Origin of the sequence: Novosphingobium sp. Chol11 (genome assembly GCF_900218065.1) — a bacterium.
In the GTDB taxonomy this organism is placed as follows: domain Bacteria; phylum Pseudomonadota; class Alphaproteobacteria; order Sphingomonadales; family Sphingomonadaceae; genus Sphingobium; species Sphingobium agri.
Map to the genome: position 1 here is coordinate 661386 of NZ_OBMU01000001.1, position 53923 is coordinate 715308.

60 protein-coding genes and 1 tRNA gene (2 of these 61 only partly in view) are annotated in these 53923 nt (G+C 62.6%); 21 read left to right on the forward strand and 40 right to left on the reverse strand.

Features of this window, described 5'->3' with window-relative positions:
* The 6 genes from gcvT to NCHOL11_RS03330 all read left to right on the forward strand — a co-directional run.
* A protein-coding gene (gene gcvT / locus NCHOL11_RS03305; RefSeq protein WP_097091057.1) for a glycine cleavage system aminomethyltransferase GcvT crosses the window boundary here: on the forward strand, positions 1 to 612 show its 3' portion. The gene continues 540 nt to the left of window position 1, outside the view; only the last 612 of its 1152 coding nucleotides appear in the window; the start codon falls outside the window, past its left edge; it ends in the stop codon at positions 610 to 612.
* 46 nt (positions 613 to 658) lie between these two features.
* On the forward strand, positions 659 to 1030 hold the full coding sequence (gcvH, locus tag NCHOL11_RS03310; RefSeq protein WP_097091058.1) for a glycine cleavage system protein GcvH: 372 nt from the start codon (positions 659 to 661) through the stop codon (positions 1028 to 1030).
* 135 nt (positions 1031 to 1165) lie between these two features.
* Positions 1166 to 2524, forward strand: coding sequence for an aminomethyl-transferring glycine dehydrogenase subunit GcvPA (gene gcvPA, locus NCHOL11_RS03315; RefSeq protein ID WP_097091059.1), 1359 nt, complete (start codon positions 1166 to 1168; stop codon positions 2522 to 2524).
* Entirely contained in the window at positions 2521 to 4092 is a 1572-nt protein-coding gene (gcvPB, locus tag NCHOL11_RS03320) for an aminomethyl-transferring glycine dehydrogenase subunit GcvPB (protein ID WP_097091060.1), read from the forward strand. The genes gcvPA and gcvPB overlap by 4 nt, the downstream gene beginning before the upstream one ends.
* Positions 4089 to 4733, forward strand: a complete 645-nt coding sequence (locus tag NCHOL11_RS03325) for a DUF938 domain-containing protein (RefSeq protein ID WP_097091061.1) — start codon at positions 4089 to 4091, stop codon at positions 4731 to 4733. The genes gcvPB and NCHOL11_RS03325 overlap by 4 nt, the downstream gene beginning before the upstream one ends.
* Positions 4734 to 4780: 47 nt before the next feature.
* Positions 4781 to 5656, forward strand: a complete 876-nt coding sequence (locus NCHOL11_RS03330) for a hypothetical protein (protein WP_097092693.1) — start codon at positions 4781 to 4783, stop codon at positions 5654 to 5656.
* On the opposite strand, the gene NCHOL11_RS03335 is transcribed toward NCHOL11_RS03330, so the two are convergent.
* The 7 genes from NCHOL11_RS03335 to NCHOL11_RS03365 form a co-directional block, all read right to left on the reverse strand.
* Entirely contained in the window at positions 5613 to 7586 is a 1974-nt protein-coding gene (locus NCHOL11_RS03335; protein ID WP_441339486.1) for an ATP-binding protein, read from the reverse strand. The two genes, NCHOL11_RS03330 and NCHOL11_RS03335, sit on opposite strands and share 44 nt — an antisense overlap.
* Positions 7587 to 7724: 138 nt before the next feature.
* The gene (spt, locus tag NCHOL11_RS03340) at positions 7725 to 8987 is read right to left on the reverse strand and encodes a serine palmitoyltransferase (protein ID WP_097091063.1); all 1263 of its coding nucleotides are present in this window, start codon (positions 8985 to 8987) and stop codon (positions 7725 to 7727) included.
* A 131-nt stretch (positions 8988 to 9118) separates the two neighbouring features.
* Positions 9119 to 9361, reverse strand: a complete 243-nt coding sequence (locus tag NCHOL11_RS03345; protein WP_097092694.1) for an acyl carrier protein — start codon at positions 9359 to 9361, stop codon at positions 9119 to 9121.
* Positions 9362 to 9481: 120 nt separating this feature from the next.
* On the reverse strand, positions 9482 to 9760 hold the full coding sequence (locus NCHOL11_RS03350; protein ID WP_097091064.1) for an ETC complex I subunit: 279 nt from the start codon (positions 9758 to 9760) through the stop codon (positions 9482 to 9484).
* Positions 9761 to 9819: 59 nt separating this feature from the next.
* Positions 9820 to 12267 (reverse strand): ATP-dependent helicase HrpB, encoded by a 2448-nt coding sequence (hrpB, locus tag NCHOL11_RS03355; RefSeq protein ID WP_097091065.1) that lies wholly within the window; start codon positions 12265 to 12267, stop codon positions 9820 to 9822.
* Positions 12268 to 12324: 57 nt separating this feature from the next.
* Positions 12325 to 13104 (reverse strand): TSUP family transporter, encoded by a 780-nt coding sequence (locus NCHOL11_RS03360; protein ID WP_097092695.1) that lies wholly within the window; start codon positions 13102 to 13104, stop codon positions 12325 to 12327.
* Positions 13105 to 13194: 90 nt separating this feature from the next.
* Positions 13195 to 14235, reverse strand: coding sequence for a polyprenyl synthetase family protein (locus tag NCHOL11_RS03365; RefSeq protein WP_097092696.1), 1041 nt, complete (start codon positions 14233 to 14235; stop codon positions 13195 to 13197).
* A 104-nt stretch (positions 14236 to 14339) separates the two neighbouring features.
* Between NCHOL11_RS03365 and NCHOL11_RS03370 the strand changes: the two genes are divergently transcribed.
* Positions 14340 to 14618, forward strand: a complete 279-nt coding sequence (locus tag NCHOL11_RS03370; RefSeq protein WP_097092697.1) for a chorismate mutase — start codon at positions 14340 to 14342, stop codon at positions 14616 to 14618.
* A gap of 63 nt (positions 14619 to 14681) precedes the next feature.
* Here NCHOL11_RS03370 and NCHOL11_RS03375 read toward each other — a convergent pair whose 3' ends face one another.
* From NCHOL11_RS03375 to NCHOL11_RS03390, 4 genes are read right to left on the reverse strand one after another with little or no spacing between them, the layout of a single operon-like run.
* Positions 14682 to 15572, reverse strand: coding sequence for a DMT family transporter (locus NCHOL11_RS03375; RefSeq protein ID WP_097091066.1), 891 nt, complete (start codon positions 15570 to 15572; stop codon positions 14682 to 14684).
* Positions 15569 to 16207, reverse strand: coding sequence for a heme exporter protein CcmB (locus tag NCHOL11_RS03380; RefSeq protein WP_441339487.1), 639 nt, complete (start codon positions 16205 to 16207; stop codon positions 15569 to 15571). Before NCHOL11_RS03380 ends, NCHOL11_RS03375 begins: the two co-directional genes overlap by 4 nt.
* A 5-nt stretch (positions 16208 to 16212) precedes the next feature.
* Positions 16213 to 16815 (reverse strand): heme ABC exporter ATP-binding protein CcmA, encoded by a 603-nt coding sequence (gene ccmA, locus NCHOL11_RS03385; RefSeq protein ID WP_097091068.1) that lies wholly within the window; start codon positions 16813 to 16815, stop codon positions 16213 to 16215.
* Positions 16812 to 17219 (reverse strand): metallopeptidase family protein, encoded by a 408-nt coding sequence (locus tag NCHOL11_RS03390; RefSeq protein WP_441339466.1) that lies wholly within the window; start codon positions 17217 to 17219, stop codon positions 16812 to 16814. Before NCHOL11_RS03390 ends, ccmA begins: the two co-directional genes overlap by 4 nt.
* Before the next feature lie 40 nt (positions 17220 to 17259).
* Between NCHOL11_RS03390 and NCHOL11_RS03395 the strand changes: the two genes are divergently transcribed.
* Positions 17260 to 17553, forward strand: a complete 294-nt coding sequence (locus tag NCHOL11_RS03395) for a 4a-hydroxytetrahydrobiopterin dehydratase (RefSeq protein ID WP_097091070.1) — start codon at positions 17260 to 17262, stop codon at positions 17551 to 17553.
* A gap of 8 nt (positions 17554 to 17561) precedes the next feature.
* Here the strand turns inward: NCHOL11_RS03395 and NCHOL11_RS03400 are convergent, their stop codons facing one another.
* From NCHOL11_RS03400 to NCHOL11_RS03410, 3 genes are all read right to left on the reverse strand, one after another.
* The gene (locus tag NCHOL11_RS03400; protein ID WP_255254691.1) at positions 17562 to 18017 is read right to left on the reverse strand and encodes a hypothetical protein; all 456 of its coding nucleotides are present in this window, start codon (positions 18015 to 18017) and stop codon (positions 17562 to 17564) included.
* The gene (locus NCHOL11_RS03405) at positions 17989 to 20382 is read right to left on the reverse strand and encodes a patatin-like protein (protein WP_097091071.1); all 2394 of its coding nucleotides are present in this window, start codon (positions 20380 to 20382) and stop codon (positions 17989 to 17991) included. The genes NCHOL11_RS03400 and NCHOL11_RS03405 overlap by 29 nt, the downstream gene beginning before the upstream one ends.
* A 124-nt stretch (positions 20383 to 20506) precedes the next feature.
* A complete protein-coding gene (locus tag NCHOL11_RS03410) occupies positions 20507 to 21202 on the reverse strand; it encodes an endonuclease/exonuclease/phosphatase family protein (RefSeq protein WP_097091072.1) in 696 nt (231 codons plus the stop codon).
* Positions 21203 to 21348: 146 nt separating this feature from the next.
* Between NCHOL11_RS03410 and radA the strand changes: the two genes are divergently transcribed.
* Positions 21349 to 22716, forward strand: coding sequence for a DNA repair protein RadA (radA, locus tag NCHOL11_RS03415; protein WP_097091073.1), 1368 nt, complete (start codon positions 21349 to 21351; stop codon positions 22714 to 22716).
* Between the two features lie 10 nt (positions 22717 to 22726).
* Positions 22727 to 23248 (forward strand): CvpA family protein, encoded by a 522-nt coding sequence (locus NCHOL11_RS03420; RefSeq protein WP_097091074.1) that lies wholly within the window; start codon positions 22727 to 22729, stop codon positions 23246 to 23248.
* Between the two features lie 4 nt (positions 23249 to 23252).
* On the opposite strand, the gene NCHOL11_RS03425 is transcribed toward NCHOL11_RS03420, so the two are convergent.
* From NCHOL11_RS03425 to rplU, 6 genes are all read right to left on the reverse strand, one after another.
* On the reverse strand, positions 23253 to 24167 hold the full coding sequence (locus NCHOL11_RS03425) for an NAD-dependent epimerase/dehydratase family protein (RefSeq protein ID WP_176502170.1): 915 nt from the start codon (positions 24165 to 24167) through the stop codon (positions 23253 to 23255).
* 6 nt (positions 24168 to 24173) lie between these two features.
* The gene (proB, locus tag NCHOL11_RS03430; RefSeq protein ID WP_097091076.1) at positions 24174 to 25304 is read right to left on the reverse strand and encodes a glutamate 5-kinase; all 1131 of its coding nucleotides are present in this window, start codon (positions 25302 to 25304) and stop codon (positions 24174 to 24176) included.
* A gap of 51 nt (positions 25305 to 25355) precedes the next feature.
* Positions 25356 to 26453 carry a GTPase ObgE gene (gene obgE, locus NCHOL11_RS03435; protein ID WP_097092699.1) on the reverse strand — a complete coding sequence of 366 codons (1098 nt, stop codon included), beginning with the start codon at positions 26451 to 26453 and terminating at the stop codon, positions 25356 to 25358.
* A gap of 115 nt (positions 26454 to 26568) precedes the next feature.
* A complete protein-coding gene (locus NCHOL11_RS03440) occupies positions 26569 to 27144 on the reverse strand; it encodes a GNAT family N-acetyltransferase (RefSeq protein ID WP_097091077.1) in 576 nt (191 codons plus the stop codon).
* Positions 27145 to 27417: 273 nt separating this feature from the next.
* Positions 27418 to 27687, reverse strand: coding sequence for a 50S ribosomal protein L27 (gene rpmA, locus NCHOL11_RS03445; RefSeq protein WP_007683600.1), 270 nt, complete (start codon positions 27685 to 27687; stop codon positions 27418 to 27420).
* Between the two features lie 30 nt (positions 27688 to 27717).
* Positions 27718 to 28014 carry a 50S ribosomal protein L21 gene (gene rplU / locus NCHOL11_RS03450; RefSeq protein ID WP_097091078.1) on the reverse strand — a complete coding sequence of 99 codons (297 nt, stop codon included), beginning with the start codon at positions 28012 to 28014 and terminating at the stop codon, positions 27718 to 27720.
* Positions 28015 to 28232: 218 nt separating this feature from the next.
* Between rplU and NCHOL11_RS03455 the strand changes: the two genes are divergently transcribed.
* Both NCHOL11_RS03455 and ybaL read left to right on the forward strand, forming a co-directional pair.
* Positions 28233 to 28604 (forward strand): hypothetical protein, encoded by a 372-nt coding sequence (locus NCHOL11_RS03455; RefSeq protein ID WP_097091079.1) that lies wholly within the window; start codon positions 28233 to 28235, stop codon positions 28602 to 28604.
* Between the two features lie 227 nt (positions 28605 to 28831).
* Positions 28832 to 30472, forward strand: a complete 1641-nt coding sequence (gene ybaL, locus NCHOL11_RS03460) for a YbaL family putative K(+) efflux transporter (RefSeq protein ID WP_097091080.1) — start codon at positions 28832 to 28834, stop codon at positions 30470 to 30472.
* Positions 30473 to 30475: 3 nt separating this feature from the next.
* Here ybaL and NCHOL11_RS03465 read toward each other — a convergent pair whose 3' ends face one another.
* The 10 genes from NCHOL11_RS03465 to NCHOL11_RS03505 form a co-directional block, all read right to left on the reverse strand.
* Positions 30476 to 32011 (reverse strand): cryptochrome/photolyase family protein, encoded by a 1536-nt coding sequence (locus NCHOL11_RS03465; RefSeq protein WP_097091081.1) that lies wholly within the window; start codon positions 32009 to 32011, stop codon positions 30476 to 30478.
* Between the two features lie 42 nt (positions 32012 to 32053).
* Positions 32054 to 33799, reverse strand: a complete 1746-nt coding sequence (locus NCHOL11_RS03470; RefSeq protein WP_097091082.1) for a DEAD/DEAH box helicase — start codon at positions 33797 to 33799, stop codon at positions 32054 to 32056.
* Positions 33789 to 33932 (reverse strand): hypothetical protein, encoded by a 144-nt coding sequence (locus NCHOL11_RS18320; protein ID WP_217991039.1) that lies wholly within the window; start codon positions 33930 to 33932, stop codon positions 33789 to 33791. The genes NCHOL11_RS03470 and NCHOL11_RS18320 overlap by 11 nt, the downstream gene beginning before the upstream one ends.
* A gap of 97 nt (positions 33933 to 34029) precedes the next feature.
* Positions 34030 to 34728 (reverse strand): 50S ribosomal protein L1, encoded by a 699-nt coding sequence (rplA, locus tag NCHOL11_RS03475; RefSeq protein ID WP_097091083.1) that lies wholly within the window; start codon positions 34726 to 34728, stop codon positions 34030 to 34032.
* Between the two features lie 3 nt (positions 34729 to 34731).
* Positions 34732 to 35163, reverse strand: coding sequence for a 50S ribosomal protein L11 (gene rplK, locus NCHOL11_RS03480; protein WP_097091084.1), 432 nt, complete (start codon positions 35161 to 35163; stop codon positions 34732 to 34734).
* A gap of 248 nt (positions 35164 to 35411) precedes the next feature.
* A complete protein-coding gene (nusG, locus tag NCHOL11_RS03485; RefSeq protein ID WP_097091085.1) occupies positions 35412 to 35948 on the reverse strand; it encodes a transcription termination/antitermination protein NusG in 537 nt (178 codons plus the stop codon).
* A gap of 57 nt (positions 35949 to 36005) precedes the next feature.
* Positions 36006 to 36212, reverse strand: coding sequence for a preprotein translocase subunit SecE (gene secE / locus NCHOL11_RS03490; RefSeq protein ID WP_066529257.1), 207 nt, complete (start codon positions 36210 to 36212; stop codon positions 36006 to 36008).
* A 168-nt stretch (positions 36213 to 36380) separates the two neighbouring features.
* Positions 36381 to 36456, reverse strand: a tRNA-Trp gene (locus NCHOL11_RS03495).
* Between the two features lie 57 nt (positions 36457 to 36513).
* Complete coding sequence (locus NCHOL11_RS03500) at positions 36514 to 37737, reverse strand: dihydroorotase (protein ID WP_097091086.1); 1224 nt, start codon at positions 37735 to 37737, stop codon at positions 36514 to 36516.
* Positions 37734 to 38729: an aspartate carbamoyltransferase catalytic subunit gene (locus tag NCHOL11_RS03505; protein WP_097091087.1), complete on the reverse strand. Its 996-nt coding sequence runs from the start codon at positions 38727 to 38729 to the stop codon at positions 37734 to 37736. The genes NCHOL11_RS03500 and NCHOL11_RS03505 overlap by 4 nt, the downstream gene beginning before the upstream one ends.
* A gap of 81 nt (positions 38730 to 38810) precedes the next feature.
* Here NCHOL11_RS03505 and NCHOL11_RS03510 point away from each other — a divergent pair, with 81 nt between their 5' ends.
* Entirely contained in the window at positions 38811 to 39242 is a 432-nt protein-coding gene (locus NCHOL11_RS03510) for a DUF488 domain-containing protein (protein ID WP_097091088.1), read from the forward strand.
* Between the two features lie 3 nt (positions 39243 to 39245).
* Here NCHOL11_RS03510 and NCHOL11_RS03515 read toward each other — a convergent pair whose 3' ends face one another.
* The 4 genes from NCHOL11_RS03515 to NCHOL11_RS03530 are packed head-to-tail and all read right to left on the reverse strand — an operon-like array spanning position 39246 to position 43419.
* Complete coding sequence (locus NCHOL11_RS03515; RefSeq protein ID WP_097091089.1) at positions 39246 to 39968, reverse strand: TIGR02186 family protein; 723 nt, start codon at positions 39966 to 39968, stop codon at positions 39246 to 39248.
* A gap of 38 nt (positions 39969 to 40006) precedes the next feature.
* Complete coding sequence (locus NCHOL11_RS03520) at positions 40007 to 40921, reverse strand: sulfite exporter TauE/SafE family protein (RefSeq protein WP_097091090.1); 915 nt, start codon at positions 40919 to 40921, stop codon at positions 40007 to 40009.
* Between the two features lie 60 nt (positions 40922 to 40981).
* Positions 40982 to 41977, reverse strand: a complete 996-nt coding sequence (locus NCHOL11_RS18140; RefSeq protein WP_247234627.1) for a hypothetical protein — start codon at positions 41975 to 41977, stop codon at positions 40982 to 40984.
* 56 nt (positions 41978 to 42033) lie between these two features.
* The gene (locus NCHOL11_RS03530) at positions 42034 to 43419 is read right to left on the reverse strand and encodes a glycosyl transferase family protein (RefSeq protein WP_097091091.1); all 1386 of its coding nucleotides are present in this window, start codon (positions 43417 to 43419) and stop codon (positions 42034 to 42036) included.
* A gap of 273 nt (positions 43420 to 43692) precedes the next feature.
* Here NCHOL11_RS03530 and NCHOL11_RS03535 point away from each other — a divergent pair, with 273 nt between their 5' ends.
* Positions 43693 to 43872 carry a hypothetical protein gene (locus tag NCHOL11_RS03535; RefSeq protein ID WP_097091092.1) on the forward strand — a complete coding sequence of 60 codons (180 nt, stop codon included), beginning with the start codon at positions 43693 to 43695 and terminating at the stop codon, positions 43870 to 43872.
* Positions 43873 to 43886: 14 nt separating this feature from the next.
* On the opposite strand, the gene NCHOL11_RS03540 is transcribed toward NCHOL11_RS03535, so the two are convergent.
* Positions 43887 to 44285 (reverse strand): low affinity iron permease family protein, encoded by a 399-nt coding sequence (locus tag NCHOL11_RS03540; protein ID WP_097091093.1) that lies wholly within the window; start codon positions 44283 to 44285, stop codon positions 43887 to 43889.
* A gap of 63 nt (positions 44286 to 44348) precedes the next feature.
* Between NCHOL11_RS03540 and NCHOL11_RS03545 the strand changes: the two genes are divergently transcribed.
* The 4 genes from NCHOL11_RS03545 (at position 44349) to NCHOL11_RS03560 (ending at position 47810) form a co-directional block, all read left to right on the forward strand.
* The gene (locus NCHOL11_RS03545) at positions 44349 to 44684 is read left to right on the forward strand and encodes a hypothetical protein (protein ID WP_097091094.1); all 336 of its coding nucleotides are present in this window, start codon (positions 44349 to 44351) and stop codon (positions 44682 to 44684) included.
* Positions 44685 to 44821: 137 nt separating this feature from the next.
* Entirely contained in the window at positions 44822 to 46021 is a 1200-nt protein-coding gene (sucC, locus tag NCHOL11_RS03550) for an ADP-forming succinate--CoA ligase subunit beta (protein WP_097091095.1), read from the forward strand.
* A 113-nt stretch (positions 46022 to 46134) separates the two neighbouring features.
* Entirely contained in the window at positions 46135 to 46884 is a 750-nt protein-coding gene (locus NCHOL11_RS03555; RefSeq protein WP_097092701.1) for an electron transfer flavoprotein subunit beta/FixA family protein, read from the forward strand.
* Positions 46881 to 47810 carry an electron transfer flavoprotein subunit alpha/FixB family protein gene (locus NCHOL11_RS03560; RefSeq protein ID WP_097091096.1) on the forward strand — a complete coding sequence of 310 codons (930 nt, stop codon included), beginning with the start codon at positions 46881 to 46883 and terminating at the stop codon, positions 47808 to 47810. The genes NCHOL11_RS03555 and NCHOL11_RS03560 overlap by 4 nt, the downstream gene beginning before the upstream one ends.
* A gap of 323 nt (positions 47811 to 48133) precedes the next feature.
* On the opposite strand, the gene NCHOL11_RS03565 is transcribed toward NCHOL11_RS03560, so the two are convergent.
* From NCHOL11_RS03565 to NCHOL11_RS03580, 4 genes are all read right to left on the reverse strand, one after another.
* A complete protein-coding gene (locus tag NCHOL11_RS03565) occupies positions 48134 to 48373 on the reverse strand; it encodes a hypothetical protein (protein WP_097091097.1) in 240 nt (79 codons plus the stop codon).
* A gap of 302 nt (positions 48374 to 48675) precedes the next feature.
* The gene (locus NCHOL11_RS03570) at positions 48676 to 48936 is read right to left on the reverse strand and encodes a hypothetical protein (RefSeq protein ID WP_097091098.1); all 261 of its coding nucleotides are present in this window, start codon (positions 48934 to 48936) and stop codon (positions 48676 to 48678) included.
* A 70-nt stretch (positions 48937 to 49006) separates the two neighbouring features.
* The gene (locus tag NCHOL11_RS03575; protein WP_097092702.1) at positions 49007 to 49219 is read right to left on the reverse strand and encodes a cold-shock protein; all 213 of its coding nucleotides are present in this window, start codon (positions 49217 to 49219) and stop codon (positions 49007 to 49009) included.
* Positions 49220 to 49525: 306 nt separating this feature from the next.
* Positions 49526 to 50563, reverse strand: coding sequence for a hypothetical protein (locus NCHOL11_RS03580; RefSeq protein ID WP_097091099.1), 1038 nt, complete (start codon positions 50561 to 50563; stop codon positions 49526 to 49528).
* A 167-nt stretch (positions 50564 to 50730) separates the two neighbouring features.
* Here NCHOL11_RS03580 and NCHOL11_RS03585 point away from each other — a divergent pair, with 167 nt between their 5' ends.
* From NCHOL11_RS03585 to NCHOL11_RS03595, 3 genes are all read left to right on the forward strand, one after another.
* Complete coding sequence (locus NCHOL11_RS03585) at positions 50731 to 51525, forward strand: AAA family ATPase (protein WP_097091100.1); 795 nt, start codon at positions 50731 to 50733, stop codon at positions 51523 to 51525.
* Positions 51526 to 51652: 127 nt separating this feature from the next.
* A complete protein-coding gene (locus tag NCHOL11_RS03590; protein WP_217991040.1) occupies positions 51653 to 52027 on the forward strand; it encodes an AAA family ATPase in 375 nt (124 codons plus the stop codon).
* On the forward strand, positions 52024 to 52887 hold the full coding sequence (locus tag NCHOL11_RS03595; protein ID WP_097091102.1) for a DUF4435 domain-containing protein: 864 nt from the start codon (positions 52024 to 52026) through the stop codon (positions 52885 to 52887). The genes NCHOL11_RS03590 and NCHOL11_RS03595 overlap by 4 nt, the downstream gene beginning before the upstream one ends.
* Before the next feature lie 9 nt (positions 52888 to 52896).
* Here the strand turns inward: NCHOL11_RS03595 and uvrA are convergent, their stop codons facing one another.
* On the reverse strand, positions 52897 to 53923 hold the 3' end of the coding sequence (uvrA, locus tag NCHOL11_RS03600) for an excinuclease ABC subunit UvrA (protein WP_097091103.1). 1922 nt of this gene lie beyond the right edge of the window; the window shows 1027 of its 2949 coding nt (coding positions 1923-2949); its start codon lies beyond the right edge, outside the window; the stop codon is at positions 52897 to 52899.

The following is a 53923-nucleotide window of genomic DNA, read 5'->3' on the forward strand; positions in this document are numbered from 1 at the left end:
GGCGATCTTGTTTTCATGCAGTCGGGTCTTTTCACCTGGCGCGGCGTCCCACTGTGGATCAGCCGGTCGGGCTACACGGGGGAGGACGGCTTTGAGATCAGCGTGCCCGCAGACAGCGCTGCGCTGCTGGCGGACGCTCTGTGCACTTTGCCGCAAGTGAAGCCGATCGGCCTTGGCGCGCGGGATTCCCTGCGGCTTGAGGCCGGGCTTCCGCTCTACGGCCACGACCTGACACCCGCCGTCAGCACGATCGGCGCGGATCTTGGCTTCGCCATCCAGAAGCGCCGCCGCGAGGAGGGCGGGTTCATCGGCCATGCGCGCGTGATGAAGGAACTGGCCGATGGCCCAGGTTCGAAGCGCGTGGGATTGAAGATCGAAGGTCGCCTGCCGGTTCGCGAAGGCGCGCCGATCTTTGCTGACGGGATCAGGGTGGGAGAGGTGACCTCCGGTGGTTTTGCGCCGACCGTTGGCGCTCCCATCGCCATGGGCTGGGTGAGCTTGCCCCACAGCGCGATCGACACCGCATTGGAGATCGAAGTGCGTGGCAAGCGCGTGGCGGCGACCGTAGCGCCCATGCCGTTCGTGCCACACCGCTACCGCCGCAAGGCCTGATTTCCTGATTTTATGGTCAAGCAAGCACTCCGAGGGGAGCAGTAAGATGAGCCGTTACTTCACCGACGAACATGAATGGATCGACGTAGAGGGCGAAATCGCCACGGTCGGCATCACGGACTATGCGCAGGAACAGCTGGGCGACATCGTATTCGTGGAGTTGCCTGCCGAAGGCACGACCTTCGAAAAGGGCGATGATGCGGCCGTCGTGGAATCGGTCAAAGCTGCGTCTGACGTCTATGCGCCGATTTCGGGCGAGGTCGTGGAAACCAACGGCGCGCTGGAAGACGAGCCCGCCCTGGTCAACAGCGATGCGGAAGAAGATGGCTGGTTCTTCAAGCTGCGCGTGACGGATGCGAGCGAGCTCGAAGGCCTGATGAACGAAGCCGCCTACAAGAAGTTCGTGGCTTCCCTTTGAGCAATATTCCCCTCCCGCTTGGGGGAGGGGTTTGGGGGAGGGCGAGTGTTGCCGTCTCCTCAACAAACCGTCCCCCCGGCCCCTCCCGCACGCGGATGGGCAGATCAAAAGGGGGGAGGGCGGAGTTTACGGAATATGCGCTACCTACCCCTTACCGACTCAGACCGGCAGGACATGCTGTCCGTCATCGGCGCGTCTTCGATCGATGACCTGTTCATCGACGTCCCCGCTGAAGCCCGTCTTTCCGGCAAGATCCCCGGCTTGCCGGATCATGCCAGCGAACTGTCCGTCGAACGGCACATGGCGGCGTTGGCCCGGAAGAATTTGTCGGCAGGGGAAGCGCCCTTCTTCCTCGGCGCCGGGGCCTATCGTCACCATGTTCCCGCCAGCGTGGATCATCTGATCCAGCGCGGCGAGTTCCTGACGGCGTACACCCCCTATCAGCCGGAAATCGCGCAAGGCACGTTGCAGGTGCTTTTCGAATTTCAGACGCAGGTCGCGCGCCTGCTCGGCTGCGACGTGGCCAATGCGTCCATGTATGATGGCTCCACCGCCTGCTGGGAAGCGATCGGCATGGCTCGCCGCATCACCAAGCGTGGCAAGGCGATCCTGTCATCGGGCCTTCACCCCCACTATGTCTCGGTCGCAAAGACCATGGCGAAGTTCACCGGTGATGCGCTCGTGCATGAGGCGCCGACATTGGACGCCGCGACCGACATCGACGCGCTGATTGCCGGGATCGACAAGGATACGAGCTGCGTCGTCGTCCAATATCCAGACATTCTGGGCCGCATAGCCGATCTCACCCCACTTGCCGACGCCGCGCATGAAGCGGGCGCGTTGCTAGTCGCAGTCGTGACCGAGCCTGTGGCTTTGGGCGCGATCAAGGCGCCGGGTCACATGGGCGCCGACATCGTCGTAGGCGAGGGTCAGTCGATCGGCGTCGGCCTGCAATTTGGCGGCCCTTATCTCGGCCTCTTCGCGTGCAAGCAGAAATACGTCCGCCAGATGCCCGGCCGCCTGTGTGGCGAAACGGTGGATGCCGCGGGCAAGCGGGGCTTCGTGTTGACCCTCTCCACCCGTGAACAGCATATCCGGCGTGAGAAGGCGACGTCCAACATCTGCACCAATTCAGGCCTCTGCGCCCTTGCGTTCAGCATCCACATGACGCTGCTGGGTGAGAAGGGACTGCGCGAATTGGCGATGTTGAACCATGGCCTTGCCGTTCAGGCGGCCGAACGGTTGGCGCAGGTGCCCGGCGTCGAGCTGCTCAACGGCAGCTTCTTCAACGAATTCACATTGGTCCTGGCTAAGGATGCGCGCGAAACCGTGCGCAATCTGGCCGACAAGGGCGTGCTTGGCGGCGTGTCGTTGGGGCGCCTGTTCCCGGATGCTCCCGGGATCGGCAACGGCCTCGTCGTGGCCGTCACCGAAACAGTGACCGCCGAAGATATCGAAGCCCTGGCAAGGGCGCTTGAGGAGGAATTGGCATGACCATGCTCAAGGAAGGCCGCCCCACCGCGCCGCAAGCAGTGACCCAAGAAGCTGGGATTGCTGCAACCGCCACCGGCAACCGCGCGTTGATGTTGGAGGAGGCGCTGATCTTCGAGATTGGCTCCCCCGATACCACCGGCGTCGATTTCGCAGAAGCGCCCAAGGTGGAAAGCCGCCTCGGCAACCTTGCTCGCACTGACGGGATCGGCTTGCCCGGCTTGTCCGAGCAGGAGACGGTGCGCCATTACACCCGTCTCAGCCGCCAGAATTACGCCATTGACCTTGGCCTGTTCCCGCTCGGCAGTTGCACGATGAAGCATAACCCGCGCCTCAACGAGAAGGTCGCGCGGATGCCCGGCTTCGCTGACCTCCACCCGCTCGCGCCGCAATCGACGGTGCAGGGTGTGCTCGCGGTGATCCATGAGCTTGCCGAATGGCTGGTCAAGCTGACCGGCATGCACTCGGTCGCGATGAGCCCCAAGGCGGGCGCGCATGGCGAGCTGTGCGGCTTGCTCGCGATCCGCGCCGCACTGGAAGCCAGGGGCGACGCGCGGAGCGTCATTCTCGTGCCCGAAAGCGCGCACGGCACCAACCCCGCCACGGCGGCCTTCTGCGGCTATAAGGTCGAGGATATTCCGGCGACCCCGGACGGCCGCGTCGATCTGCAAGCCTTGAAGGCCCGGCTCGGCCCGGACGTCGCGGCGGTGATGATCACCAACCCCAACACCTGCGGCCTGTTTGAGCGTGACATGAAGACGATTTCCGACGCGGTGCATGCCGCCGGAGCCTTCGTCTATTGCGACGGCGCGAACTTCAACGCCATCGTAGGCCGAGTCCGCCCCGGCGACCTCGGCGTCGACGCGATGCACATCAACCTGCACAAGACCTTCTCGACGCCCCATGGCGGCGGTGGTCCCGGCTCCGGGCCGGTGGTGCTCAGCCAAGCGCTCACTCCTTTCGCGCCGCTGCCCTTCGTGGAGCGTCAAGGCGACAGCTTCGTGCTGGTCGAGGAAGAAACGGCGGACGAACATCATGCCAGCAGCTTCGGCCGCATGGTCGCCTTCCATGGCCAGATGGGCATGTTCACGCGCGCGCTGACCTACATCCTCAGCCATGGCGCGGACGGCCTGCGTCAAGTGGCGAGCGACGCGGTGCTGAACGCCAATTACATTCTGCGCAGTCTGGACGATGTGCTGGATGCCCCGTTCGGCCACAGCGGCCCCTGCATGCATGAGGCGCTGTTCAGCGACAAGGGCCTGGCCGAAGGCTTCACCACGCTCGACATCGCCAAGGGGCTGATCGACGAGGGCTTCCATCCGATGACCATGTATTTCCCGCTGGTCGTTCACGGTGCAATGCTGGTCGAACCCACCGAAACGGAAAGCAAGGCAGCGCTCGACCAGTTCATCATGGCGCTACGCAGCCTCGCGGAACGCGCCAAGGCCGGGGACGAAGCGTTGAAGGGCGCGCCCTATTTCGCCCCTCGCCGCCGTCTCGATGAAACGCTGGCCGCCCGCAAGCCGGTCCTCAGCTGGACAGATCCGGCGCTGGCGCAGGCGGCGGAGTGAGCGTCTGGGTTCCGGGCGACGCGGGGGCGGCGAGCAACAAGCTTCACGCCCCCGCAACGCTGCGGAACCGCGACGCCATCCTCGCGGTACTCCGTGACGCGCTGCCATCTTCCGGACTTGTGCTGGAGGTGGCGAGCGGCAGCGGTGAGCATGCCGCTTACTTCGCCGCCGCTTTGTCTCACCTCAATTGGCAGCCCAGCGACCCTGACCCTTCGGCGCTGGCATCGATCGACGCATGGCGGGTGGAGGCCAAGCTTCCCAATCTCCTCCCGCCGGTCATGCTCGATGCAGCTGCTCCCTGGCCGGTCAACAGGGCCGACGCTATCCTCTGCATCAACATGACGCACATCAGCCCCTGGTCCGCGACGCTCGGCCTGATGGAAGGTGCCGGGAAAACGCTTCCCGCAGGCGGTCTCCTCTACCTTTACGGCCCCTTCATCCGGGACGAGGTGGAAACCGCGCCTAGCAATCTCGCCTTCGATGCTTCGCTCAAGGCGCGCGACCCACAATGGGGCTTGCGCCGCATCGAGGAGGTTTCGGCTGCCGCCGAGGCGCGAGGCTTCTCGCTGGACAGGCTGATCGAAATGCCCGCCAATAATCTGTCGCTGCTGTTCCGAAAGGTGGCGCCTGACGGCCTTTGATGGCTGACCCTTCGACAAGTTCCGCCGGACCGGATATGGCGAACGTGATGCCCAACCCGCTCCTCCGCCTTGTCACAGCCGAACTCACAGCATCCGCCGACCCGCGCGCGGCGGCGATGGCCGGGGCGCTGGCCGCGCAATATCCAGAAGCGGCGCGGGCGGTGCTGTTCTATGGCTCCTGTCTGCGGGAGCGGAATCTCGATGGGCTGATGCTCGACTTCTACCTCATCGTGTCCGGCTATCGCGCCGCTTACGGAAAAAGCTGGCTTGCCACCGCCAACCGGCTGATCCCGCCCAATGTCTTTCCGTTCGAACATAATGGCCTGATCGCCAAATATGCCATACTCTCGGAGGCTGACTTCGCGCGCCTGAACAGCCCTGCCGCCGACAATGTCTCGGTCTGGGCCCGCTTTGCGCAGCCTGCGCGATTGCTCTGGGCCGCAGACGATCTCGCCCGCCAGCGCGCGATCAGCGCGGTCGCGGGCGCCGCCCCTACGCTCTTGTCGCTTGCTCGTCCGATGACCCAGGCGCAGGACGCGCTGTCGCTTTGGAAGGCGGGTTTCACCCTCACCTATAATGCCGAACTGCGGGCGGAGAAGAAGGGACGTTCGGTTTCGATCGTCGATGCCGATCCCGATCGCTATCGTCGCTTCGGAGAGGCCGCCCTAGCTCAAGGCTTGCCGCCTTCACCGCCAGATCCGGCCAAGCATTGGCGCGCTCTGCAAAGGCGCGGCAAATATCTCTCCGTCATTCGCCTCGCCAAAGCCAGCTTCACCTATGCGGGCGGCATCGATTATCTGGCGTGGAAGATCAACCGTCACGCAGGCACAAGCATCCAGATCAAGCCCTGGCAGCGGCGCTGGCCGCTTGTCGGCGCGCTTACTCTGCTGCCGCGGCTGTTCCGGGGTGGTGCGATCCGCTGAGCGCGTTGGAGAGCGCGTGCGACAGACCCATCAGAGTATAGGGCTTGCGCAGCACCTCATGCCCGCCAAAGTCCGTACCTTCGGCGATGTCGCCCGCATAGCCGGTGACGAACAGCACGGGCAGGCTGGCAAATGCCGGGGGCAGGGTGCGGATCATTTCCGGACCCGTCATGTCGGGCATCAACACGTCGCTCATGATCAGGCCGATGTCACCATGGCTGGTCAACAGCTTCGCTGCCTTTGACGGGTGGTCGCAGGCAACGGGCAGATGGCCCAGTTCCGCAAGTGCGGACATGGTCTGGTTCAGGACACGCGGATCATCTTCCACGACCAGGATGCGGGCGGGCGGATGCAATACCGGCTCACCCTCTGGCAACGACTGTTCAGCGTCGGCGGCTTTCTCCATGCCAATCTTCCGTGGCAGGTAGATGTGCACGCTGGTCCCTTCGCCCGGCTCGGATTCGATACGGATTTCGCCTTGGCTCTGCCGGACGAAGCCGAAAATCTGGCTCAGCCCCAGGCCCGTTCCCTTGCCAACCGGCTTGGTGGTGAAGAAGGGTTCGAACACACGTGCCAACACATCCGGGCTCATGCCGCAGCCATCGTCCTTAACGCTCAGCGTGACATAATCGCCCTCGGCACATTCGCCGATTTCGTGGCTCGCCAGATGCGCTTGTCCGGTCCGGATGAGCAGCCGCCCTCGACCCTCCATGGCGTCACGCGCGTTGACGCACAGGTTGAGCACGGCATTTTCCATCTGATGCTGATCAACGAAAATGCGCCAGCCCTTCGCCTGCCTGTCGATCGACACGATGATCTGATCGCCGATCGACCGGTCGATAAGCTCGCCCATGCCGCCGACCAGCATGTCGAGATCGACCGCGCTCGGCAGCAGCGGCTCTGATCGGGCAAAGGCAAGCAGGCGGCGGGTGAGGGCGGCGGCACGGTTCGCCCCTTCCATCGCATTGTCCAGATGGCGCGCCGCCTCCTGCGGCTTGAGGCGCAGCCTGCGCTTGGCCAGTTCCAATCCGCCGACCACCACCGCCAGCATATTGTTGAAGTCATGGGCAATGCCGCCAGTCAACTGTCCGACGGCGTCCATCTTCTGCATCTGGCGGAGATTTTCCTCTGCGGCAGCGCGCTCCGACGTTTCCTTCTTCAACTGCTCGTAAGCATCCGACAGTTCGGCCGTTCGCGCCGCCACGGCTTCTTCCAACCGGTCGGCCCGCTCCGCCTCCGATTCGGCCATGCGCCGCGCCATGCGCCGCTCGCTATAGGCAGCATTCGCGACCCACAGCGCGAAGAGCACGCAGACCAGCAGCACCAGTCCGAACAGCCGGGACGTACGATCGACAAATTGCGTCCGGTTGCCCGCCAGCTTCACGGCCAGGCTCCGCTCCTGCAGCCGGGCATTTTCCGCCTGGATCACCCGGTCAAGCAAGGCCGTGATATGCTTCAGATCTTCCGATCGGCCCGCACGGTGAAACTGCGCCAATGCCGCCATCTTCTGGTCATAAGTGGTGCGCAGCCCGATTTCGCTCAGCGTCTTGCCCCGCTGTTGAAAGGCGTCCTGCAATTCCCGCACATTGGCGCGCTGCCAACCGGACCGGCGCGTGGCGTAGTTCAGCAGCTTGAGCTGACTGGACGCGGTGCGCCACTGATCCTGGAAAAGGCGGCCTACGTCGGGGTCCAGGCTGATGACATAGCGCGCCAAGGTCACCTCTGCGCGCGCAGTCTTGGCCTCGAACGCACGGGCGAGCGCGATGATCTCGAAGCTGCGGCGTTGTTCCTGCAGCGCCCGCTCATGATCGCGCGACGCGCTGCTGGCGCTGTAGAGCAGGGTTCCCAAGGACCCTATCAGCAATATCACGAGGACCAGCGGAAGGGAGCGTCGCACCGCAGCCCGCCAGCCAGACTCCTGGTCGTCCATGTAATAGCTGTCTGCCATCAACCCCTGATCTTAGACGAACAGCATTACAGCGAAAATATCAAGGCACAAAAGGTTCCAGGCGATGACCCATGTTGCCGCTCGCTCGCCTCTTTTCGCCGACGCAACGGCGTTGCGCGATCAGGCGATCGCGCCTGTGGCTTTGCCCGCTGCCTCGAACATGCCGATGATCTGGCCAACCTGTTCGTCGCTATGCTCCGCGCAAAGCGAACAACGCAGCAGGAAGGTTCCTGCCGGAGTGGCCGGGGGACGCGCCATGTTGACGTAAAGTCCGAGCTCAAGGAGAGCCTGCCACATCGCCACGGCCTGCGTCTGGTCGGTCAGGATGACGGCGATGATCGCGGACTGCGGCGTTTCGGTGCCCAGCTTGAAGCCAAGATCGGTAAGGCCCTTGTGCAGCCGCTGGCTGTTCTTCCACAGATGCGCGCGCTTTTCGCCAGCATGCATCAGCTTGCGGATAGATGTCGCCGCGGTTGCAACGACGCTCGGCGGCAGCGAGGCGGTAAAGACATAAGGACGGCAGACGAGGCGCAGAACCTCGAACTTGGGATGGTTCGATACGCAGAAGCCGCCCACGGTGCCGACCGATTTGGAGAAGGTGCCGACGACGAAATCGACATCCTTTTCTACGCCCTGCTCCTCATAGACGCCACGGCCATTTGCGCCGAAAAAGCCCATGCCATGGGCTTCGTCCACCAGGATCATGCAATTGGCGTGCTTGCGTACCGCAGCCACCATCTCGGGCAGGGGGGCGACGTCGCCCAGCATGGAGTAGACGCCTTCCAGCACCACCAGCTTCTGCGCATCCGCAGGCAGGCGGCCGAGACGCTTGTCCAGATCCTCGACGCTGTTGTGGCGGAAGCGGACGATTTCGGCGTCCCCCAGGAAGCAGCCGTCATAGATGGACGCGTGGCTGTCTGCGTCCAGCACGACATAGTCGCCCTTCCCAGCCAGCGTGGAAATCATCCCAAGGTTTGCCTGATAGCCGGTCGAAAAGACCATGGCGCCCGACGTGCCGTAAAATTCCTTCAGCGCGTCTTCGACTTCCTTGTGGCCCTGGTAGGTGCCGTTCAATACGCGGCTGCCGGTGGTTCCAGCTCCGAATTCGTCAAGCGCCTTCTTGCCCGCCGCGACGACGTCCGGGTCGAAAGTCATACCCATATAGTTATATGTGCCGAGCAGGATCGTGTCCTTGCCCTTGATCACAGCCTGGGTAGGGGACTTCACCTCATCCATGACGATCGCGAAGGGATCACGCACCCCGGTCGCGAGCAGCGCTTCGCGCTCGGCGATCAAGGGATCGAATTTGGAAAAGAGGTCGCGCGCGCCCGGGACTTCAGCAGGCGTATGGGCGTCGGTGGCGGTCTCTACAGCGTCGGTCATCGCATATTTCCGTTAGGGTTCGAGCAGCGTCGAGCAAGTCGAGATGCGTCAGTCGAAAATTCTTGCCCGTCCTCTTCATCATCCGCCCTGCGCGAGGCACAGGAGGGGCGAAGTGAACGGAGGGGACTGGATCAGCCCTTCAACTTCGCCACAGCGTCCACAAGCTGACCGATATTTTCGATCTCAGCCTGCATGTTCATGGTGATGATGATGTCGAACTCATCCTCGATCGCCGCAACGAAATCCATGACGGTCAGGCTGTCCCATTCCAGGTCGCCTGCGAAGGTCGTCGCTTCGCTGAGGTCGACGCCCTTCTTGTTGAAAGGAGCGATTTGCGCGGCGATGCTGTCGAAAATCTGCTGGCGATCCGTCATGATCTGTTCAAAGCTTTCCCATGAAAGGGCGGTTTTTGCCCCCAAGCCCCGCCTCTTGGCAAGGGAATAAGGCGTCAATCAGGCAGCATCGCGCCCGATTATGAGCTGCCTTGCGCGCTCTTACCGGAAATTGTCGGCGTAAGCCTGAATCTTCAGCGTCTTGGGCGGGGTCGGAATGAAGGTGTAGCCGATTTCATATTTGTCGGCATAGGCACGCGCCGCGTCCAGCGATGGGAAGGTCAGCTTCACCTGGCTCTGCGTATCACCAGATCCGGCCCAGCCCGTCAGCGGGTCTGGCTTCATCGCCTCGCTCGGCGCAAATTCCAATACCCATTTGTCGGTCCGCGCCTTGCCGGACTGGAGGGCATTTTTCTGAATCTGGTAGATGCGCGCAGCCATTATCGCGTCAAACTCCTGGGAAGGGCGATGGGTCCGTTGCACCAGCGTGCGCCCGGAAGTCAAGACTTGGAGCGGGCATCGGCGCGTTTCGTGCGGAGCGTGGCGGCGGCGCCTGCCGGATCGTCGGGCCATGGATGCCGGGGATAGCGTCCACGCATTTCCTTTGCGACCGCACTCCAGCTTCCCGCCCAGAAGCCCGGCAGGTCTCGCGTCGTCTGTATCGGTCGCCCGGCGGGAGAGGTGAGGGAGAGGACCAGCGGGATGCGCTCGCTGCCGACGACCGGATGCTCGGTAAGGCCGAACAGCGCCTGCACCCGAAGCTCCACGCGCGGCCCGCCTTCTGCTGCATAGTCGATCTCATGGCTGCTTCCGGCAGGCGATTGAAATGCCGGGGGAGCCAGGCGGTCGAGTTGTTGCTTGCCGTCCCAGCCGATGATGCCCTCAAGAACGCCGGACAATTGCGACCGGTCGATGTCCGACAGGCGCCTCTTGCCCGCGAGCAGGGGCGAAAGCCACTCGTCGATCGTCGCCAGCAACGCGGCATCCGCCAACGCCTCCACCCCCGCAAAGCCAGCCCGCATCCGCAGTGATCGCGCCGCGTCCGACCAAGGCAGCAGATCAAGTCCACCCTGCCTGACCCCCTCCAGCAAAGCTGCTACGACAGCATCAGGGTCCGGCCGGTCATCCGATCCGGACGTCAGCCGCACCGCGCCCAGACGTCTCTCGCGTAGAGCCTCGATGCCGCCCGTTGCGGCCCGGAACCGCACCGTCCGATGCTCCTTCAGCCGCGCGCTGAACAGCCGCAGCACTTCAGTTTCACTGATCGGCGCGGCCGAAAGGATACGCGCTCCCGCCGCGCTGCCCTGTACTTCCCCCACCGCAAGCCATTCCTCACGCGCGAGCGGGCTTAGCGGATCAAGCCTAAAACCGCGCCCGCCGACGCTGGCCCATTCCGCGCCGTCGGCAGAGCGCCGCTTGGCCACGCGGTCAGGGAAGGCCAGCGCAAGACATAGCCCCGCATCATGCTCGCCCGCCGCCATTGTTTGTCCGGAAGCCACCAGCTTCGCCCAGCGCCTGGCCATTGCCTTGGCCGCATCGGCCCGCTTTCCACTTTCCCGCCGCCAGCGTAACCGCCGTTGCGACAGGTCCACATCTTGCCCGCCAATGCCCCGCTCGCCCAACAGCACCGCGATCTCCGCCGCCACCTCGGCCAGTCCCAATTCGCCCGCGCGCACCAGCATGTGGCCGATCCGCGGCTCCACCGGCAGCCGCGCCAGCGCCTTGCCATGCGGCGTTATCCGCCCATCCTCGTCCAGCGCCTCCAAGACCGTCAGCCGCTTGCGCGCCTCATCCAGCGCGGGGCGGGGCGGCGGGTCGAGCCAGCGCATGCTGGCCGGGTCGCTCACCCCCCACAACGCGCAATCAAGCAGCAGGCTCGATAGATCGCTTTCCAATATCTCGGGCGGATCGAAAGGCGGCATGCCCGCCGTGGCGGCCGCTTCCCACAGCCGATAAGCCACGCCCGGCCGCTGCCTTGCAGCACGCCCCGCCCGTTGGGTCGCGGCTGCCTGGCTCGCCCGTTCCGTGACCAGCCGCGTCACCCCCGCTGCCCGGTCATAGCGCGGCCTTCGAGCGAGGCCGGAGTCGATCACGATCCGCACTCCATCGATGGTCAGGCTGGTTTCAGCGATCGAGGTCGCCAGGATCACCTTGCGCTTTCCCTCCCGTGAAGGACGGATGGCGGCACGCTGCGCTGCCGGGTCCAGGCTGCCGTGCAGCCGATGCAGCTCGACGCCTATCCCCTCCAGTCGCTCCGCCGTCCGCTCGATCTCCGCCACGCCGGGCAGGAACGCAAGCAGGTCGCCGTCGGCCTCCTCCGCCAGCGCCCGTCGCACGGCCCCGGCCATCTCATCCTCGATGCGCTTTTCCGCCGCCCGGCCGATGTGCCGCAACTCCAGCGGCTGAATCCGGCCTTCGCTCTCCAGCACCGGCGCATCGTCCAGCAACGCGGCACAGCGGGCGCCATCCAGCGTGGCCGACATGGGCACGATGCGCAGATCAGGACGCAGCGCCGCCTGCGCATCCAGCGCCAGCGCCAGCCCTAAGTCGCTGTCCAAGCTCCTCTCATGCACTTCATCGAACAGGACCGCCGATACTCCGGCAAGCTCCGGATCATCCTGAATCCGGCGGACGAAAATCCCCTCCGTCAGGACGAGCAGGCGCGTTGCGGCCGACTGCCTGCTGTCCATCCGCGTCGCATAGCCAACGACCCCGCCCGGCACGCCGCCCATCAGCTCCGCAATCCGCTCGGCCGCCGCGCGCGCTGCCAGTCTGCGGGGAGACAGCAGCAGCACCTGCCCCGTACACCACGGCTCATTCAGCAAGGCAGGTGCGACAGCCGTCGTCTTGCCAGCGCCCGGCGGCGCAACCAGCACCGCGCTGTTCCGGTCACGCAGGCTGCTCAGCAAATGAGGGAGAATATCGTGGATGGGCAGGGTGGCGCTCATGATTTGCTCCTCTCGCCCCAATCGTCATCCGGTGCAATGCCGCTGCAATGCCAGGCTTTATCCAAACAGCAGTCTATGGACCGGGTTGTCCGGGTCGAGCAGCATCTTAGCCGTTAGCCCTAATGACATGATGATCAGCAGGGGCCGTATCAGCTTGCTGCCGAACCGCATGGCCAGGCGCGATCCGATCTGGCTGCCGGTGATGCTGCCGACAGCCATCGTCAACCCCGCGATCCAAAGCACATGACCGCCAGCGACCATCGTCAACAGGCCCGCTACATTGCTGGCAAGGTTGGCCGCCTTTGTCTGCGCCGTCGCGCGGACCAGGCCCAGTCCGCCCAATGCCAGGAAGATAGTGGCGTAAAATGCTCCCGCACCCGGTCCAAAGAAGCCGTCGTAAAAACCGATGACGCCGATAGACAGGCTCAGCCCCGCCAGTCCCACCCGGCTGTGCCGATCCATCTCGCTTAAGCGGGGCGAGAAGGTGAAATAGCCTGCGAGCGCGATCAGCAGACCCGGCATCAACCCCGCCAATATGCCGGGGTCCACCCGCTGAAGCAGCCAGGCGCCACCTACCGAACCAACAAATGCTGCGATAATCGGCCAGCGATAGGCCTTCAGATCCATATGCCCGGCGCGCGCGTAAGCGACGCAGGCGCCAAATGTGCCCAGCGATGATTGCAGCTTGTTGGTGCCCACGGCTGCTACGGGCGGCACGCCTGCCGCCAGCAAGGCGGGCAGGGAAATCAGCCCGCCGCCTCCAGCCATCGCGTCGATGCATCCGGAAATCAGGGCCGCCGCCATAAGGAAGGCCAGCGTTTCAGGAGATAGGATGATGTCCATGCGCGTCCGCTTCAGCCTCTGCCGCGCCCTGTCGTCAGAACCACATGCGCCTGCACACCTATACGATCGGAGCGCGCCTGTTCCTCAATAAGCGCGAGCGATGGCGAATTCGACGGCTTCGGTCAGCGCCGCCTTGGCCTTGCCCGTGTCGAACCGGCCGAGCGCATCAATGGCGCGCTGGCCATAGAGCCTTGCCCGCGCGAGCGTATCGTTGATCGCGCCCGTCTTGCGCAGCAACCCGGTCGCATGCGCCAAATCCTCGTCGCTGACCCGATTGCCCGCGATCGCCTGCTTCCAGAAAGCGCGATCTTCTTCGGAACCGCGAGCATAGGCCAGGATCACGGGCAGCGTCACCTTGCCATCGCGGAAATCGTCGCCTGCGTCCTTGCCCATTGTGGCGCCGTCCGATTCATAATCGATCGCATCGTCGATCAGCTGGAATGCGATGCCAAGGTTCCGGCCATAGACATCCAGCGCCTTTTCCTCCGTCTCGTCCCGGTCCGCGACCACGGCGGATATGCGGCAGGCGGCGGCGAACAGCGCGGCTGTCTTCGCCCCGATGATGTCCAGATATTGCTCTTCGCTCGTGTCGATGCGGCGCTGCGCGGTCAATTGATTGACCTCACCTTCCGCGATCACCGCCGAGGCGTTGGACAGGATCTTCAGCACCTTGAGCGATTCCGCCTCGACCATCAGCTCAAAGGCACGGGAGAAGAGGAAATCGCCCACCAGCACGCTGGCGCTGTTGCCCCAGATGATATTGGCGGTCTTGCGGCCCCGGCGCAGGCCCGATCCATCGACCACATCATCATGCAGCAGTGTTGCGGTGTGAATGAACTCGACCGCCGCTGCCAGCTTGTAGTGGCGGCTGCCCGCATAGCCGACCAATTGAGCGCAGGCGAGGGTCAGCATCGGGCGCATCCGCTTGCCGCCGCCCGCGATCAGGTGGCCGGCCAGTTCCGGGATCAGGGGGATGCGCGACTGCATCCGGTCCAATATGACCGCATTGACCTGGTTCATGCCTTCGGCAACCAGCGCCATCATGGGGGTGAGCGAAGGCTCGCCATTGGCGCGGCCGATGGGGTGGACATTGCCGGAGATGGGGCCGGGGGCAGGTGCGGTCATGACCCGGCCCATGTGGCGGTGCAAAATGCAGATAGCAAGCGGGAATAGCTTGCACAGAGCGACGGATGGGGCAAAAAGCGCGCGGATATTCGGAAGGGACGGGCGTGGACGACACTTTGAAGCGGTATCGCGAGAGCATCGACAATATTGATGCCGCCCTCGTGTTCATGCTCGCGGAACGCTTCAAGATCACCCAGGCTGTCGGCGAATATAAGGCGACTCACGCCCTGCCGCCAGCCGATCCGGGCCGGGAGGAGCGTCAGATCAGCCGCCTGCGTCAGCTGGCGACGGATGCCAATCTCGATCCCGACTTCACCGAAAAATTCCTGCGCTTCATCATCGATGAAGTGATCCGCCATCACGAACGGCTGCGGGACGCCTGAGAACCTGCTACGCGAAGGAGGCAGTCGAAGGCGGCTTTTCTCCCCGCCTAATCGCCCGCTAGCCTAAGCTGGTTCGTTGACCGTTTCCCGCTTGCCTTGTGACCGGCCCAGCAGCACTCCGCCCAGCGCCAGCGCGAAGCCGGCCAACTGAACCGGCACCAGCTTCTCACCAAATAGCAGCCACGCCTCCACCGCAGCAAGCGGCGGGACCAAGAGCAGCAGCATCGACATCCGCGTCGGACCTTGCGTCCGCACCAGCCATACCAGCAGCGACAGGCCGCCCGCCGACAGGCCCAGCACTGACCATGCGAGCCCCAGCCACAGAATAGGCGCGCCATCCCAGCGGGTCTCCCCAGCGATCAGGGCAGCGGCGATGGCGACGAACGCGCCGCCTGCATTTTGCACCGCGCCGGAAATCCATATGCCATCCCCTGACAGCGAGCCGCGCTGCACCAGCGTCCCTGCCGCCATCGCTACTACCGACAGCAAGCCCGCTACCACGGGTAGCAGCGGCACCGCGCCCGCGCCCGACCGTTCGATCGCTGGCAGTAGCACGCAGACCACGCCCGCGATCGCGATCGCCAGGCCCGCCCACCCGCGCGCGAGCAGGCGGTCGCCCAGCAGGAATGCGCCTGCCACGGCCACCATCAGCGGCTGCAGCGCGCCAAGCAACGACATGATGCCCGCAGGCATTTCGCGATAGACCGCCCACCAGCTCACGGTCAGATAAACCCCATGCAGCATCGCGCCCGCCGCCAGATGCAGCATCAGCCGCTTGCCGCGGGGAAGCTTCTGCCCGGCACGCCACGCCACAAATCCCAGCAGCAGAGCCGTGAGCGTCATGCGCACGCTCAGGATCAATTCCGGCGCGCCATGCGGCACCGTGCCCCGCGCGACGATGAAGCCGGTCGACCAAATCAGGATGAATAACAGGGAGGTAGCGAATCCGATCATTCGCGCCCGGCTCGTATGGCCGCGCCCGCCGCGAAGGGCGTGATCGCGACCAGCAGCAGCGACGCCGCGCCCAGGAACTTCAGCGCTGCTCCGCTCCCGTCGCCCAACGTCCCTGCGCCAAATATCAGCAGCGGCACCGCGAGCGGCAGCGCGAGCAGCCCGGCCAGCGCCCCGCTCGACCGCAGCCCCGCAGTCAGGCTCGCCACCAGCAATCCCAAAGCCGCGAGCGCAGGCGTGCCGATCAGCAGACCTAGTTCCAGCATCCACACCGTCGCGCCGTCCAGCTTCAGGAGCGCGCTCGCGGGCAGGGTTGCGATCATCAGCGCCGGGCCAAAACCCAGCCAATGCGCGATCAGCCGCGCCAGCATCAGCGTTTCCTCGCCTACGCCCCGCAACGCGATCTGGTCGAGCACCCCTGCGTCCCGGTCAGGCGCGATTAGCCGGTCCACGGGCAACAGGCTCGCCAGCAGCGCCGCGATCCACAGCATGCCGCCACCCGACCGCCGTAACAGCGCCGCGTCAGGCCCCACGGCAAAGGGATACAGGCTCGCCACCAGCAGCAGGAATGCCACAGGGAGCCACAGCCCCGCCGATTGCCACGCCTGCCGCAAATCCCGCGCCACCAGCAGCGCCATCACCCTCACGCCGCCTCCTCCGCGACGTAGGCGGCAAGGTCGATCACCACGGGCGATTTCATGGGCAGCGGCTGATGCGAAGCCGCCAGCACGATCCCCCCCCGCGCCAGATGCGCCGCCACCGCCGCGCCGAGCAGTTCGAGCGACGCATCGTCCAGCCCATTGCCCGGTTCATCCAGCAGCCACAGCTCAGCGCCGCTCGCAATCACCCGCGCCAGCGCGGCCCGCTTGCGCTGCCCGGTCGACAGCATCCGCACCGGAATCCCCACAAGCGGCCCCAGCGCCATAGCTTCCAATGCACCATCAAGCGCATGTCCGTCCGCACCATCCAGCCGCGCCCAAAAGCCGAGAGCTTGCGCCAAAGGCTCTTCCAGATCGAGCGCCAGCCGCTCGTCCGCCAGTGCGATCCTGCCGCGCCGCTCGATCGTCCCCGCTATCGGCCGCAGCAGCCCCGCGCAAATGCGCATCAGGCTCGACTTGCCGATCCCGTTCGGCCCCCGAAGCAGAGCGCTCTCCCCCTGTTCCAGCGCCAGGTCCACGCCCCGGAACAGCAACCGCCCGCCACGCGCGCAGGCGATGCCCGACAACCGCAGCGCCACGCCGCTCATGACGCGACCATGTCCTCCAGCACCTGCATGTCCACGTCGGAAAGCCCGAAATGGTGGCCGATCTCATGCACCACCACATGGGTAATCAGCGCATCGAGCGGCACGCCCGTCTCCACCCATTCATCCAGCAGTGGCCGCCGGAAAAGATGCACGGTAGGCGGGCTGTCCCCCGTCTGCTCGGCTTCCCCCAGGGGCCGCCCGCTGTAAAGCCCGGTCAGCCCGAACGGATCATCGATCTCCATCTCCTTCAATATCCGGTCGTCGGCAAATTCCTCAACGAACAGGACGACATTGGACAGATGGGATCGGAAAGGGTCCGGCAAACGCCCCAGCGCCTCAAGCGCCAGTCGTTCGATCTGCGCCACGGTTGGCGCGAAAAGAGGGGGTTGACCGGCGTCTGACATGGCTGCGACATAGGCCATACAATATTATGAGGATAGAGCCATGATTGGTAAACTGTCCGGCGATGAACGGGCGCAGGAGCTCGCTTCCCTCCCGGAATGGACGCTGGTGGCGGAGCCGGAGGGCATCAAGCGGCGCTTCACCTTTTCCGACTTCAGCGAAGCGTTCGGTTTCATGACTAGAGTGGCGCTGCTCGCCGAACAGGCGAACCACCATCCCGAATGGTTCAACGTCTATAATCGCGTCGATATCACCTTGACCACCCATGACGCCGATGGCCTGTCGCGCCGTGACATAGACCTTGCAAAGGCTATCGACGCACTACTTACCGCCTGATCGGTTGATCAGGGTTGCCCCTCGATGCGATCCTCATAGCCATGCAGCGCCGCGATCACGGCCGAATCTCCAGCATAGCGGCGGCGCAGCATGGCGAGTTTCGCGTCGGTGCCGGTGCATAGTTCGGCGATGCTCTCCATCAGGAACACGCGCCTTTCCCCATCATAGGGCTCTTCCCCCCGGAAATGGTCGCAGCTGTCGCGATCGACCATGAAGCTGGTGACTTCCTGCGGGAAAGCCGTCGCCAGAGCGGCATCGGGAGAAGGGGGCAGGTCGAGCGATCCGTGCGGCGCGGGCTGCGCCTGCACGGTCACTTGCGCAGACGGGCGCTGCGGCGCGGCGACCACTTCGATCGGCTCGCCTTCGATCGCGTTGGCGGAAAGCACGGGCTGAGGGATGGAGGCGTTCTCCGAGGACGCAGCATCGCCAGACGCATCACGGCAGCCGGCGGTCAGCGCCAGCATCACCATCAATGGAAACAGCCCCACCCGTGCGCCCACCGATTTCCTCCCGCAAAATGGCAATGAGATCAGCGACATGCGGCAGTCGCTGTTCCTCCTCATCGAGAATCGCCAAGAATGCGGCTTGCCTATAATCGCGCACACAGTCTTCCGAAAGGCGGCTTGCCGCGGGTAATGTGGAAATTACGATATCCAGCAGCCGCTCGACACCATGAAGGCGTCCCCACAAATAGTCGTTTTCACGATAAGCCCTGCTGAAAAATGCACCAAAGTTGTTGAATTCAATGCCTTTTAATGTGGCGTCCGCACCTCCCGGCCGAATAGCGCTGCAATCTTCCGGAGAAATACGGTCCACCTTCACCGGATCATATTCTTCCATGGCGTGGCCTTGGAGCAACGGTAGGGTGGCGATGTCGTAAAAGGGAAAGCCAAGATAGGAGAGCAGCATGATCCGCCGCTCCGCTTTCGGCAGCCCGGCGAGCGCTTCGGCCAGCACCATGTCGGCCACGTCGTCCCGGGCCTTCAAATCGCGTGCCTGCGCGATCGCTTCCAGCGCGGCGGCAGGATCGGACGGCACGTCCCTGGCTGCGGCCCGGATCGCGCCGTTATAGAAATCCGTGCCCTCGCATTCCGTATAATGCGCCATCGATTGGTAGATGGCGTCATGCATCTTCTGGATCGCCGCTGCATCAGCCTGCGAATCAATCTCCAATGTTTCCGCGAGCCGCCGCGCCAGAAAGCGCAGGCGGCGAATGCGGAAACTGAGGTCATGGGTGCGAAAGAAGGCGACAGGTGGCGAGGTCGGCCCCACATCCTCGATCAGCTTGTCCGCACCAATCGCCCGGACATGGGACCACAAGGCCTGACGAAAATTCTCCCGCATCATCGGGCTGTCTTCGCCGCTGAGGCGGAACAGCAGGACGGCAAGATCCTCGACGATGCCCGACAGCTTCAAATGGCCATAGGCGGGGAAAGCGAAACCAGCCGAATTCGCGGCGCGCATTTGCGCCTTCGCGCGCCACGCGGACAAACGAGCGGGCGTCGGACGGTCGAGGAACAGCATGCCGCCGATCGTATTTTCGACCTCCGCCTCGATCCCGGGCCTCAGCGCGTTCAAAATCCGGACCATCCGTCGAATGCGCGACGAATGACGGTCGATCGCTTCCAGATTGTCGCGGATCGGCTGCTCGCGCGGAATATCGCTGAGCGCCCCGAAAATGGTGCGGAAAAAGCCGGGCAATTGCGCCTTTTCCTCTGGCGTGGCGTCTTCCTGCTCACCCTCCCGGTTCAGCCGGATGGATCGATGGCCGGGCTTGGGATCGATATAGACGAAACGCCGGTCGACCTCGCGCCGTGATGGGCGGTTCCGCAACGCCCCGATCGCCTGAGCAAAGGGCGCGTTCGCCAGCACCGACCCATCGATCAGGATCGCGTCTTCCGCATTGCCGCGCGCCCAGTGGCGGGGCAGGGCATGGGCCAGAAAAGCGTCGCGGGTCGGCCAGGCACGGTGACGCTGCTTCAGCACCCGATCCAGTTCCCGCACGGTGAAGGGCGGGAAGGCACCAGGGAAGCTCGCCGTCGCGCGCGCGGCGAATACCAGCTCCGCCGGGTCGGCGAAGAGGCGGTCGCCGCGTCCCCGCGCCCGGAAGCCGACGGACAGGCGATGTTCGGTTTCCACCACCTGGGGCGGGCTGTTGAGGTTCAGGCTTTGGGGGTGTCCCTCAAAATCAGTGACCGTGACGAACAGGTCGAGCGGGTGCCCGTCCGGCAGCAAGGGCGGTCCGCGCTCGGCCGCCTCCATCGCATCGAAGGCATCCAACAGCATCGCCGTGAAGATTTCGCCGCCAAAGGGAGGCTCGAACCATCTCGACCGAATGAAGTGGGACAGCTTCTGCCGCACCTCCTCGCGCGTATCGGGGGCGACGGTGCGCTCGACCGTGTCGCCCGGCCGCCGCGCTGCCATCCACACCAGCGGGGTTGCCCAGAATTTGCTGATGCGCCTTGCTGGACGGGCATCAGGGTCCAGCAGCCGCTCAACATCGGCATTTTCCAACCACAGATCGGTGAGCGGCTCCAGCGATTGCCCCGTTTCGATCGCCTGTGCGAGGAAGATCCCGTTGATCCCGCCAGCGCTTGCTCCGGCGATGATGTCTGGCATCACCCGCAACCGTACGCCGCTTGCCGCCTCCAGATCCTCCAGCAGCTTCCTGTAAACCGCCTCGCTTCCCTCGCTGCTCGGGGTGCCGTCATGAAACGCCCGGCTCGCCCGCGCCAGCCGCCAGATTTCCTTGGTGATGCCGTGCATGTAGACGGCAAGGCTGATCCCCCCATAGCAGACCAGCGCAAGCCGAAGTTCGCGCTCCTTCATGCGGCGCAGCCCCCCGGCCCTAAACCTCTCCTCCGTTCGCCCTGAGCTTGTCGAAGGGCTCTACTTTTCCTCGAGGCGAGCGGGCGATGTTTTTGCACTTTCACCCCCATGAAAACGCGCCACCTCACAACCGAAACTCCGCCCAGATCGGCAGATGATCCGAAGCTTTTCTTGACGCCGCGCTGTCATGCACGCCGCTGTCCACCAGCTTCAACTGACCGCAATGCATGATCCGGTCGAGCCGCGCCACGGGCCGCCGCGCGTGAAAGCTCCGCCCGCACGGAGCGAAATTATAGTGCCGAGCAAAGTCCGCCAGACATCCCCGGTTGGCGCTCCATTCATTCAGGTCGCCCATCAATACCGTGGGCATCGCGTCCCGCTGCGCCGCCGCGTGAATGACCGCAGCCGCCTGCTTGCGCCGCCACAGGCCCGACAGGTCGAGATGCATGCCAAAGATGCGCAGCTTCGCCTTGCCCAGCTCCACCTCCGCCATGGTCGCGCCGCGCGGCTCCAGACAGGGCAGGTGCAGCACGTCATGAGTGCCGATCTCGGCCTCCTTCCGCACCAGGATCGCGTTGCCATGCCATCCCATTGAATCGACCTGCACATTCAGGGGCACAGGCTTGTAGGGGCTCATCGATTCCAGCAGCCAGGGCGGGATGGCGGCGGTGCGCACGCCAAAGCGTCGATCCGCTTCCTGAAGTGCGATGACGTCCGCATTCAGTTCTCCCAGCACCTCCAATACTCGCTCGGGGCTGCGGCGGCGGTCGGTGCCAATGGCTTTGCGGATATTGTAGCTGGCGACGCGAAAGGACTTCATGGCGAAACAATGCGCCACATCAGCATGAGTTTCCAGCGCCCTCGGGCAGGTTCATCATGTCCATGCCGCACCGCGGGCAAAGGGAGGAGCGATCCAGGCGCTTCTTTGTTCTTGAAACGTTCACCGTGGCAAGCCATAGCTCGCAGATGGCCAAGGCAAAGCGCAAATTCGTCTGCCAGCAGTGCGGCACCCTTTCTTCCCGGTGGCAGGGGCAGTGCGACGACTGCGGCGAATGGAACAGCATTGTCGAGGAGGCGGCAGAGACAATCTTTTCCGCGCGTCACGATCTGCAAACCGGCGGGCGCGCGCTGACGCTTGTCGGGCTGAACAGCCAGGTCGAACTGCCCCAGCGGACGAGCACCGGGATTGCCGAGTTCGATCGCGCCCTGGGCGGCGGCATCGTTCCCGGATCAGCCATGCTGATTGGCGGTGATCCCGGCATCGGCAAATCGACCCTGCTGCTTCAGGCCGCTGCCCGCATCGCCGCGCGCGGTCTTTCCGTCGCCTATATCAGCGGTGAGGAAGCGGCGGACCAGGTCCGCCTCCGGGCGCAGCGCCTCGGCCTTGGCAACGCGCCGGTTCAGCTCGCCAGCGCAACCTCTGTCCGGGACATATTGACCACCTTGGGGGAGGGGGAGTCGCCTGCGCTGCTCGTCATCGATTCGATCCAGACGATGCACAGCGACCTGATCGAAGGCGCGCCGGGCACCGTCAGTCAGGTGCGTGCGTCCAGCCAGGAACTGATCCGCTTCGCCAAGCAGCGCGGCACCGCTGTCATCCTGGTCGGCCATGTCACCAAGGATGGCAGCATCGCCGGGCCGCGCGTGCTGGAGCATATGGTCGATACCGTGCTGAGCTTCGAAGGCGAGCGCAGTCACCAATATCGCATCCTGCGCGCGATCAAGAATCGCTTTGGCGGCACGGATGAGATCGGCGTTTTCGCGATGGTGGCGGAGGGGTTGGAAGAAGTCGCGAACCCTTCGGCCTTGTTTCTTACCCATCGCGACGAAACCGTGACCGGCGCAACCGTCTTTCCCGCGCTGGAGGGCACTAGACCAGTGCTGGTCGAGATACAGGCGCTCGTCGTTCGCCTATCCAGCGGCGCCACGCCCCGGCGTGCGGTGGTGGGATGGGACAGCGGCCGCCTCGCCATGATCCTCGCCGTGCTGGAGGCGCGCTGCGGCCTCAGCTTCTCGACCTGCGAAGTCTATTTGAACGTCGCGGGCGGCTATCGCTTGTCCGACCCTGCCGCTGACCTTGCCGTGGCCGCCGCGCTCATATCGGCGCTCGCGGAACGGCCGGTGCCCGCTGATCTGGTCCTGTTCGGAGAAATCGCGCTCTCCGGGGAAATCCGCCCGGTCGCCCATGCGCCGCTTCGCCTGCGCGAATCGGCAAAGCTCGGCTTCGAACGCGCCCATGTTCCTTCCGCGGTCGCCGATGGGGTGAAGGGGATCGCCGTCAGCGGCTATCGCGCCTTAAGCCAACTGGTTGACCAGATGCTCGGCCGCGGATAGCCCGGCCCACATGAACGCCGTCGATATCCTCGTCCTTCTCGCCATCGGCGGTTGCACAGTCTTGGGCTTGCTTCGTGGTTTCGTTCTTGAAACCCTGTCGCTGATCGCCTGGGTCCTGGGCATCTTCGCCATCCGCCTCTTCCATCCTTCAGCGACCGAACTCCTCGCCCCCTTCGTCGGTACGACCGGAGGCGCGGCAATTCTTGCATTCATTCTGGTTTTCGGCGTCACTTTCGGCGCAGGAAAACTCCTCGCCCACGCCATCGGCCGCCGCACGCGCCAATCCATCCTTGGCCCCGTCGATCGCGTTCTGGGCGGCGGCTTTGGCGCGATAAAGGGATTAATCGGCGCAACTCTCGTCTTCCTGGCATTCAGCCTGGTCTACGACACTTTCTACGGCAGCGGTGAACGCCGCCCGGATTGGCTGTCCGACGCGCGCACCTATCCGCTGCTCAACGCCAGCGGCCAAGCCATCAGTGAATTCGTAGCCGAACGCCGCTCCAGAAAGCCTTCAATCCAAAGCGATCAGTGATGGTTCATAGCCAACCTTTGACCCGATAGGCTTCGGCGGTCGCCTTGAGGCCTTCCTCGGTAGACACTTGGGGCACCCACAGCTTCTTGGGAGGCTGCTTGCGCTTCGTTACTACCCAGTCGGGATGGCAGAAATAGCTGACACGATCTTGTGTGAGCTTTGCACCCTTGCCCCGTAAAATGCGGTCCAGCCGGGCACCCAGGCCCAATGCCCAGTTCGGGGTGGCAAAGGTTCGCACATCCTTGCCGACCGCCCGGCCAACAGCCTGCCCAAAGTCCAGATGGTCCCACCCTCCGGGCGTGCCATCATCCGCCTCGTAACAGTGGGCGAGACTGATTTCCGTTTCGCCAGCAAGCCGCAGCAGCAACCGGCCAAGATCGCTCACCTCGATCAGCGACAGCCGTCCGCCGGGAGGCAGCAGCATGATGCCGCGCTTGGCCATGCGGAACAGTTCCAGCATTTCCCGATCGCCAGGCCCGTAAATCGCGGGCGGCCGCACGATCGTCCAATCAAGGCCGCTAGCCTTGACGTGACGCTCCGCCAAAGCCTTCGACCAGCCATAGTCAGACAGCTTCGGTTCGCGCGCGGCCAAGGACGAAACATGCACCAGCCGCCGCACACCCCGCTGCCGCATGGCGTCGACCACCGCCATGGTGCCACGAGCGTTGCCAGCCTCGAACCCGTCGCGGTCCGGGGCGTTCACGACACCTGCAATATGGATCACCACATCAGCGTCCCGCACAAGCGTGTTGAGCGCCGCGCGATCTTCAAGCGAGCCATGCACCCATTTCAGCCGGGCGCGAGGCGGCTGCGCCTTTCGGGTGATAGCCGTCACATGATGACCAGCTTCAAGAGCCTGATTCAGCGTTTCGGCGCCGACGAAACCTGTCGCGCCCGTCATGGCAATACGTAATTTCATGGGATGTCAGACCATCGCCATCTGATCGCGATGAACAAGCACTGATCGCGGGAGATGCCCAAGCAGCGCCGCGATATCCTCGCTCCGCTTGCCCGCGATCCGCGCCGCTTCCTCGCTGTCATATTCGCTGAGTCCCCGGGCGATCACCCGACCATCGGGCGCGACGATGTCGACAACATCCCCCCGCACGAAGCTGCCTTCAATCTGGGCCACACCGGCGGGCAGCAAGCTGTTGCCGCGATCCAAAGCCTTTTCCGCGCCGGCGTCAACGACAATGCGGCCGCGAACGGTGAGCCGCCCCGCCAGCCATCCCTTCCGGGCTCGCTTTGCTGGCGCGGCAACGAAGATCGATCCCTTGCCGCCATTCGACCAATGAGACAGCGGTGCATCGACCTTCCCGGATATGATCGCGAGATGGGCCCCAGCCCCGGTCGCGATCCGCGCCGCCTCTATTTTGGACGTCATGCCCCCGGACCCCATTCCTGAGGCTGAACCGCTGTCCGCCATTCCCGCGATCCGCGCATCGATGCGCTCGATTGTCTCTATCAGCATGGCGCTCGCATCGACATGCGGATTGGCGGTGTAAAGCCCGTCAACGTCGGAAAGCAGCACGACTGCGTCAGCCCGTGCTGCCTGTCCGATGCGCGCTGCCAGACGATCATTGTCGCCGAAACGGATTTCGGCCGTCGCGACGCTGTCATTTTCATTGACGACTGGTACGACGTCCAGCGTGATCAGCCGTTCCAGAGTTGCCGACGCGTTGAGATAGCGCCGCCGATGTTCAAGGTCGTCCAGCGTCACCAGCATCTGGGCGGCAGTGATGCCTTTATCCTGCAACAGGCGCGCCCAGCATTGAGATAGCGCAATCTGGCCCGTCGCCGCTGCGGCCTGCGCATCCTCCAGGCTGCCGCGCCCGCCCTTAGGCAGCTTTAGCCGCCGCGCGCCCAGGGCGATGGCGCCCGACGATACGATGATGATCTGCTGCCCCGCAGCCTTGCGCGCAGCCACATCTTCCACCAGCGTGCGGAGCCAAGCCTCGCGGACCTCTCCGTTTCCATCCACGAGCAAGGCCGAACCGATCTTGATGACCAGCCGCCTTATCTGGGAGGGAGGGAAACCTGACGAAGGGGGAGTCACTGGATCAGTTCCGTTCGGTAACGCTAGGAGGAAATGCGGAACAATGGGCTGTCAAATCGGCGACCATGTGGAGTCGCCTTCATCGCCCGTCTCCTCCTCCTTGTCCGGCTTGTCCTGTTGCAGCAGCGGCAGCACGGCATCCAACAGTGGCTGCACACCTTCGCCGGTGGCGCCGGAGATGATAAATATCTTCTCAACGCCAGCCTCGCGGTGAAGCTGAGCTGCGAGGTCGTCCATCAACTCCTGTCCGAGAAGATCGCCTTTGTTGAGCGCTACGATCTGCGGCTTGTCGGCCAGCCCTTCGCCATAGGCCTCCAGTTCGTCCTGCACGATGCGGAATTGTTCCACCGGATCGTCTCCGGTGGCATCGATCAGATGCAGCAGCACCCGGCAGCGCTCTATATGGCCCAGAAACCGGTCGCCAATGCCCGCGCCTTCCGCCGCGCCCTCGATCAGGCCGGGGATATCCGCCAGCACGAATTCGCGGTCACGATGTGTGACGACTCCAAGCTGTGGCTTGGTCGTGGTGAAAGCGTAAGCGCCAACCTTCGCCTTGGTATTAGTCACCTGATTGATAAAGGTCGACTTGCCCGCATTCGGCATGCCGACCAAGCCGACATCAGCGAGCAGTTTGAGGCGCAGCCACACCCACATTTCCTGCCCCGGCCAACCGGTTCCATGCTGTCGCGGCGCACGGTTAGTGCTTGTTTTGTAGGACAGGTTGCCACGGCCGCCGTCGCCGCCGCGCAAAAAGACGAGGCGCTGCCCTACCTCGGTGAAGTCGGCGAGCAGTTCCTGTTCCTCATATTCCGGATAACCATCCTCGTCCTCCGTCCCCTCTATGGGCTGGGGATCGGACAGGATTTGCGTTCCGACAGGCACTTTGATGACCAGATCATTACCGCCCGCGCCGTAACGATTCTTGCCTGCGCCCGGCAGGCCGCGCTGTGCCTTGAAATGCTGTGTGTAGCGGAAGTCGATCAGGGTGTTGAGGCCGGCTACCGCTTCGAAAATAATATCTCCACCCTTGCCGCCGTTGCCGCCGTCGGGCCCGCCATATTCGACATATTTCTCACGCCGGAAACTAACCGCGCCGGGGCCGCCCCAGCCGGACTTGATGTAAATCTTCGCCTGATCCAGAAAATGCATGGGCTGGCCCATAGCCGCTTATGGTGCGGAATTAAACCTCGCCGTCTGCTGTCGACCTCAAACTGACAATTCACCAGCGTGGACGGCGTATAGAAACGCCGTCCACGCCTTTCATTCAGGCCGCGAGTGCGGGCAGTGCATCCTCATAAAGGTCCATGGCCGGGTCGATCGTCATTCGTCCGGCCACACCTTCTTCGAAGATCAGGCAATCGGCGATTGTGCCCCGCGCGGGACTATAGCGTTGCTCGACCCGGCCCGTATGGCGGAAACCGATCTTGCGGAGGACGTTGCCCGATGCAGGGTTATCGGCAAAATGCACGGCCTGAATTCCACTGACGCCCGCAGCCCGTGCCATACTGAATACAGCGCGCGCCGCCTCGGTCGCGAAGCCGAGGCCCCAATAGGGTCGTGCTATCCAGTAACCCAGCTCCGGCGTGCCATCTTCGCCCAATTGAACGCCGCAGCCGCCGACAAGACGCGGTGCGCCGCGAGTACGGGAAAAGGCCAGAAGACTCGGCAGGCAGTTGTCCTGGGGAAGCGAGAGGAAGTGGCGCGCGTCATCAATGCCGTAGGACGCCGGGGCCCGGGTCAAGTTGCGCAGAACCGCCGGATCGCCGAACGCCTCGGCCAGCGCGGATGCGTCTTCCATCCAACCGGGTCTCAGGAGCAAACGGGGGGTGCGGGCGAACATTTTAAAATCTCTCCTCTGATCGACACGCCAATGGCCGCAAAAAGTTACGGCTTGACGACTTCTTCCTCTGGCTGAGCCCCGCCCGCATGACGCGCGAGAAGCCCCAGGGTTCCAGAGGTTTGAGGGAAAATGAGGGGAGGTGCCGCCGAACAGAAAAAGGGGCGCTCCCTGATGGGGCGCCCCTTATTTCCCTCGGATTACCGGAGACGGCTTGAAACCATTCTCCGGAAGGATCGCCCCGATGATGAGGGACGATCCGTCATTGATCGTCCGTTATTCGGCTGCTTCAGCCATCGCATCGACCGACACATATTTGCGGCCGAGCTTGCCAGTGTGGAATACCACGCGACCTTCGCCAAGGGCGAAGAGGGTATGGTCCTTACCCATGCCGACATTGCGGCCAGGATATACGCGGGTGCCACGCTGGCGGATGATGATGTTGCCGCCGATCACTTCCTGACCGCCGAACTTCTTCACGCCAAGGCGCTTCGATTCTGAATCGCGACCGTTACGCGATGAACCGCCAGCTTTTTTATGTGCCATGACTCAAACTCCTCGAAACTGGACTGCGGCTCAGGCGATCGACACGATCTTCAGGATCGTGTGATTCTGGCGGTGGCCGTTGCGACGGCGGTAGTTATGCCGACGACGCTTCTTGAAAACGATAACCTTTTCGCCCTTCGCCTGCGCGATGATCTCCGCGGCGACGGTCAGCTTGCTGGCATCCTTCACGTCGCTGCCTTCGCCGGCGAACAGGACGTCATCCAACGTCACCTTGTCACCAGCCTCACCGGCCAGCTTCTCGACGACGATCTTGTCTCCGGCGGCGACGCGATACTGCTTGCCGCCCGTGCGCACGACTGCGAACATGGCTCTTCTCTTCTCGTTCAAATCTGCTTTACGCAGATCGTCGAGGACATGAAGTCCTGTTGACCCGCGCGGGAATGTGGCCCGGTAGTGGACTGACTCGCTTCTGTCAACCGGGATGCCCCATTCTAGGGGGTGGTTTTTGCGCGGGCTAGAGCCTATCTTCCGTCCCGGAAGGAAACTCGCCGCGCATGATGCCCCGATCTGACAGGACAGAAAGCATGAGCGGCAGGCTGCTCTTCATGCTGACCCTGTGGATGGCGATCAGCGTCGCGTTGTTGAGCGCCCTTACCCCCCTAGGCCCCCCGTCCAGCAAGATAACTGGTTCCGCCTTCAATCCAGCGACTACGGACGTGGTTTTGAAAGCGCGGGCTCTGTCGATCCCGCCTGGCGAGCGCGTGAACGCCCCAGGCGACAATGACAGCATTGCGCCCATGACTTCGGTCATACAATGGGTGGTCTTCGCTACGGCCATATTGGTCGTCGCCTGGCTGTTGCGCCCGCTTCCCGTAGCCAGTCCTGCCATCACGCAACGCGTGCAAAGGCACTTTCCTAATGGCTTTCACGCCCGCGCGCCACCTGCCCTGATCTAACGCATATTCCGTTAAATCGTCAGGACAGGAGATATTTTGATGGTCCGGAGACGGTCGCGCCGCAGCAAACGCCGTCCGCCATGGTGGTTCATGCCCACAGTATTGGCTGGACTGGGTGCTGCTGGAGCCTTGTTGTCGGCCGCCATGCTGGCGGTTGCAGAATGAAAATATGATATGCTGCCGGTGGAGGCGATAAACGCTCCGCCGGCAGACAGGGAAGGACGTTTATGCCTCACCACACGCCCCTGATCGGAACAATCGTCGCGGGCCTTGTTGTTGCTTTCATAATGGGCGCCATTGCGCATCGCCTCAAATTATCGCCACTCGTCGGCTATCTCATCGCCGGGATCATGGTTGGCCCCTTCACGCCAGGCTTTGTAGCCAACACCAGCTTGGCTAACGAACTGGCCGAGATTGGCGTCATCCTTTTGATGTTCGGGGTCGGGCTACATTTTTCTCTGCGTGACCTGCTGTCGGTTAAGAATATCGCGGTGCCCGGAGCCATAGGGCAGATCGCGGTCGCGACGCTGCTTGGCCTGGGGCTATCGCACTATATGGGCTGGCCAGTTATGGGCGGTATCGTGTTCGGCCTTGCCCTATCGGTGGCGAGCACGGTCGTGCTGCTGCGCGCCCTACAGGGAGCCGACCTTGTCGAAACGCGACGCGGACGCATAGCCGTGGGCTGGCTGATCGTGGAAGACCTGGTGATGGTGCTGGCGCTTGTGCTGCTGCCCGCGCTGGCAAAGGTAATGAACAACGCTGATGCTTCAGCCGGAATGGGCGATCTGTTGGCGCCTCTCCTCAGCACCTTGCTGAAGGTTGCCGGGTTCGTGGCTTTGATGCTGCTAGTGGGCCGCCGGGTCATTCCCTGGGCGCTGCATTGGGTGGTTCACACGGGGTCGCGCGAGCTGTTTCGTTTGGCTGTGCTTGCCATCGCTCTGGGCGTGGCCTTCGGCGCAGCGGTTGCGTTTGACGTGTCGTTCGCTCTTGGCGCCTTCTTCGCAGGCATGATCCTGGGTGAGACGCCGCTCAGCCGCCGGGCGACGGAGGAGACATTGCCATTACGCGATGCATTCGCCGTGCTGTTCTTCGTATCGGTTGGCATGCTGTTCAACCCGGCGGTGCTGATCGAGCAGCCTCTACCGCTGCTCGCCACCGTGGCGATCATCATCGTCGGCAAGTCCATTGCCGCCTTTGCGATCGTGCGTGCGTTTGGATATCCGGGTGACACGGCTCTGACCATTGCAGCAAGCCTGGCTCAGATCGGCGAGTTTTCGTTCATCCTCGCGACGCTCGGCACGGGGCTTGGTGTGCTTCCGGCGGAGGGACGCGACCTGATTCTCGCGGGGGCGATCGTGTCGATCTTCCTTAACCCCTTCATCTTCTCGATGATCGTGCGGGGACATAAAAAGGAGGAAATCGAGGAGGAAGAAGAAGCGGAAAAGGCACGCCAACGGCCGCATATCGGCCATGTCATCCTGGTCGGCTATGGACGTGTCGGCAAGTTGATCGCGGAACGGCTGGCCGAACGCAAAGCGCATTTCGTGGTTCTGGAGGCGGATGCCGAGCGAGCAGAGGAGGCCGAGGAAGCCGGGCACCCTGTCGTGCGGGGAAGCGCGCTGGAGGACCGCCATCTGATGGCGGCAGGCATTTGCGAGGCGCGGCGATTGCTGATCGCAGTACCCGAAGGGTTCGAGGGCGGTGCGATCCATGAGCATGCGCGGCATCTTAACCCGAAGCTGCAGGTGATCGCTCGGGCACACAGCGATGCGGAGGTCGCGCATCTCGAAGGGATGGGCGTGCCGCATGTCGTGATGGGTGAACGAGAATTGGCGGCGCGGATGCTCCAGCTTTCCGGCGCGGGCTGAACGTCAACCTAAGCTTTTGAGGAACCGTGCCGCCTGATCCCGGATGGCGGCGCGGTCTTCCTCGGTCATTTTTTCCCAATTGCGATAAGGCATGCCGAGGCGCGGGTTCTGGCGAAGCTTGCGTTCGTTACGCGCGAGGAAGTCCCAGTACAGGGCGTTGAAGGGGCAGGCGTCCTGGCCCACCCGCTGCTTCACGTCATAGCGGCAATGGCGGCAATAGTCCGACATGCGGTTGATATAGGCTCCGCCCGCCGCGTAGGGCTTCGATCCCAATAGCCCTCCGTCAGCGAAAAGCGCCATGCCGAGCGTGTTGGGTATCTCGACCCACTCATAGGCGTCGGCATAAACCTCCAAATACCAGACATGGACCTGGATTGGCTCGATTCCGGCGAGCAGCGCGAAGTTGCCCGTGATCATCAGCCGCTGAATATGATGGGCATAGGCGTGGTCGATGGTCTGGCCAATCGCCTGGGCCATGCAATGCATATCGGTGTCGCCAGTCCAGTAAAAGCCGGGCAGATCGCGTCGGGCTTCCAAGGCATTGCGGCTGCCATAATCCGGCCCTTCATGCCAATAAACGCCGCGCACATATTCGCGCCAGCCGATGATCTGGCGGATGAAGCCTTCCGCAGCGTTCAGCGGCACCTTGCCTGCTTGATAGCGCTGCTCCACCTCCTTCACCAAGGCCAACGGATCGAGCAGGCCGTTGTTGATATAGGGGGACAATATGGAGTGCCACAGGAAAGGCTCTCCGGTGAGCATCGCGTCCTGATAATCGCCGAACCGGGGGAGTGCTTCGTCTAGAAAGCGCGCCTGCTGCCGTTGGGCGTCTTCGTGGGTGACGGCAAAGGCGAAATGGTCGAGCGAGCCGATGTGATTGGCGAAACGCTCCGCAACCAATGCAATGACCTCCCGGGTGATTGCGTCCGGTTTGAAGGCGAGAGGGCGGGGCATCAGTAGATCGCGTTGGGGCGGAGGCTTGCGGTTTTCGGCGTCGAAATTCCACTGGCCGCCTTCAGGTTGGCCCTCTTCGTCAACTAACAGGCCGGTCTTGCGGCGCATGTCGCGGTAGAAGAATTCCATGCGGAGTTGCTTGCGCGCGGCTGCCCAGCTGTCGAACTCGGCATGGAAGCAAAGGAAGCGATCGTCCTCATGAATGGTGACGGGCAGGGCGAAGCGGCCCTCCCATTCCTCCAGCATCGCACGGACGCGCCATTCGCCTGCTTCGGTGACGTGGATGGCGCGGGGCTGGTGACGATCGATTGCGCGGGCGGTTTCGCCGGTGAAGCTGCCGCTGTTTGCCGGGTCGTCGACGCGGACATAATCGACGGTCCAACCAAGTGCGCGCATCCGTTCGGCATGATGGCGCATGGCCGAGAGGATGTAGGCAATCTTGGCCTTGTGATGGCGAACATAGGTGGTTTCGTCCGCCACCTCCATCATCAGAAGGACGCTGTCTCCTGGATCAGCCTCGGCAAGCGAGGATATGTCGGGCGTCAGCTGATCGCCCAGGATCGGGATGAGGATAGGGCGCTTCATTATGGCGCTAATGCGTGAAGCCCCCATCCGTGTCCGTGGCAACTATCCGCGGGGTTTGCGGGGGCCTCCCTTGCGCGGACCGCCCTTGAACGGGCGGGCGCCATAAGCGGGCTTGGGTCCGCGTCCTTCGTTGGGGCGGCCCTTGCCGCGTGGGCCTTCGCGGCGGTTTTCGCGAGCAGCCTCCCGCGGTGCGCCCTCGATCTGTTCGAAAGCGACGTCCGCGCCCTCGTCATTCGCTTCCCCGGTACGCTTGACCGCGCCGATGAAGCGCGAAACGATAGCGGACGGGATTTCGAACATCGTCTCGTTTGCGGCGATACGGATGGCGCCAATGTCCTGGCGCGAAACGTGACCGCGGCGGCAGATCAGCGGCAGAATCCAGCGCGGATCGGCGTTCTGGCGGCGGCCGATGTCCATGCGGAACCAGACGGTGTCCTCGAAGCCGGGGCGCGGGCCGTCGCGCCGGGGAGGGGCTTCGCTGGCGTCGAGCAATTCTTCGGGCGCGGGCAGGGCGGCGCGAGCGCTCTTCACCAGCATGGCGGCGATTTCCTTGGGGCTCTTTTCGGCGAGAAGCTCGGCACCGAGCGCCCAGTCCTGCTCGTCCAGCTCGGCACGCTCCATCAGGCGCTCGCGCAGGCGGGCATTGTCCTGCTGCTGGATCGCCTCCTTGCTGGGCGGGGTGCCCCATTCGACCGGGATCTTCGCACCACGCAGCATGGATTCAACGCGGCGGCGGCGGGGATAGGGGACGATGAGGACAGCCGTTCCCTTCTTGCCCGCGCGGCCAGTGCGGCCGGATCGGTGCTGCATCGTTTCGGCATCACGCGGGATTTCGACATGGACGACAAGGCTGAGGTTGGGCAGGTCGATGCCACGCGCCGCGACGTCGGTGGCTACGCAGACGCGGGCGCGGCGGTCGCGGAGCGCCTGAAGGGCGTGGTTGCGCTCGTTCTGGCTATGCTCGCCAGACAAGGCGACCGCTGCGAAGCCGCGTTCGGTAAGGCTGGCGTGGAGGTGACGGACATTGTCGCGGGTGGCGCAGAAGAGGATCGCGGTTTCCGCTTCATGATAACGCAGCAGGTTGACCACCGCGTTCTCGATATCGGCGGGCGCTACGGTCACGGCCTGATAGCTGATGTCGCCATGGCCGCGTTCGTCGCTGACGGTGGAGATGCGCAGCGCGTCCTTCTGGTAGCGCTTGGCCAGCGCCACGATGGGCTTGGGCATGGTGGCGGAGAAGAGCAGCGTGCGGCGGCCTTCCGGCGCGCCGTCGAGGATTTCCTCCAGATCTTCGCGGAAGCCCATGTCGAGCATCTCGTCCGCTTCATCGAGGATCACGGTCTTGAGGCCGGAGAGGTCCAGCGCGCCGCGTTCAAGATGGTCGCGCAGGCGGCCGGGGGTGCCGACGACGATGTGCGCGCCGTGGGACAGGGCGCGGCGTTCCTTGGCGGCGTCCATGCCGCCGACGCAGGTGGCGATGCGGGCGCGGGCTTCACCGTAGAGCCATTCCAGTTCGCGGCTGACCTGCAGCGCCAGTTCGCGGGTGGGGGCTATGGCGAGGGCAAGCGGCTTTCCGGCCACGGGCAGGCGCATCTGTTCGCCGAGCAGTTCGCCCGCCATGGCGAGGCCGAAAGCGACCGTCTTGCCCGAGCCGGTCTGCGCTGAAACGATGAGATCGCGCCCTTCGGCTTCGGGTTGGGTGACTTCGGCCTGGACGGGGGTCAGGCTTTCATAGCCTTTCCGCGTCAGCGCGTCCGAGAGGAGAGGGGGTAGATGTTCAAAAGACATTATATTTTCCGTCGGTAAAGCGACCCGCCATTCCCGACGGATACATGGATGACCTGATGTGCTCCAGCTGCTGCTGGAGCCCGGAGTGCAGGTCGCACACCCCGAAGTTCACACCGTTGTTGGGGTCGTTCAAGGCGACTGAAATCCCCGGTGGCGGGATACCCAAAATAAGAAGGCCGCCTTCCCCCGCAAAGAGGGAAGGCGGCCCCTTTATTGCTTGTCAGCGAGAATCAGACCGAAGCGACTTCCGCCACGTCGACCTTCACGCCCGGGCCCATCGAGGACGACAGGGCGATCTTGCGGACATACTTGCCCTTCGAACCCGACGGCTTCGCCTTGACGATCGCGTCGACGAAAGCGTCGAAATTCTTGCGCAGGTCTTCGGCCGAGAAGCTCGCCTTGCCGAGGCCGGCGTGGATGATGCCGGCCTTTTCGACGCGGAACTCGATCTGACCGCCCTTGGCAGCCTTGACCGCTTCGGCGACGTTCGGGGTGACAGTGCCGAGCTTCGGGTTCGGCATCAGGCCCTTGGGACCCAGAACCTTACCAAGACGGCCGACCAGACCCATCATGTCGGGGGTGGCGATCACGCGCTGGAAGTCGATGTTGCCAGCCTGGATGCTGTCGAGCAGATCCTCGGCACCTACGATGTCGGCGCCAGCGGCAGTCGCGGCTTCAGCCTTGTCGCCACGGGCGAACACGGCGACGCGGACGTCCTTGCCGGTGCCTGCGGGCAGGGTGACGACGCCACGGACCATCTGGTCGGCATGACGCGGGTCAACGCCCAGGTTGATCGCAATTTCGACGCTTTCGTCGAACTTGGCGGTTGCGTGGGTCTTGATCAGGCCCAGCGCTTCATCGACGCCGTGCAGCTTTTCACGGTCAACGGCAGCGGCGAGAGCCTTCGCCTTCTTCGTCAGCTTTGCCATGTCTTAGCCCTCCACCACTTCGAGGCCCATCGCGCGAGCGGAGCCTTCGATGATCTTCGTCGCTGCGTCGATGTCGTTCGCGTTCAGGTCAACCATCTTGGTCTGCGCGATTTCAGCGAGCTGTGCGCGGGTGATCTTTCCAGCGGTCACCTTGCCCGGCTCCTTCGAGCCCGACTTCAGGTTGACGGCCTTCTTGATGAGATAGGTGGCGGGCGGCTGCTTCGTGACGAAGCTGAACGAACGGTCCGCATAGACGGTGATGATGGTCGGCAGCGGCGTGCCCTTGTCCATCTTTTCCGTCGAGGCGTTGAACGCCTTGCAGAATTCCATGATGTTCACACCGCGCTGACCCAGCGCCGGACCGATCGGCGGCGAGGGGTTGGCGGCTCCAGCGGGCACCTGGAGCTTGATATAGCCCGTAATCTTCTTGGCCATTTTCACTCACTCTGTTGCTGGCGGATTTGCGGGCAAATCCACCGGTTCAAGTTTAGCGGTCAGACAGCTTGCTGAGAGCAAGCCTCCCGCACTGCATTATCCTCGCCCCTTCAGGGGAGAGGATACCGTAGCTTGCCAGTTTTCTGGCTAGCGTAGGTTGGAGAGGGGCTATGCCCTCTCCCGCTGCGACTAGGCGGCTGAGCCGCCAAGTCTCGCTGCCCTCTCCCGCCTGCGGGAGAGGGGAATAGTTACTTCGACAGTTCGACCTGTTCGAAGTCCAGTTCCACCGGCGTGGCGCGGCCGAAGATCGACACGGACACCTTGACGCGGTTCTTTTCGAAATCCAGTTCCTCGACCGTGCCGTTGAAGCTGGCGAAGGGGCCGTCCAGCACCTTGACGCTGTCGCCGATTTCGTAATCGACATTGACCTTGTGCTTGGGCGCGGCTTCGGCGGCCTTCTGCGCACCGAAATAGCGGGCGGCTTCGGTTTCGCTGATCGCCTGCGGCTTGCCTGAGCTACCCAGGAAACCAGTCACCTTCGGCGTATTCTTGACGAGGTGGTAGATGTCGTCGTTCATCGCCAGCTTGGCAAGGACATAGCCGGGCATGAACTTGCGTTCGACCTGCACCTTCTTGCCGCGCTTCACTTCAGTGACGGTCTCGGTGGGGACTTCCACCTGCTCGACCAGCTGGGAGAGGCCCATGCGCTCGGCTTCGGACAGGATCGATTCCTTGACCTTGTTTTCGAAGCCCGAATAGGCGTGGATGATGTACCAGCGCGCCATGTTACCGTTTCAAACTCCCACAAGCGATTTCCCGGGAAATCGCGGCAGATAAAAAACTCAAGCCTGTCCGGCAGCGAAGCTCAGCAGCCACTGAACGACCGCGCCGAAGAAGGTGTCGATGCCGAAGAAGAAGAGGCCGAGCAGCGTGGTCATGATCCCGACCATGACCGCGGTCATGACCGTTTCGCGGCCGGTGGGCCACACGATCTTAGACGCTTCGGTCTTCACCTGATTGACGAATTCGCCCGGAGAAACCTTCGCCATCACTGCCTCAAAAAACGTTCGAACAAACACCAAAGCGCGAAGCAACAGTCCGCCCTCCGGACCCCGCCATGTCGGCGTCCCGGGGTGCGGCCGCTGGCTTCGCGACCCATCTTCGCTCGGGCAGCTAGCCGCGAACCGTTGAGAAATCAAGGATCGCGACCAGTTGCTTGGCAGGAGTGGAGGGACTCGAACCCCCGGCATTCGGTTTTGGAGACCGACGCTCTACCAGCTGAGCTACACTCCTGTGCCGGCGAAGGAGGGCGCTTTAGCGTGGCATGCGTGGGAGGGCAAGCAGGAAACTTTAGAGGAAAAGCCCGCCCTTCATGACCCGGCGGGCGCGGCCCTGCACGGGCATGCGATTGAAGGGGGTGTTGCCTGCCTGCGCAGCCATCCTGGCGGAATCCACGATCCAGGGTGCGCCGGGATCGATGAAGATGAGGTCGGCCGCGCTGCCGCTTGCGAAACTGCCCGCGTCGATGCCCAGGATGCGGGCCGGATTGGCGCTGAGCAACGTCATCAGGCGCGTCATCGAGAGATGGCCTTCGCGCACGAGGTTGAGCGACAGGGCGAGCAATGTCTCGGCGCCCGCCATGCCGGGGGCGGCGTCGGCGAAGGGGAGCCTCTTGTCCTCCGGGCCGCGCGGGTCGTGGCTGGAGGTGATGACGTCGATGGTGCCGTCAGCCACCGCCGCGATGGCTGCTTTGCGGTCATCCTCCGATCGTAGCGGAGGGGACAGGCGGGCAAAGGTGCGGAAATCAGTGACGGCATTGTCCGCAAGGTAGAGATAAGCGGGGCTGATCCCGCAGCTGATCCTCAGCCCCTCTGCCTTCGCCGCCCTGATGAGGTCGAAGCCTGCCTTCGTCGTCACCAGCCGGAAGTGGACCGCAGCGCCGGTTTCCCGCGCGAGCATGATGTCGCGGGCAATCGCGATGGCTTCGGCGCAGGCGGGAGCGTGGGACAGGCCAAGCCGTGTCGCGGTTTCGCCGCTCGTCGCCACGGCCTTGCCAGCAAGACCGCTATCCTCGGCATGGGTGATGACGGTGAGGCCGAGGCCCGATGCATAGGCAAGGACGCGCATCATGACGCCTGAATCGGCGATCCACTGACGCCCGGTGGCCACGGCCTTTGCACCCGCCGCCTGCATCATGCCGATTTCAGCGAGTTCGATGCCCTTGAGGCCGCGTGTGGCGGCGGCGATGGGGTGGACCCAGAAGTCGGGCTTGCCTGCGCGCGCGGCCTGGCGGATGAGCCCGGCTTCGTCGAGTATGGAGGACTGGTCGGGCATCAGCGCCGCCCGGGTGATGCCGCCGAAATGGAAGGCGGGCTTGTCCGTTGCGAACACGCCCAGGTCGATGAGGCCGGGCGCGACTACCAGGCCTGCGGCATCGACCTGTTCCGCGTCGCCGGGTACATCGATATTGCCTGCGGCCAGGATGCGATCGCCTTCTATGAGGATCGTGCCGGGACAGAGGTCGGCGGTGGCGGGGTCAGCCAGCTGTCCGTTGATGATGGCGATCTTTGTCATACCCAACCCTCCACGCCGCGCGCGCTCCGCGTCAGAACATCGAGGCAGGCCATGCGGATGGCGACGCCCATTTCAACCTGCTCCGTGATGGCCGAGCGTTCCGGATGGTCGGCGACCACGCTCGAGATTTCGACGCCCCGGTTCATGGGACCAGGATGCATGACCAGCGCGTCGGGCTTGGCGATGGCGAGGCGTTCCGGCGTCAAGCCGTAGAGCATATGATATTCCCGCGGCGAGGGTATGAAGGCGCCGTCCATCCGCTCATTTTGAAGGCGCAGCATCATCACGACGTCGGCGCCGTCCAGACCTTCGTCCATGCGGTTACAGGGCGTGGCGCCGAGCATTTCGACTTCCGGCGGCATCAGCGTGGGGGGCGCGACCGCGCGCACCTGTGCGCCCAAAGCCGCCAAGCATAGCATGTTGGAGCGCGCGACGCGGCTGTGCAGCACATCGCCGCAAATGGCGACGACCAGGCCTTCAAACCCGCCCTTGCGGCGGCGGATGGTGAGTGCATCCAGCAGCGCTTGCGTCGGATGCTGGTGCCAGCCGTCGCCCGCGTTCAGGACCGGACAGTCGACCTTGTCGGCAATCAGCGCCACCGCGCCCGAGCTGGCGTGACGGATGACGATGACGTCGGCGGCCATGGCGTTCAGCGTCATGGCCGTGTCGATCAGCGTTTCGCCTTTCTTCACGCTCGACTGCCCGGCATGCATGTTCACGACGTCCGCGCCCAAACGCTTGCCTGCGATCTCGAAGGACAGGAGGGTGCGGGTGCTGTTTTCGAAGAAGGCGTTGATCTGCGTCATGCCCGCCAGCCGATCGTCATGCTTGCGCGCGCCGCCCCTGTTGCTCTTCGCCCAATGTTCCGCCTCGTCCAGCAGGAAGCGGATTTCCCAAGGCTTCAAGTCGGCGATGGAGAGAAGATGCCGATGCGGGAACAACGCCCGGCCAGTCAGGTCGGGCGAGGCGGATGGAACGGTGATGTCGGGCATGAACGGACCCTTTAGGCGAGGGCAGGAAAGAGGGCAAGGCACGAAGCTTGGAAGTCGCTGCCGCCTTCCTATCTCAATGTCATGCGCATTTTCACGATCGGGTATGAAGGGGCTACGCAGGCCGAGCTGATAGCGGCGTTGCAGGAGGCGGGCGTCACGCTGCTGGCGGACATAAGGGCGGTTCCGCTGTCGCGGCGGCCGGGCTTTTCCAAGAACATCCTGGCGGCGGGGTTGAAGGAGGCAGGGATCGACTATGTCGGGCTGAAGGCGCTGGGCACGCCTGCCGAGGGCCGGGAAGCAGCGCGCAAGGGCAATCATGCGAAGCTGCGGGAGATTTACTCGGGCCAGCTCGACCTGCCTGAAGCCATCGTACAGGCGGAGCAACTGCGTGAGATGGCGGGAGAGCGGCCTACTGCTCTGCTATGTTTCGAGCGGGAGGCGGATGGATGCCATCGCTCCTTGCTGCTGGAATATCTTTTCCCCGACGATGAGCGGGTGGACCTGAAGCCCTGATTTTCAGAGGCGCCGGGCAATGGCTCCAGCGGTCCAGCCCATGCCAACGGCCAGCAGGATCGCGGTGAGGCCGTAGAGGGAGGACCATCGTTCGGCGGCGACAGCCATGAAGCGCTCGAACCCCGATTTGCGTATGGTGATGTCGCGGACGGCAGCGGCAACGACCCTGCCGTCCTGCACAAGGAAGGTTTCCGCCGTGTAGTCGCCAACAATGACGCGTGCCGGGAGCGGGATGCGCGCGCGGTACAGCACGCCTTCGGTGATTTCGACCGAACCCTGATGCTCGGCGAAGAGGCCGGTGCGTTCGCGCAGGTCGATCAACCCGGCCTGGAAGCGGTTCAGCTCCGCGCTGTCGTTGAGAGAGGACGGGGATAATTGCAGCTTGTCCACGCCGAGTTCGTAGATGGCGGCCGTTCGTTCATCGACCAGCTTCGCGATGGGGCGCGACGAAGCGACCGCGTAGAAGCTGGGCGCGGATCGGAAACGGGCGCTGTCGGCATTGACCCAGATGCCAGCGACCTTTTGCTTTTCGCGCATGGTAATGGACTGGTCGGGCCCTTTGAGGACCACCAATATATCCGCCGGCTTGCTGGGCATTCGCCCGTCCGGATAGACGATCGCGCCGAATAGCAACAGGTCGGCTCCGGTGAAGCTGTACTGGATTTCGACTTCCCGTTGCGAGACGTCGGGCACGAGCATCGGCTCTCCGGCCGCGCCGAGCAGCATTGATAGGGCAGGAAGAAGAGCGAGACGGACGGGCGATCTCAACGCACTTCCACCGTGTAGATTTCGTCGGGGCGAAAGCCCAGGCCAAGCGCCATGCGCGCGGCGACCAGCAGCACGATCACCGACAATAATATGCGCAGATATTCCGGCCGCACCGTCATCGAGATGCGGGTGCCGATCTGCGCGCCCGTCACGCTGCCGATCAGCAGCAGCAGGGCAAGGACAAGATCGACCGCCTTGGTGGTCATGGCGTGCATCATGGTGGTCGCCATGGTGACGAAAAGGATCTGGAACAGCGACGTGCCGACGACCGACTGCGTCGTCATGCCGAGCAGGTACAACATCGCGGGCACAAGGATAAAGCCGCCGCCGACTCCAAGCAGGGTGGTCAATATCCCTGTCGCGACGCCGAGCAGCAAAGGCGCGAGCGGGGAGATGTAAAGTCCGGACCGGTAAAAGCGCCACCGCATGGGCAGCGCCGCGACCAGGGGGTGATGGCGGCGCTTGCGCGCTTGCAAACGCTTGCCAGTTTTCAGCATGATGAGCGCCTGGATCGATTCCTTCGCCATCAAGATGCCGATGCCGCCGAGCATCAGCACATAGAGGATGCCGATCGCCGTATCGATCTGCCCGATGGACTGGAGTAGCCGGAACAGCAGCACGCCAATGCCAGCGCCGATGACGCCGCCCCCGATGAGGACGCCGCCCATCCGGAAATCCACCGTGCCTCTGGCCATGTGGGTGACCACGCCTGAAACGCTCGCGCCGGTGACTTGAGAGGCGGCAGATGCAGCCGCGACGGTGGGCGGGATGCCATAGAAGATGAGCAGCGGCGTCGTCAGGAACCCGCCGCCGACGCCGAACATGCCGGAAAGCAGGCCGACCACACCGCCAAGGGCTATGATCACCAACGCGTTCACCGATAGATTGGCGATAGGCAGGTAGAGATCCATGTGCCTGCAGGGTTAGGCTGATCGGGTGGCAAGATAAAGGTGTAGAGGGCTGGATCGGCCTTAAAAATCGCCGCCGAGCGTCACCGCGAGGCCGGATGAGGGTGAGGCTTTGCCAGCTACGCGCCCCCGCCACTCTATGCTGAGCCGCGATGCTGCGCGAGGCATTGGCAGGCGGAGCTGTACTTCGGGCCCGATGTCGAGCCGTTCCACTTGAGGCTGCGCGCCTCCTGAAAGACTGATCCCCGTACGCACCGGCGTCCGGGTCACAGGTGCCAGCAGGGAGAGTTTGCCGTCGGCGAAAAGATCGCGCCGGTTGAACCCCACCATGCCTGCCTGGGCATAGGCTTGGGCTTCCACCTTGCCGAGCAGGGGCCGGGGGCCGAAGCCGCCCACCGCAAATACCGCGTTAGCATTGCGCGCGCCGTCTCCCAATGCAATGCGCCGTTCCGCAGCGATCGTAAGCGGGACAGACCTTGCAGGCTGCCAGGCGACACCCACCGCGCCTTCAGGCGACGCGGGGCGATTGAGGGCGCTGCTCAGGCGGCCGTAGAAGGCGGTGCGGCTGATGCTCGCTGGCGTTATGTCATAGTCGAGGCGAAGGCCAGCCTGCGATCCGCCGAGCCTGCCAGCGGTGACAAGGTCCTGGGGATTTCCGCTGCCTTCGCGCCAGAGGATCCAAGCGCTGGCACGCCAGCGATCACCCTTTGCGCTTGCCGGGGAAGACATGGGAAATGCGGGCGGCGCCGGTTGATCAGGTGAAGGGGATTGGCCGGGCTGAGCGGCTTCTACCATCAGCGGTGCAAAGCTTGCTTCGGGCCGTGGCCCGATGCTTTCAGCCCTTGTGATCGGAGCCTTTTCCGCAGCGACGAACACCTTGCTCACCGCCGATCGCGCAGAATATGGGCGGGCTGGTAACGAGGTCGTCAATACCTTTCGTTGCAGCGGAGGCGTGACCAGTTCGGCGGCAGCGACCGCTTCCAGCTGCAATGGTGAGGGTGGTGCCGTATCTCCGCCCATCACGGTGCTGGCGATGCGCAATGATACCCAGCCGGCCATGAGGATCGCAAAAAAACGGACGGGTCGTCCGCGTGTCATACTGTGCATGATGACCGTCAAAGATTGGGAAAACGATGCTGCGTCTTGTCCCAGACCAGCGGCTTTCCGAACAAGGATTTGAGGTAGAGAAACACTGCGCGCCGTGCTGCGAGCATCGCGATCAGGTTGGCAATGATCGCGCGGGGGATGGCTCCGACGCCGTGCATCCAGCCATAGCTACGGCCCACGAAGATGGCACGCATGGCTGCACGCCAAGTCATGAAGGCGAAGTTCAGCCAGAGGAGCAACTCTACAGCGGAGGATGGCCGGTGGTCGGCCTCAAGCCCCAGCCAGCGTGCCACGACGAGCAAGCCCCAGAGCAGGAATGCGACATAGGCAGCAAAGAGAATGACGGCGGCAATCGCCGCCCGCCGGTCGCGGACGCGCATCCACCACTCTGCAAGGCCGCCTTGCCAGCCCATGCGGTCCCACCCGGCGAGCGAAATTCCCACCATCCAGCGCGCCTTTTGCCGCACGGCGCCGTCCAGGCTGTCCGGGAAATATTCCCGGGTGGCGACAAGCTCTCCTGCTGCGTCGCGCATCCGTACGAAGACGCCGCGCCCGCCCATATTCCTGATGCGCAGGCCGACTTCATAGTCTTCCGTGAGGGAGTCGGGATCGAAGGGCCCGCCATTTGCCGGATTTACGAGGCGTTCGAGCATCAGCCGTTCAAACGCGCAAGCGACGCCGGCCGAGGGGACGGACGCGCCCATGGCTTCGCGAATGGTCAGATATTTTCCGTGGCTCTCGGCGAACTCATCGCAGTAATGGTTGGCGATCGCGCGCGACCACCACCCGCCTTCGCCCGTCAGCGGAAGGACCGGCAGCTGTACCAGTTGAAACCGGTCGATCATCAGGTCGAACAGGCGGATTTCGTCGGCGTGCACGACGTCTTCCGCATCGTGGAGAACAATCGCCTTGAACTTCGTGCCTGTGCGCTCTTCCTCTTCCAGCATGGTCCGCCACAGGACGTTGAGGCAATCCGCCTTCGTCGTCGGGCCGGGGCGTTCATTGACGCATATGACCAGCCGGTCATCCTGATCCGCTATCGGGTTGACTGCCGCGAGGGTAGCAAGGTCGTTGGGATAGACGCCAACGAAGATGCGATAGCGTCCGATCGACCATTGGCTGAGCGCATTGCGCAGCATCGGCCCGATCACGTCCGCTTCGCCCCAGGCAGGGACGAAGACGGCGATGGTCCCGGGCCTTGACGAGGCTGGCAGCGTGGCGGTCGTCATGCGTGGATGACGCGAATACACCGCGATGTTCCTCCACCAGCGGCGCGCGAGAAACATGATATCGACCAGAAAATCGTCGATGCCGCCAATGGTTAGCCCGACAACCGCAAACAGCAAAATCTCCTGGTAGATGACCACTAAAACCGTGGCCAGCGATTGCGCCATGATGAGAAACCCCCGAGTTGGCGCAGGGGATTGGCAAAATAGCGTTACATTTCATAGACCTTTGTCAACATTTTTTCAGAAAGGCTGAAAGAGTGGCGCCATTCCCTTGAACGAGCATCGTTCGTGTGTTTTCCGCCAAGCTGCTCCAAGGATGCGTTGGATGGAATCGTCGCATCGCTCGGGGGATGCTATCGTCCCAACTGCCGGAAAGACGACTCGACAAGAGTTGCGGCACCCCAGCCAGTCTCGTGAGCGATAGGTAGGAGGGCGTGAATGACCGGAGAGATGGATGTCAACTACCTGCTGCACAGGCAGCAGGTGTCACTGATACGCGCGCAGATGAGCCGGTCCAAAAAGGGCCGGGCGGCGTATGAAGGCCTGGCTCGTGGCTATGGCGACCAGATCGACGCATATCGCGAAGAGAATGCGCGCTTGGTTAACCCCGCGCATTGACTGGTGTGGTAGGCTTATCGCCGTCGGATCAATCGCTCCAGCGCTTGGTGGTGCGCGGCGTCGGGTCCGCATTCCTTCTCAAGCGCGGTCTTGATCCGCTCAAGGTCAGCTTCGGTCAGATGTTCGATGCCGATGAAGTCGTTGCGCGCGTCCGTGACTGCGCGGATGAGTTCGTCCAGCTTTGCCTGAATGGCTGATCCATCCCTGTTTTGGGCGTTTTGAATCAGGAACACCATCAGAAAGGTCACGATCGTCGTGCTCGTGTTGATTATGAGCTGCCACGTGTCGGAATAGTGGAAGAATGGGCCCGTCACTATCCAGCCGATGATGACCGCGGATGCCAGGATGAAAGCGAGGGGTTGGCCGGACCAGCTGGCGATTCGATGCGCGAAGATTCCGAAAATCCTGTCCATGAATGGCTACCCCGTTTCGATCTATTTACCCTGTGTTCAGGCAGTGATTGCCATGAAGTAGCGATGACGGCCATATCGCTCCGCGCCTTTGCGCTCACCTTGCCCGCAGCGGCTCTGTTCTTGTCCTCTTGCGCGACGGTATCGCCCGAATCGAAAGTGCGGGCGGGGCTGATCGAAGCGGGGCTTTCCCCAAGGATGGCCAGCTGCATGGCAGAGCGGATGGTGGATCGGTTGAGCTTGGTGCAACTGCGGCGGGTCCAGTCGCTTGCCTCGATCCGCAATTCGCACATTGGCGATCTGACGGTCGATCGGTTCCTTTACAAGCTGCGCGCGCTGGAGGATCCGGAGATATTCGCGGTGACCAGCAAGGCTGCGGTCGCCTGTGCCCTGCTCGACTGATCCTCCTGCCGGGATTATATCGGTTCAGCAGCTTTGCAATTTTGCAAAGTGGTTTTGCGAAATGATGCTGGAGTGACAGGGCTCCATGTGCTTTAGCCCCTCCAATAGCTTTTCAGGCGAAAGGACGGGCCGAGCCCATGAACATTCACGAATATCAGGCGAAGGAATTGCTGGCGAAATATGGCGCGCCGATCGCGCAGGGTTTCGCGGCATTCTCGGTCGATGAGGCCGTCGAAGCTGCCAAGAAGCTGCCTGGGCCGCTTTATGTCGTGAAGTCGCAGATCCACGCTGGTGGCCGCGGCAAGGGCAAGTTCAAGGAACTGGCCCCTGAAGCGAAGGGCGGCGTCCGTCTGGCGTTCAACCTGGATGAAGTGAAGGCCCATTCGACCGACATGCTCGGCAATACGCTGGTTACCATTCAGACAGGCGAAGCGGGCAAGCAGGTCAACCGTCTTTACATTACCGACGGTGCCGACATTGCGAAGGAATTCTACCTCGCCCTGCTGGTCGATCGCGCTACCAGCCGCATCGCTTTTGTCGTTTCGACCGAAGGTGGCATGGACATTGAAGAGGTCGCTCATTCGACCCCGGAGAAGATCCACACCTTCACCGTCGACCCTGCAACCGGTTTCCAGCCGCACCATGGCCGCTCGGTCGCGGCCGCTCTGGGCCTGACCGGCGATCAGGCGAAGCAGGCCGCCAAGGTCGCCTCGTCGCTCTACGCCGCGTTTCTCGACACCGACGCCGAGCAGATCGAAGTCAATCCGCTGGCGCTGACCGAGCAGGGCAACCTGCTGGTGCTGGACGCCAAGGTCGGCTTCGACGGCAACGCCATGTTCCGCCACAAGGACATTGCCGAACTGCGCGACCTGACCGAGGAAGATCCAGCCGAAGTTGAAGCTTCGGAATATGACCTTGCCTACATCAAGCTGGACGGCAATATCGGCTGCATGGTGAACGGCGCTGGCCTGGCCATGGCGACGATGGACATCATCAAGCTGAACGGCGAATTCCCCGCCAACTTCCTGGACGTCGGTGGCGGCGCTTCCAAGGAGAAGGTGACCGCGGCCTTCAAGATCATCCTGAAGGACCCGGCGGTGAAGGGCATTCTCGTCAACATCTTCGGTGGCATCATGAAGTGCGACATCATTGCCGAGGGCATTGTTGCCGCCGCCAAGGAAGTTGACCTCTCGGTCCCGCTGGTCGTGCGCCTCGAAGGCACCAACGTCCAGCAGGGCAAGGACATTCTGGCCTCGTCGGGCCTGGCGATCGTCCCTGCGGACGACCTGGGCGACGCAGCCAAGAAGATCGTGGCGGAAGTGAGGAAGGCAGCCTGAGGCACTTTCCAGCCATTTGAACAAACACCATGGGGCGCAGGCGGTCTTTTTAAGGGCCGCCTGCGTCCTTGTCCGCATATGCGGGCTGTGGCGTGAAACGAAAGGATGTTGCGATGAAGATCCTTGTGCCCGTGAAGCGGGTCATTGACTATAATGTGAAGCCGCGGGTGAAGGCGGATGGGACGGGCGTTGATCTGGCGAACGTCAAGATGAGCATGAACCCGTTCGACGAGATCGCGGTCGAAGAAGCCATCCGCCTGAAGGAAAAGGGCGTGGCGACCGAGGTGGTGGCGGTGTCGATCGGCGTTGCCAAGGCGCAGGAAACGCTGCGCACGGCGCTGGCCATGGGTGCGGACCGTGCGATCCTGATCCAGACCGATGACGAGGTTGAACCGCTGGGCGTGGCCAAGCTGCTCGCCAAGGTGCAGGAAGAGGAAGGCGCTGGCCTGATCATCCTGGGCAAGCAGGCGATCGACGATGACAGCAACCAGACTGGTCAGATGCTGGCCGCTCTGCTGAACCTGCCGCAGGGCACCTTCGCTTCGAAGGTCGAGGTAGAGGGTGACAAGGTCAGCGTGACCCGCGAAGTCGATGGCGGCCTGGAGACGGTGAAGCTGAACGTTCCGGCGATCGTCACCACCGACTTGCGTTTGAACGAGCCGCGCTATGCTTCGCTGCCCAACATCATGAAGGCGAAGAGCAAGCCGCTTAGCACCAAGACGCCTGCCGACTATGGTGTCGATATCGCGCCGCGCCTGGAGACGGTGAGGGTCACCGAGCCGCCCAAGCGTTCGGCTGGCGTCAAGGTTGCCGATGTCGATGAACTGGTCGCGAAGCTCAAGGCTCTGGGAGTTGCCGCATGAAGACGCTCGTTTGGGTTGAACATGAGGGCGGCGCCGTCAAGGACGCAACCCTTTCCGCCGTTACCGCCGCTGCAAAGCTGGGTGAAGTGCATCTGCTGGTCGCTGGCGCTGGCGTCGGCGGCGTGGGCGAGGCTGCCGCGAAGATTGCGGGCGTGGGCAAGGTCCATGTCGCCGATGACGCGGCGTTCGGTCATGCGCTCGCCGAAAACGTCGCACCGTTGATCGTCGAACTGATGGGCCATCATGACGCGTTCGTCGCGCCCGCCACCAGCAACGGCAAGAATATCGCGCCGCGCGTGGCGGCTCTGCTGGACGTCATGCAGATCAGCGACATTCTGTCGGTGGAGAGCGAAGACACGTTCACGCGTCCGATCTATGCGGGTAACGCAATTGCGACCGTGAAGTCGAAGGATGCGAAGAAGGTCATCACCGTTCGTGGCACTGCTTTTGAAAAGGCGGCGCGCGAGGGTGGTTCGGGTGCGGTGGAAGCGGTTGCTTCGACCGGTGACAAGGGTCTCAGCAGCTTTGTCGGCGCGGAGATCGCCAAGCAGGAGCGTCCGGAACTGACCTCTGCCAAGATCATCGTGTCGGGTGGCCGTGCACTGAAGGATGGGCCGACCTTTGAAGAGGTGATCTATCCGCTGGCGGACAAGCTCGGTGCAGCGGTCGGCGCTTCGCGTGCGGCGGTGGACGCTGGCTATGTGCCGAATGACTATCAGGTCGGGCAGACGGGCAAGATCGTGGCGCCGGAAGTTTACATCGCTGTGGGCATTTCCGGGGCGATCCAGCATCTGGCGGGGATGAAGGATAGCAAGACCATCATCGCCATCAACAAGGATGAGGACGCGCCGATCTTCCAGGTGGCGGACATCGGACTGGTCGGTGACCTGTTCAAGGTCGTGCCGGAGTTGACTGGCAAGCTGTGATTATGGTGCCGGAGGGAGCTTGCTCTCTCCGGTCGCTGTTGCGGCATTGAAAGGGCGTGGCGGGGCTGCGCCCTTTTTTGCGTTCGGAAAGGATGGCATCGCGCGATTGCGGAGAGGCGGACATTAGTCCGCCCGCCACAGCGCCGCGAAAGGGGGGAGAACGCGGGGCCGGGCGGGCGGTGGCCAGCGGCCAGAGGGATGAGCCGCCGGAAGAGAATTTTTGAAAGCGTCAGCTTTCGACGTGACGTCGACCAGCGGTTTTGCCGCCGGTCAGCCAGCGCCGCGCCGTTGGTATGTAACGGCGCGGCGGAACGCTGTTCCGTTCAGCTGACGAGGGGCGAGCTGGACGGCGTCTGGCGCGGGGCGGTGGGGGTGACCGCGGGGGACATGTCACTGCCGCTGAGGCTGCTGCTGCTAGAGCTGCTGGTGCGGCTGGAAAGGTCGCCGCGTACCTGATTGTAGCGGCCGACGAGGTCGTCCTTGAACTCGGTCAGCTTGCCTTCGTCATACAGTTTCTTGCCGACATAACCGGCGATGGCGCCGAAAATCAGAGTGCGGATCATTTGGTGTAGCTCCTTACCGGATAATATCTGCGAGGTTCGCGGGGATAACCGGTCAGGAGGCGTCGAGTTCCGGGTGCTTTGGGAGTAATCGACAAGATGAGCGGCTGTGGCGATTTCCGGATGGGCGATTGCGAGCGGCTTGAGCGCAATGGCGGAAAAGCGCGATTTCGGGAGGCTGTTGCCAGCATCGCCGCCATCATCGGGAGCGGCGGGGTGAGGCGTCGCTCGGTGGCCAGCGATGCTCAAGAGGTGCGCCCTGCCTTCGCCGGCCAGGGGAGGTTGGCAGCATGGCCCCGCTATGATCAGGCGTCGGCGGGGGCCTGCTGGGCCTGCAATTCGTTAGAGGCGTCGTCGGACGGCGCAGCGGCAGCATTTTCTTCAGCGAGCGCGGCGGCGGCGGCTTCGCGACGGGCGCGGTTGCGGTCGGCGAGATCCTGCCGCTCTGCCATGGCGAGGAAGCCAGCCTCCGATCGGAGGCAGCGGTCGCGGACATTGGCGAGAGTGGCGGCGTCCGCTTCGCTGCGGGCCTGGGCGGCGAGGGCGCGATAGTCGGGGTGGGTCATGGGCGCTCCTTTCTCGAAAAATGGTGCCCGGGCGCTGCTGAAAGCCGCGCCCGGACGGTTCGGCAGAGGCTTATTCAGCGTGCTGAAGGTTGACGGCCGCCATCTTGCCGCGGCGGTCCTGTTCCAAATCATAGGATACGCGGTCCTTTTCGCGCAGCGTGGCAAGGCCAGCGCGCTCGACAGCGGTGATGTGGACGAACGCGTCGGGGGTGCCGTCGTCAGGGGCGATGAAGCCATAGCCCTTGTCGGCGTTGAAGAATTTGACGGTTCCGGTGATGCTCATGGTAGTTCCTTCGTTCGTACGGCCCATCCAGCGTGGACGGACCGGTCGCTAGAGGGGCAGGGAAAGAAGGAAGTTTGGTGCCGCAAAGCGCCGAAAGACCGTCGATTTGCGTCTGTAGCAGTGAAGATGTGGGGAGGGGGTGGGCGGATTGCAAGGGTGGGGGATTGCTGGGGTGCTGAAATGGTAGAGCGTGTTCCTGCGAAGGCAGGAACCCAGTTCCGCCCTTGTTTGGAAACTCAGCGTCTGGACTAGGCTCCTGCCTACGCAGGAGCACGGTGAATTTGCCGCAAGCCTCCTGCCATCCCATCACCCCGCCTGTTCCAACGCCGTGAAGCCGAAAAAGGCGTCGCGCGCCGATGCGGCGGCGGCTTCATAGGGGCGGCGCTGGGCTTCCTCCAGTGCGGCCAGGGCTTCGCTTTCCTGTGGAGTCAGGTCGCGCTCATAGGCGTCTATGTCGTAGATGTTGCCGCTCTCTTCGCCGTCGAAGCCGGGCGGGGCGGGATAGTCGGTGCGCCAGGCTTCGCGCTCCTCATCCCACCATGTGCCGCGCAGGCGGGCGGCGGCTTCGTCGGGCGGAAGGGTGGCGCGATCGACCAGCGGAGGGCGAAGTTCACACCGTTCATGGGAGGGGTGGGAGTGACCCGCATTGGCGGCCCTTTTGCCCTCATGCAGTGCCATGCGGGCGGCGATGAAGAGCGCGGCGGAAGCGCCGGGGGAGAGGGCGGTGGCGGTGGCTTCGATGCAGGCCCCAAGCGCGGGATCGCGCAGGCGGGCGTCGTGTGAGGAGGATTCGTCCATGTCCGGCGCGATGAGGGTTGAGGGCGGAGTGAGGCCGGGCTGGTCCTGCTGCGCCGGGGCTTGTTCGGGCGCAGATTGGCCTGACGGCTCATCCGGGCAGAGCATGTCGAGATAGGCGGCGAAATCCTGCGCGACGACGCGGGCGAGGGCGGCGTCACTGCCTTCGGGTGGACTGTCGGCCATGCGGTCGAGGCGGGAGAGCATCGACATGGCGAGGCGGTTGTCGTGGCGGCGGCGGGTGATGGTGTCTTCGTCCTTGTGGATCACTTCCTCATGGCCGGTGAGGGCGCGGGCGAGCAATTCGTCGGCGAGGCGCGCGCGGGCGATGAGGATGGCCGCGTCCCAGCCAAGGCGAAAGGCCGCGCCGTCGCGGCGGATGCGTAAGGCATAGGCGGCGCGGGGGGAGATGTGGACGGCGTCGCAGGCCGTGGTGATGACGCCGGTGGCGGCGAGGGTTTCAAGGAAGTGCCGCTGCCGCACGGGGCTCCAGCCGTCGGCGCGGACTTGCTCGGCGGCGGTGGGGAGCGGGGGGAAGTGGTAGGACATGGGCAAAGCTCCTGTTTAGGGGAGGGTTTGCCGGGACGGTATCAAAGGTGAGGGGCTGTAGGACAGAACAAAATGGGAACAGCGGTGGGAGGCTGAAACGACCGCTCTCAGAATTTTAACTTGTTAGTAATAAATGTATATTTTACCGTGGCACTCAAGGGGTGATCATGCATACAATAAAATCGATAGAGGTATTGGGGTTCAGGGGCCAAAGTAAGCCCATTTATATTGAGCTGTCCCGGGACGCTAATTTCATAATTGGCCGCAATGGCGCTGGAAAAACCACGCTTATCCATCTGATAAACGCTGTTCTCGCGAATGACATCGCGGCTTTGAGTCGCGGAAAATTTAAAAGTGTAACTATTAAGTTTCAACGGGATGACGATCGTAAGGTTCCGTCGGTAAGAGTTGAGCGCTTAGATGAGTCTGTCGGTGGTGGCATTAACTATTATATTAAAGACTCATCTCGCGCTGATGAACATGAATATCCAGTTTTAAGGAGGGAAGTTCGCCGCATTAGGATCGGGCCAAGTGGAAGAATAGTGAACTCGGTGCGCGATGTACCACCGGTTGCTAACAGTAGTGGTGTTCCACTCACTGAAAGACTGAAATCACTGTATAACTTTACTTGGCTGTCTCTTCAGAGGCGACAGGAAAGTGAAGTTGATGATGAATTTGATACGGTCGATGAATACTCTAACGATGTAGATCGGAAGCTGAACCAGGTATTCAATGACCTGGTAAGGTATTTCTCAAGATTGGATCGTCGTGTATCTGATGAAACTCAGAATTTTCAAAAGAAATGGTTCTTATCCTTCTTGTCGTCTGAACGAAAATTTGATCCTTCTTCTATATCAAAGCTTGACATTGAGTCTGAGAAAAATTCTTTGGCATCAATATTTGAAAAATTTGAGATGGAAAAGAGGACGTATGAGAAAAACCTTGAAAATCATTTTGATTGAGTAAAAAAAAATTAGAGGAAGAAAAGAGGAAAGCCTTCGCAGCCTGAGTGACTTATTTATTCTTTTTGATTCGGTAAGGCTTCATTCTCTAGTTGAGCAATGGCAAGAACTTCAACACGCTCAGAAGTTGACTTATACACCTAAGACTAAGTTCGTTGATATATGTTCATCAATGTTGTTTAGGAAAAGCGTAGTAGTAAATAGGAGTAATCAGACTCAGATACTATCGCGTGACGGATCGGTAATACCCATTGAAAGCCTGTCGTCTGGTGAAAAGCAACTTCTGATATTTTTATCAGAAACATTGCTGCAGGAAGAAGAAACAAATATATTTTTAGCTGATGAGCCAGAATTATCTCTTCATGTTCAGTGGCAAGAGGATCTTGTGCCCAATCTTTTGAGCACCAATCCAAATGCTCAGGTGATATTTGCTACGCATTCACCTGACATCGTTGGCGGATATCAAAAGAATATAATAAAAATGGAAGAGATTATAGAATGACATTTGAGAGGACGGGGAGCGGTCAGTCTAATCGGTCCATTTTTTTCGGTGTCGATTATATCTGTTATGTCGAAGGATCTACGGAGAATGACTTTGGTCCAGATGTAGTTTTCTGGAAGAACGTTTTCGCGGCTTTGCAGCCGACGAAGAAAATTCATTTTTCCTGTAGGGGTGGAAAACCGGTCCTGGAGCGGTTGGCCATGGAGGTTGTTGAGCAAGACGTCGAAAAGACGATTGTGGCGATGGATGCTGATTACGCAGAATTTTTAACAGGCAGATATATAAATCATCGCTGCGTCTTCTACACCTTTGGCTACAGCTTCGAAAACGACATATTTTCTTTTGACAATGTCCTCGAGACATTTCGCGTATTATCACGAATGCACAGCGTCTCCAGCGACGTCCAAAGCTTTTTACGGGCGGCATTTGATAAAACCTTCAAAGAGCTTAGAGTGCCTATGCTCGCAGACTTTCATGCCCTTCGAGCTGGTAGCTCAGTTTTGCCTAGAGATAAGCCTGGCCGAATAATTAGCAGAGATCAGACCACTAATCTTCCAATGGTAAATAAGTCTGAGTGCGCCAAGATCATTTCGTTGGTGAATGTGGCAACTAAGCCGCGGACGTTTGCAGATTATTCACGCATGCCTAATGCTGTCGCAAAATCCTGTGTCGGGCACATACTGGAACTAGTAGTTCATTACACCATAAATGCAGCCATCAAGAACTTTGTATCCAATAAGAATATTGCAAAAGATCAGCTTAAAGATGTGGCAATCCAGTGCTTTAAAGACTTGCTTAAATCGGAAAACAACAATGATGTGCTGGAGCATCATCGCATGCAGTGCGGTCGGCTGGTATAATCTGATCTCTCACTCCGCCGCCACAGCCTCCAACCCCAATAACGGCGCAAGATAGCGCCCGGTAAAGCTCCGCGCGTTCTTTGCGACCTTCTCCGGTGTGCCTTCCGCTACCACTTCGCCGCCTTTGACGCCGCCTTCGGGGCCCATGTCGATGATCCAGTCGGCGGTCTTGATGACATCCAGATTGTGCTCGATCACGACCACGCTGTTGCCCTGTTCGACCAGGGCGTGGAGGACTTCGAGCAGTTTGCGCACGTCTTCGAAGTGGAGGCCGGTGGTGGGCTCGTCCAAGATATAGAGGGTCTGGCCGGTGGCGCGGCGGGAAAGTTCCTTGGCGAGCTTGACGCGCTGGGCTTCGCCGCCGGACAGGGTGGTGGCCTGCTGGCCGACCTTGATATAGCCGAGACCGACTTCGGCGAGCATGGCCATCTTGTCGCGGATGGGGGGGACGGCCTTGAAGAATTCGACCGCGTCCTCGACCGTCATGTCGAGCACGTCGGCGATGCTGTGGCCCTTGAACTTTACCTCCAGCGTTTCACGATTGTAGCGCGCGCCGTGGCAGACGTCGCAGGTGACATAGACGTCGGGGAGGAAGTGCATCTCGATCTTGAGCACGCCGTCGCCTTGGCAGGCTTCGCAGCGGCCGCCCTTGACGTTGAAGCTGAAGCGGCCGGGCTTGTAGCCGCGCGCCTGCGCTTCGGGGAGGCCGGCGAACCAGTCGCGGATGTTGGTGAAGGCGCCGGTATAGGTCGCCGGGTTGGAGCGCGGGGTGCGGCCGATGGGCGACTGGTCGATGTCGATCACCTTGTCGCAATGTTCAAGGCCGGTGACCTTGTCATGCGGGCCCGCGACGATGCGCGCTCCGTTTAGGGTGCGGGCGGACGCGGCGTAGAGGGTGTCGATGGTGAAGCTGGACTTGCCCGAGCCCGAGACGCCGGTGATGCAGGTGAAGGTGCCGAGCGGGATGCTGGCGGTGACGTTTTGCAGGTTGTTGGCGCGGGCGTTGTGGACGGTGAGCTTCTTGCCATTGCCCTTG

Bases quoted from the DNA above. Each gene is read 5' to 3' on its own strand.
- rplK (WP_097091084.1), bottom strand. From the start codon at position 35,163: ATGGCCAAGAAGATTACGGGCTATATCAAGCTCCAGGTGCCCGCTGGA.
- NCHOL11_RS03350 (WP_097091064.1), bottom strand. From the start codon at position 9,760: ATGGCTGCGCGCATCTACCAGATTCAGAAAAATGCCCTCCAGTCCGGC.
- spt (WP_097091063.1), bottom strand. From the start codon at position 8,987: ATGACCGACGCTGTAGAGACCGCCACCGACGCCCATACGCCTGCTGAA.
- NCHOL11_RS03535 (WP_097091092.1), top strand. From the start codon at position 43,693: ATGACCGGAGAGATGGATGTCAACTACCTGCTGCACAGGCAGCAGGTG.
- NCHOL11_RS03395 (WP_097091070.1), top strand. From the start codon at position 17,260: ATGATTGGTAAACTGTCCGGCGATGAACGGGCGCAGGAGCTCGCTTCC.
- NCHOL11_RS03470 (WP_097091082.1), bottom strand. From the start codon at position 33,799: ATGTCTTTTGAACATCTACCCCCTCTCCTCTCGGACGCGCTGACGCGG.
- NCHOL11_RS03575 (WP_097092702.1), bottom strand. From the start codon at position 49,219: ATGAGCATCACCGGAACCGTCAAATTCTTCAACGCCGACAAGGGCTAT.
- NCHOL11_RS03560 (WP_097091096.1), top strand. From the start codon at position 46,881: ATGAAGACGCTCGTTTGGGTTGAACATGAGGGCGGCGCCGTCAAGGAC.
- rpmA (WP_007683600.1), bottom strand. From the start codon at position 27,687: ATGGCACATAAAAAAGCTGGCGGTTCATCGCGTAACGGTCGCGATTCA.
- NCHOL11_RS03425 (WP_176502170.1), bottom strand. From the start codon at position 24,167: ATGAAATTACGTATTGCCATGACGGGCGCGACAGGTTTCGTCGGCGCC.
- NCHOL11_RS03405 (WP_097091071.1), bottom strand. From the start codon at position 20,382: ATGAAGGAGCGCGAACTTCGGCTTGCGCTGGTCTGCTATGGGGGGATC.
- rplA (WP_097091083.1), bottom strand. From the start codon at position 34,728: ATGGCAAAGCTGACGAAGAAGGCGAAGGCTCTCGCCGCTGCCGTTGAC.
- NCHOL11_RS03505 (WP_097091087.1), bottom strand. From the start codon at position 38,729: ATGCCCGACATCACCGTTCCATCCGCCTCGCCCGACCTGACTGGCCGG.
- NCHOL11_RS03570 (WP_097091098.1), bottom strand. From the start codon at position 48,936: ATGACCCACCCCGACTATCGCGCCCTCGCCGCCCAGGCCCGCAGCGAA.
- NCHOL11_RS03390 (WP_441339466.1), bottom strand. From the start codon at position 17,219: ATGTCAGACGCCGGTCAACCCCCTCTTTTCGCGCCAACCGTGGCGCAG.
- hrpB (WP_097091065.1), bottom strand. From the start codon at position 12,267: ATGAGCGCCACCCTGCCCATCCACGATATTCTCCCTCATTTGCTGAGC.
- NCHOL11_RS03565 (WP_097091097.1), bottom strand. From the start codon at position 48,373: ATGATCCGCACTCTGATTTTCGGCGCCATCGCCGGTTATGTCGGCAAG.
- nusG (WP_097091085.1), bottom strand. From the start codon at position 35,948: ATGGCGCGCTGGTACATCATCCACGCCTATTCGGGCTTCGAAAACAAG.
- NCHOL11_RS03330 (WP_097092693.1), top strand. From the start codon at position 4,781: ATGCCCAACCCGCTCCTCCGCCTTGTCACAGCCGAACTCACAGCATCC.
- rplU (WP_097091078.1), bottom strand. From the start codon at position 28,014: ATGTTCGCAGTCGTGCGCACGGGCGGCAAGCAGTATCGCGTCGCCGCC.
- NCHOL11_RS03515 (WP_097091089.1), bottom strand. From the start codon at position 39,968: ATGCTGCTCGGCGCGGCCGGAGAGCCGATGCTCGTGCCCGACGTCTCG.
- gcvPA (WP_097091059.1), top strand. From the start codon at position 1,166: ATGCGCTACCTACCCCTTACCGACTCAGACCGGCAGGACATGCTGTCC.
- NCHOL11_RS03530 (WP_097091091.1), bottom strand. From the start codon at position 43,419: ATGGCGCAATCGCTGGCCACGGTTTTAGTGGTCATCTACCAGGAGATT.
- secE (WP_066529257.1), bottom strand. From the start codon at position 36,212: ATGGCGAAGGTTTCTCCGGGCGAATTCGTCAATCAGGTGAAGACCGAA.
- NCHOL11_RS03335 (WP_441339486.1), bottom strand. From the start codon at position 7,586: ATGGACGACCAGGAGTCTGGCTGGCGGGCTGCGGTGCGACGCTCCCTT.
- obgE (WP_097092699.1), bottom strand. From the start codon at position 26,453: ATGCATTTTCTGGATCAGGCGAAGATTTACATCAAGTCCGGCTGGGGC.
- NCHOL11_RS03365 (WP_097092696.1), bottom strand. From the start codon at position 14,235: ATGACCGCACCTGCCCCCGGCCCCATCTCCGGCAATGTCCACCCCATC.
- NCHOL11_RS03455 (WP_097091079.1), top strand. From the start codon at position 28,233: ATGAGCGGCAGGCTGCTCTTCATGCTGACCCTGTGGATGGCGATCAGC.
- NCHOL11_RS03410 (WP_097091072.1), bottom strand. From the start codon at position 21,202: ATGAAGTCCTTTCGCGTCGCCAGCTACAATATCCGCAAAGCCATTGGC.
- gcvPB (WP_097091060.1), top strand. From the start codon at position 2,521: ATGACCATGCTCAAGGAAGGCCGCCCCACCGCGCCGCAAGCAGTGACC.
- NCHOL11_RS03580 (WP_097091099.1), bottom strand. From the start codon at position 50,563: ATGTCCTACCACTTCCCCCCGCTCCCCACCGCCGCCGAGCAAGTCCGC.
- radA (WP_097091073.1), top strand. From the start codon at position 21,349: ATGGCCAAGGCAAAGCGCAAATTCGTCTGCCAGCAGTGCGGCACCCTT.
- NCHOL11_RS03440 (WP_097091077.1), bottom strand. From the start codon at position 27,144: ATGTTCGCCCGCACCCCCCGTTTGCTCCTGAGACCCGGTTGGATGGAA.
- NCHOL11_RS03595 (WP_097091102.1), top strand. From the start codon at position 52,024: ATGACATTTGAGAGGACGGGGAGCGGTCAGTCTAATCGGTCCATTTTT.
- NCHOL11_RS03500 (WP_097091086.1), bottom strand. From the start codon at position 37,737: ATGACAAAGATCGCCATCATCAACGGACAGCTGGCTGACCCCGCCACC.
- NCHOL11_RS03510 (WP_097091088.1), top strand. From the start codon at position 38,811: ATGCGCATTTTCACGATCGGGTATGAAGGGGCTACGCAGGCCGAGCTG.
- sucC (WP_097091095.1), top strand. From the start codon at position 44,822: ATGAACATTCACGAATATCAGGCGAAGGAATTGCTGGCGAAATATGGC.
- NCHOL11_RS03345 (WP_097092694.1), bottom strand. From the start codon at position 9,361: ATGACGGATCGCCAGCAGATTTTCGACAGCATCGCCGCGCAAATCGCT.
- NCHOL11_RS03465 (WP_097091081.1), bottom strand. From the start codon at position 32,011: ATGAAGCGCCCTATCCTCATCCCGATCCTGGGCGATCAGCTGACGCCC.
- NCHOL11_RS03520 (WP_097091090.1), bottom strand. From the start codon at position 40,921: ATGGATCTCTACCTGCCTATCGCCAATCTATCGGTGAACGCGTTGGTG.
- NCHOL11_RS18140 (WP_247234627.1), bottom strand. From the start codon at position 41,977: ATGGCCGGCTGGGTATCATTGCGCATCGCCAGCACCGTGATGGGCGGA.
- NCHOL11_RS03555 (WP_097092701.1), top strand. From the start codon at position 46,135: ATGAAGATCCTTGTGCCCGTGAAGCGGGTCATTGACTATAATGTGAAG.
- NCHOL11_RS03540 (WP_097091093.1), bottom strand. From the start codon at position 44,285: ATGGACAGGATTTTCGGAATCTTCGCGCATCGAATCGCCAGCTGGTCC.
- ybaL (WP_097091080.1), top strand. From the start codon at position 28,832: ATGCCTCACCACACGCCCCTGATCGGAACAATCGTCGCGGGCCTTGTT.
- NCHOL11_RS03380 (WP_441339487.1), bottom strand. From the start codon at position 16,207: ATGGCGCTGCTGGTGGCGCGGGATTTGCGGCAGGCGTGGCAATCGGCG.
- ccmA (WP_097091068.1), bottom strand. From the start codon at position 16,815: ATGAGCGGCGTGGCGCTGCGGTTGTCGGGCATCGCCTGCGCGCGTGGC.
- NCHOL11_RS03585 (WP_097091100.1), top strand. From the start codon at position 50,731: ATGCATACAATAAAATCGATAGAGGTATTGGGGTTCAGGGGCCAAAGT.
- NCHOL11_RS03375 (WP_097091066.1), bottom strand. From the start codon at position 15,572: ATGATCGGATTCGCTACCTCCCTGTTATTCATCCTGATTTGGTCGACC.
- NCHOL11_RS03400 (WP_255254691.1), bottom strand. From the start codon at position 18,017: ATGCTGGCGCTGACCGCCGGCTGCCGTGATGCGTCTGGCGATGCTGCG.
- gcvH (WP_097091058.1), top strand. From the start codon at position 659: ATGAGCCGTTACTTCACCGACGAACATGAATGGATCGACGTAGAGGGC.
- NCHOL11_RS03420 (WP_097091074.1), top strand. From the start codon at position 22,727: ATGAACGCCGTCGATATCCTCGTCCTTCTCGCCATCGGCGGTTGCACA.
- NCHOL11_RS03545 (WP_097091094.1), top strand. From the start codon at position 44,349: ATGACGGCCATATCGCTCCGCGCCTTTGCGCTCACCTTGCCCGCAGCG.